This is a genomic window from Methylomonas montana (assembly GCF_030490285.1).
In the GTDB taxonomy this organism is placed as follows: domain Bacteria; phylum Pseudomonadota; class Gammaproteobacteria; order Methylococcales; family Methylomonadaceae; genus Methylomonas; species Methylomonas montana.
This window is the reverse complement of the sequence record NZ_CP129884.1, coordinates 1,951,040-2,008,710: the sequence shown is the minus strand read 5'-3', so window position 1 is coordinate 2,008,710 and position 57,671 is coordinate 1,951,040. Positions and strand designations below refer to the sequence as shown.

Genomic DNA, 57,671 nt, shown 5'->3' with positions numbered 1-57,671 from the left:
TGAGCGAGCTGATCCAACAAAGTATCGGCAATCATGGGCCGTTGGAATTCAATCATTGCCGACTCTCGAGTTCCGACCAGCATCTGATGAATGCCAATTTGATCATTTCTCCGCTGTTTGGCAAAAAAGGCCGACCGATCGGCTCGGTATTGACCATCAACGATATTGGCGAACGAATGATCATGGCGAAAATGCTCTTGCAAAAAGCCCAAGAGCAGACCGTGATGCGAGAACTGATCAACCGCACCGAACAAGTCAGTTTGGCCAAAAGTCAGTTCCTGTCGCAAATGAGTCACGAGCTGCGAACACCGCTGAATGCCATCATCGGCTTCTCCCAACTCATGCAAATAGACGACCCTGAACATCCGCTAGCCGAAACACATTTGGATTCGGTCAATGAAATCCACAAAGCCGGCCTGCACTTACTGGGCCTTATCGATGAGCTGTTAGATTTAGCCAGAATAGAGTCCGGCAAAATCAGTTTAAATATCGCCAGCATCGCCTTAACCGAATTGATAAGTGATTGTCAGACCCTCGTTGCGCCGCTGGCACAAAACAAAGGCTTGCAGTTAATCGTGCAAAATCCGCTGTCCCCCCAATTTTTACTAAAAGTCGATCCCAAGCGGGCCAAGCAAATTTTATTGAATTTCCTATCCAATGCCGTGAAATACAACCGCCCTAATGGCAGCATCAGTTTGACCACCAGCCAGGTCGGCGGCAACAGAGTGCGTATTGCCGTCACCGATACTGGCCAGGGCTTAGCCGAACAAGAACAGCAGTTGTTGTTCCGATCATTTGAAAGACTGGGCGCCGATCACACTGATATCGAGGGAACCGGCATCGGTCTGGCAATTACCAAACAGCTGGCGGAATTGATGCACGGCAATGTCGGCGTTAGCAGTACGCCCGGCGTCGGCAGCACGTTTTGGGTCGAGTTAATGCTTGATGGCGAAGCCAATCTGAGTTAGTTCAAGCGTCCGCCGATTACCAGACAATCCCTTTATCTTGTCTATACTTAGCTGCCAAACTTCAATGACGCAAGCTAGATTGCGGATTCCAATCTCTCAAAACCAATGTTTGTCGAGGCCATCATGAAACATTTTTTCGCATTCTCGGGCGTGGGATTAGCCCTCTTGATACCCATCCCTTCAGCCGCGGACGACGCGGTAATCGGCTATATCAAAACCATCACCGATCAAACCACGATAGTCGAAAGTGGAAACCCGGTAAAAGCCAGCTTGGGATCGCCGGTGCATGCCGGCAACGTCATTAAAACCGACGAAAATGGCGCGACCGGACTAACCTTAAAAGACAATACCGTTTTGTCCATCGGGCCTAATACCGAGTTAAAAATTGAGGCTTATCAATTCGAGCCGCAACAGGACAAATTACTACTAAACGCCAGCTTGTTGAAAGGCACGCTACACTACATTTCCGGCGTCATCGCCAAACTCAGACCGGAAGCCGTTACGGTCAAAACCCCAACCGGGGTAATTGCGGTGAGAGGCACGCGTTTTTTAGTTAAAGTTGAAGAATAAGCCGAGTATTTGCCATGAGAATGACTACATCCAAAACCCTAGCACTCGCCATTAGCTTGGCCTTATCCGGCTGCGCCAAATCCTACCTAGTCTTGTTAGAAGATCACGACGGTTCGACCGGCAAAGTGACTTTTAGCGGTGCCAACAGCGATACTGTCATCGACCAGGCCGGCTACGGTACGGCGTTAGACAACTCCAAAACAGTTTTCAAAGTCGAGCAGCAACAGATCAACAAAGATTTTGGCAAAGCCTTGGCCTCGGAGCCGGCCATACCGGAGATCTTTTTATTGTATTTTGAAACCGGTGGCACTCAGCTAACCGCTGAATCGCAAGCCTTGATCCCCAAAATCATCGAAACCGCCGGTAAGCACCCAGCCGCCGATATCGCGGTGATCGGCCACACCGATACCGTGGGCGATGCGGGCAAAAACGAAAAACTCGCCAATGAACGAGCCGTGCAAGTCAGCCGTTTATTCGATCCGAGCAAGCTGGACGTCAAGGAAATCGCGGTAACCTCGCACGGCGAGAAGAATTTGCTGATTAAGACCGCTGATGAAATCGCAGAACCGAAGAACCGCCGAGTAGAAGTAACAATCCGTTAACTAACAGATAAATCAGGCGGCTCGGATTCCAAGCCGCCTGTTCGCCATTATTCGTTAGCCAGAACTTTCGCCAGTTGGGGAGCCGGCACATAGCCAGGCAGGATATTACCTTTTTGGGTAACGATCATCGGCGTGCCGTTCATGCCAAATTCTTCACCCAAGGCCATATGCTCGTCGACCGGATTTTCGCAGGTTTTGGATTCCAGCGTTTCGCCTTTCTTCGAGGCAGTCAAAGCTTTTTGCCTATCAGCAGCACACCAGACCGAAACGGCTTTCTTGTAGGAATCAGAACCCTTACCGGCTCTAGGGAAGAACATATAACGCACGGTAATACCTTGCGCCAGATATTGATCGATTTCCGAATGCAATTTACGGCAATAACCGCAATCGATATCGGTGAAAATCGAAACCATGTATTTACTGGTAGCCGGTTTGAACACGATCATTTTCGGCTCGCCCACCTTATCCAAGGCTACTTTACGGACATCGGCCAGCTTGGTTTCAGTAATGTTTTTCTTGGCTACCGCGTCGAATAATTGGCCTTGCAACAGATATTTGCCATCTTCCGAAGCATAGAAAATATTGCTGCCCATCGTCACTTCGTACAAGCCCTGGATTTCGGCGGGTTTAATCGAATCGACTTTCCCTCCCGGCATAAAGTCGCTCAAAGCTTTTTTAATGGCGGCTTCATCGGCAAACAATGCAGGACTTATGAAAGCCAATACCGTCAACGCCAGGATATGTGTGATTTTTTTCATGCTATTACCAGGAAGATTTGAAAGGAATGCGGTTGACCATAAAGCCACTGCTTTGTTCAGCCTTATTGAAATAATCTGTCGATATCCAGGAACATCGCCAACGCCATCAGCAGCATTAATAACAACATGCCGGCTTGCTGGAAATACAGTTGCATTTTTTCCGGAATCGGGCTGCCTTTAATGGCTTCAATCGCAAAAAACAGCAAATGGCCGCCGTCTAAAACCGGAACCGGCAATAAATTCAACACCCCTAGACTGACGCTGACCAAACCCAGAAACTTCAAAAACGCCGTTAACCCCATGTCCGCCGATTGACCGGCGTATTGAGCGATACTGATCGGACCGCTCAAATTATTGACCGACGCGGAACCGACCAGCATTTTGCCCATCATTTTCAAGGTGGTGACCGCGTAAAACCAGACTCTTTGTCCGGCCACCGGCAGCGCATCCCACGGCGATAAGGCATGTTTGACCAGCATCGCATCCAGCATTTCTTTCGGCGCATCGACACCGGCGCCTATTTTACCGACCGCTTTGCCATCGCTTTGCTGTTCCTTGCGCGGAGTAATGCTTAAGGGTAGTTGAGCACCATTGCGCTCCAGCAATAATTTAATTTCGACATCCGGCCTGGCTTGCACATAATCCACCCATTGTTGCCAATCGCTAATCGCAGCACCGTCGGCACTGACGATTAAGTCCCCACTTTGTAAACCGGCCTGTTTAGCGACACCATCTTCCAACAGTTTGCCAATAATCGGTTTGATGGTCGGCATCCAGGGTTTCAAGCCTAAACGCTTGTGCAGCGTTTCCGGCGTTTGCACGTCTTGTTCGGATAGTTGGATCAAGCGGATTTGCTGACTATCGTCGATAGCCTTGGTCAGCACCCGGATTTCGTACTCGCCATCGATCGCTAACGACAGCAGCGTATCCAAGGCCGCGATCCAAGTCGGCGTAACAGTGTCGTTAACGCTAAGAATTTCATCGCCTTTCACGAATCCGGCCTGTTCGGCCAACGATCCGGTTTCCACGCCGCCCACCAGCGGTTTAACGCCAACCTCGCCGATCACCAATACCGACCAAAACAAAACCACCGCCAACAATAAATTGAAAACCGGCCCCGCCGCAACGACGGCGGTCCTGGACAGCAATGGCTGCCGGTTAAAGGCGTAAGGTAAATCTTCGGGATTAACGGCCTCTTCGCGCTCGTCGACCATTTTCACATAGCCGCCCAAGGGGATAGCAGCCACGACGAACTCGGTATCGTTGGGCGTTTTCTGCCAAGTCCACAATGGCTTACCAAAACCGATGGAAAACCGGATCACTTTGACGCCTACCTTGCGTGCCACCCAAAAATGGCCAAATTCATGAAACGCCACCAACACTGCGATGGCGACGATGAAATAAAACAAGGTGTGCAAAGTGTCCATCAATTAATGTTTGAGTTGAGCTATTACTACTTGGGCAACGTCACGGGCTTGCTGGTCAGCCTCGAGAACATGTTCCAACGTATCGGCGCTATCGGCTTTGAATTGGGCCATGGTCCGTTCGATGATTTTGGCAATATCGGTAAAGCGCACCTGCTCGTTCAAAAACGCTTCCACGGCGATTTCGTTGGCTGCGTTCAAAACGGTCGGCATGATGCCGCCGGCTTTGATGGCTTCGTAGGCCAATCTTAGGCAAGGAAAGCGCTGCAAATCAGGCTGCTCGAAGTCCATATGCTTGACTTCGAATATATTCAACGGCGCAACACCGGAGTCGAAACGCTCCGGCCACGCCATCGCATAAGCAATCGGCGTGCGCATATCGGGGTTACCCATTTGCGCCAACACCGAGCCGTCGACATAATCGACCATGGAGTGAATGATACTTTGCGGATGAATCACCACCTGGATCTGATCCGGGTCCATGTTGAACAACAGACAGGCTTCGATCAACTCCAAGCCCTTGTTCATCATCGTCGCGGAATCGACCGAAATCTTCCGGCCCATATCCCATTTCGGGTGCGCTACTGCTTGCTCGGGAGTGACTGTATCCAGATCGGCTATCGGCGTTTGCCGAAACGGGCCGCCAGATGCGGTCAACAAAATGCGTCTGGCCTGTTTGGCGCTATGCCCAGTGGCATAACCGGCCGGCATGCATTGAAAAATTGCGTTGTGTTCGCTATCGATAGGCAGCAGCGTAGCGCCGTTCTCGGCGACGGCTTGCATAAAAATTTGCCCGGACATGACCAAGGCTTCCTTGTTAGCCAACAATACCGTTTTGCCGGCTTTCGCCGCCGCTAAAGTCGGCAATAAACCGGCGGCGCCGACGATAGCCGCCATCACCGCATCGACATTGTCCAAGGTGGCGACTTGAGTCAAGGCTTCGGCACCCGCCAATACTTTCGTATCGGCAATCGGCGAACCGGCAATCTTGTCGATGAACGCTTGGGCGTTGTCCGGATTAGCGATTACCGCGTATTCCGGACGATGCGACAGACATTGTTCGTAAAGTGCGTCGATATTACCATTGGCCGTTAACGCCACCACCTTGTATTGGTCGGGATGGCGAGCCACCACGTCCAGCGTGCTAACACCGATAGAGCCTGTTGCTCCCAGTATGCAAATACCTTTCATGCGTAAAAAACCCTACCAATCAGCAAAATGCCGGCATAGAAAAATGGGGCGGCAGCGATGATGCTATCGACTCGGTCCAATATGCCGCCGTGACCAGGCAATAAGTTGCCGCTGTCCTTCACGCCTTTTCTGCGTTTGATCAGACTGAAAAACAAATCGCCGTATATGGAAATCAACACCGTCATGACTGACAAAATCAGCATATCGGTCCATACCAGCCCGTTCAAAAATCTTAACATTCCTGATTGCGCCTCTTCAGACTCAACCGCGGTCAACCAGCCGTACACGGTAAAACCAATGCCGCAAATCGCCGCCGCGGCCAATGCACCATACATACCTTGCACGGTTTTACCGGGGCTGATTTCCGGGGCCAATTTATCTTTGCCCCATTTTTTGCCGGCAAAAAACGCCGAAATATCGGCGGCCCAAATCAGCAACAAGAAATACATCACCATGCCGGGACCATAATAGGCTCTTAATTTGCTGAGAAACATCCAGGCACCAAGCAATATTAGCCAACCGCTAAATACTTTAAAGCCCGGTTTAAATTCCATGCTTAATAACTGCGGGCCGGTTTTTCTGATCAACATCATCATAATTACCCAGAACAACACCGGCGCGATCACAAACCATTCCAGCGCGTCGGAATAGTCCTTAATTTCCGGCCATTCCATCGCTTCGCTCAATAGCTCTAGCAATACCGTCCAATAGGTGACACCCAGCATCGGTATAATCAGAGCCAACAAAAACAATATCTTACTACCTAGCTTGGTCACATCAGTCAACGCCATCCACTCGAAGGCGGCTACCAGGGCAATGACAGCGATAAATAGGGAGAAATAAAGAGTCGGTAGTTGTAGTACTGCCGTGATGACCACCGCAGCCAATACCAGCGCGGTTAAAATACGTTGTAATAACATGTGTTTTGATTTTTAATTAATTATTATGGTTATAGAAAAATCCCTAGAGAACTCTGTTATCGATTACTTGTTCACCGGTGTGTCCGAAGCGTCTTTGCCGACCTTTAAAACTATTAATGGCTATTTCCAACGCATCCTGATCGAAATCCGGCCATAACGCATCGGTAAAATAAAACTCAGTATAAGCCAGTTGCCATAACAGAAAATTGCTGATGCGTTCCTCTCCACCCGAACGGATAAACAGATCCGGTTCAGGCAGCTCGGCGGTCACCAGATGTTGGGTAATCAGCTGTTCGGAAATGGCTTGTTCCTCAATGTCGCCACTACGAATCCCGGCGACGATTTTCCGCAAGGCCTGAGTTATATCCCATCGCCCGCCGTAATTAGCGGCAATCAGCAACGTTAAACCGGTATTATGTTCAGTTTGGGCTTCGGCCGTGGCGATTTTTTGTTGCAATTTATCTGGAAAAGCACTTTTATCGCCGATAATTTTCAGTCGGATATTGTTTTTATCGAGTTTATCGACCTCGGACTGCAAGGTGGTCATGAACAGTTCCATCAACAAACTAACTTCGTCCTGAGGCCGGCGCCAATTTTCGCTGCTAAACGCGAACAGCGACAACACCTCGATATTTTGCTTGGCACAATATTCGACAATCTTTCTGACAGCCTTGACGCCGGCATAATGCCCCATAACTCTGGGCATCAACCGTTTCTGCGCCCAACGGCCATTGCCATCCATAATAATGGCAATATGCCGCGGATTACGATTATTCACGGCCGGTTTATCGTTAACAACAGCAGTCATTTAGCCTCTCGATTACATGGAAAGCAAATCGGCTTCTTTTTCTTCAAGATGCTTTTCGACTTCCTTTATGTATTGATCGGTGAGTTTTTGAATCTTTTCTTCGGCCTGACGGGCATCGTCCTCGGAAATCAATTTCTCTTTCAAGGCATCCTTAATCGCGGCATTGGCGTCGCGGCGAATATTGCGAATTGCTACCCGGCCTTGTTCGGCTTCGTTTTTGACGATTTTAACCAAATCCCGACGACGCTCTTCGGTCAATGCTGGCAAGGGTAAGCGAATTACCGTGCCTTGTGTAGCGGGATTTAAGCCCAAACCGGAAGACATGATGGCTTTTTCAATGGCTTGCACCATGCTTTTTTCCCAAGGCACGACTTTCAAGGTACGAGCATCTTCGACGGAAACGTTGGCAACCTGCGATAACGGCGATTCGTTGCCGTAATAAGTGACGCTGATTTGATCCAGCAAGCTGGGATGGGCCCGTCCGGTTCTAATCTTGGTAAACGCTTTTTGCAACGCTTCGATACTTTTCACCATTCGCGTCGCGGCATCTTGTTGAATATCGCTGATCATTCTGTTAATTCCTCTCGATTAGGGAGCCTATATCTTCACCGCGCATCAAGCGCATAATCGCTCCCGGCTCAAATACGTTCATTACCCGCATGGGCAGGTTATTATCCCGGCACAACACTAATGCCGTGGTATCCATTACGTTTAGGCGTTGATCGATGGCTTCGTCGTAGGTTAAGTGCGGATAAAACACCGCATCGGCGACTTTGTTGGGATCGGCCGAATAAACGCCCTTGACTTTAGTAGCCTTGATCATCAATTCGGCATCGATTTCAATTGCGCGCAGACTAGCGGCGGTGTCCGTGGTAAAAAACGGGTTGCCGGTGCCGGCGGCAAAAATAGCCACCCTACCCTTCTCCAGATGCCTGACGGCGCGTCGACGGATATAGTCTTCGCAAACCTGATTAATTTTTAGGGCTGTCATGACCCTAACCGGTTGCCCCAGATATTCCAAAGCATCTTGCATGGCCAGCGCGTTAATCACCGTCGCCAGCATACCCATCTGATCGCCGGTGACCCGATTCAGGCCTTCCGAAGCCTTCTCGCCGCCGCGCAAAATGTTGCCACCACCGATGACCAGACCGACTTGGATACCTGCGTCGCATAAGTCTTTCACTTCTTGAGCCAAGCGTTGGACTATCTCGGGATCGATACTGCCGCCCCGCTCGCTCATCAGTGCTTCGCCGCTCAATTTAAGTAAAATTCTCTGACAAATCAATTGACTCATAATCAAATATCCACCGTAAACATGGGTTAAAAGCAACGAAATCGACATAAATAAACCCGGTTACCCGGGTTTATTCCAAGGATTTTTAGCCTCGTACTTGCGCCATTACTTCGGCGGCAAAGTCTTCTTCTTTCTTCTCGATGCCTTCGCCAACTTCGAAACGGGCGAAACGCACAACGGAATTGCCTTTGGATGCCAGTAATTTACCGACCGTAACGCTGTCGTCCTTGATAAAAGGTTGGCCCAACAAGGTCACTTCCGCCAGGAATTTATTAATGCGACCGCCGATCATTTTTTCAACGATTTCGGCCGGTTTGCCGCTTTCCAATGCTTGCGCGGCAAAAATTTCTTTTTCCTTGGCAATGACATCGGCCGATACTTGGTCGTCGGAAACGTATTCAGGCTTGGCAGCTGCCACATGCATTGCGACGTCTTTGCCTAAAGCCGGATCGTTTTTCGCCAACTCGACGATCACGCCGATTTTACTGCCGTGCAGATAGCTGGCTTGGCCGCCTTCTGCTGTCGTGTATTTAACAAAGCGTCTGACGGTAATGTTCTCACCCAATTTAGCAATCAATGCACGGCGAGTTTCATCAATGCTGCTGCCGCTTGGCAGAACGACAGCATTCAATTGTTCATCGTTTTCAACATTGGCAGTCAACAAAGCGTTGGTAATATCGTTAACAAAGCCAGTAAAATCGTCACCCTTGGCCACGAAATCAGTCTCGCAGTTGACGTCTACCATGACAACGGTTTTAGCATCATCGGAGACTTTAGCGCCAATCACACCTTCCGCCGCGATCCGGCCGGATTTTTTATCGGCTTTCGCCAGACCAGCTTTACGCATGTTCTCAATGGCCAGTTCCATGTCGCCATTAGCTTCGACCAAGGCTTTCTTGCACTCCATCATGCCCGAGCCGGTACGCTCACGCAATTCCTTGACCATCGCCGCACTAATACTCATCGTTTTTTCCTCAAATTTTATTAACTAAAAAAACGCCTCACAGAGGAGGCGTTTAAAAGACAGTCTGTTCTGAATACGCGATTCAGCGGCGCTCAACCGCATCGGTTGAGCGCTTTTAATACTTACGCTTCCGTTACGACTTCTTCTACAAAATCGTCGGCTTTGGCTGAAGCATCCATACGCAGTGCTTTGGCTTCCAACACAGCGGCTGAAGCGCTTTGGCAATACAAAGTCACGGCACGGATAGAATCGTCATTGCCCGGAATCACGTAATCAATTTTTTCAGGTGAATTGTTGGAATCCACTACGCCTACGACAGGAATGCCCAATTTTTTGGCTTCCATGATGGCATTTTTTTCATAGCCTACATCCAACACGAAAATCGCATCCGGTGTGCCGCGCATATCCTTAATACCGCCCAAGCTACGCTCAAGCTTTTCCAATTCGCGTTCCATGCCCAACGCTTCTTTTTTGCTGAAACGTTGATATAAGGTACCATCGGTTTTCATCGCTTCCAGTTCTTTCAAACGATTGATGGACTTTTTGATGGTTTTGAAGTTGGTCAACATACCGCCCAACCAACGATGGTTGACATAAGGCATGCCACAACGTTTTGCTTCTTCGGCCACCGTTTTGCGCGCGGCTTTTTTGGTGCCGACAAACAGGATGGTACCTTTATTCGCGGTCATTTGACCGAGGTAGTTCATCGCATCGTTAAACAATGGAAGGGTTTGTTCCAAGTCGATGATATGGATTTTATTGCGGGCTCCAAACAAATATGAAGCCATTTTTGGGTTCCAGTAACGGGTTTGATGTCCAAAGTGAACACCCGCTTCCAGCATTTGACGCATTGACACTGCTGCCATTTACTTCTCCTAAAATTGCCGAATAATTCGGCGTTGGGTTACGCCTCCACCCGCCCCGATCAGTGACCGAAAATCCGAAACGAATTTTCAGCACCCCACCGACCGTGTCGACAAGTGTGAGTATTGGTTACATAGTGAACTTCACTTTATACCATGATTACAATTTCACAACAACTTCAAGTCTGATAGACTCCCGATAACAGCATGCCCGGAAAAACGTTTTATCTAGCCTTATTACGGTTTTTTGCTCGCTCCGATCCTAACAATTAGCCACCTTCTGATGACAATTATCATTAAAACTGCCGACGAAATCGAAAAGATGCGCGTTGCCGGAAAACTGGCCGCCGAAGTACTGGAAATGATCGCTCCACACGTAGTGGCGGGGGTCACTACCGAAGAACTAGACCAAATTTGTCACGATTACATCGTCAACGTTCAGCAAGCGATTCCGGCACCATTAAATTATCGCGGCTTCCCAAAATCGATCTGCACCTCCATCAATCAGCAGATTTGTCATGGGATTCCCTGCGATAAAAAATTAAAAAACGGCGACATCGTTAACATCGACATTACCGTGATCAAAGACGGTTATCACGGCGATACCAGCAAGATGTTCTGCATCGGCGAAGTGAGTCCTCATGCAAAACGATTAGTGGACATTACGCGTGAATGCATGTTTCTAGGCATAGAAGAAGTCAAACCCGGCGCTCGACTTGGCGATATAGGCCACGCCATCCAAAAGCATGCGGAAGCTAATCGTTACTCCATCGTTAGAGAGTTCTGCGGCCACGGCATCGGCAAAAAATTCCATGAAGACCCCCACGTCATGCATTTCGGCAAGCGCGGCGACGGCGCCGTGTTGGCACCAGGCATGATTTTCACAATCGAGCCCATGCTCAACATCGGCAAGCGCCACATGAAGATTCTTGCCGACGGCTGGACTGCGGTCACCAAGGATCGCAGCCTATCCGCGCAATGGGAACACACCATTTTGGTGACCGACACCAGCTACGAGATCTTGACACTGAGACAGGAAGAGTTGTGAGTCACCCGCTGTTTACGGAAAATGACTTCCTGAACTGTTTCGGGGATGACAATCCGGTTATTTCATTCAAAAACGCTATTATCGAGGAAAACGCGCATTTAAAAATGCGCTTCAATCCCGACCAGGCGACGGTCGGCTTACTCACCGAAAAAGCCCATTTCATCGACAATCTGTTGACCGCCTGCTGGCGGCATTTTCTTGACAAGGCCGCCCAAAAACACAGCCTGATTGCGACCGGCGGTTACGGCAGAAACGAATTATTTCCGCATTCCGACATCGATATTTTGGTATTGCTCAGCCCCGCCAACCCCAGTGACTATCAACACCAATTATCCAGTTTCTGCAATTTCCTCTGGGACATCGGCCTGAAGCCCGGATTAAGTACCCGCGACATATCCGAATGTCTGTTAGCCGCGCAAGATGATCAAACCGTATTTACGGCCTTGCTGGAAATGCGCTTGATCACCGGCAATTCCGAACTATTTAGCGAACTAAAAAGCCAGGTCAATTCCGAAAAACTGTGGCCATCGGAACATTTTTTTCCGGCCAAGATGGCCGAGCAAGAAAAGCGCTACGCCAAGTATCACGACACCGCCTACAATCTGGAGCCCAACATCAAGGAAGGCCCTGGCGGCTTGAGGGATTTACAAGTCATCAGCTGGGTATTCAAGCGCCATTACAACGCCGCGTCGCTACGAGAACTGATTAAATACGGCTTTTTGCCCAAGTCGGAATACGATAATCTGATCACCGCCCGCGACATTCTCTGGCGCCTGCGCTTTGCCTTGCACAATCTCACCAATCGCTGCGAAGATCGCTTGATATTCGACTATCAGCGCGAGCTGGCTAGTCAATTCGGCTACATCGACCAGAACGACCAACCCGACGTCGAGCAGTTCATGCAGTTTTATTTTAAAACCGTCGTGGACATCGAACGCCTCAACGAGATGCTATTGCAACTGCTGAACGAAAGACTGATCAGCAATAAAGAAAGCCTGACGCCGGTCCCGATTACCGCTAATTTCTCCTCGATAGATGGATATCTGGAAGTCAGCAATAAAGATGTTTTCCAGAAACAACCGCTGGCATTACTGGAAATATTTTTAATCCTGCAACAATCGCCATCTCTGAAGGGGATCCGCGCCAGCACCATCCGCTTGATCCGTAAGAATCTGTCGCTGATTGATGCTGAATTTCGCACCAACAAACAGGCCAACCGACTGTTTATCGATATACTGCGTCAACCGCGCGGCATCACCAGCCAATTAAAGCGCATGAATCGCTACGGTGTGCTTGCCGCTTATTTGCCGGATTTTGCCAATATCGTCGCCCGGATGCAGTACGATTTATTTCATATTTACACGGTCGATGAGCATACCCTGTTTGTGATCCGTAACTTGCGTCGATTCTCGCTAGCTCGGCATAACAAGGAACTGCCTTTTTGCAATAATATTTTTCTACTAATCGCCAAGCCGGATATTTTGTATATAGCCGCCTTGTTTCACGACATCGCCAAGGGACGTGGCGGCGACCATTCCGCTCTAGGCGAAACCATCGCGCGTAGCTTTTGCTTACAGCACGATTTATCTACTCACGACACCAAGGTAATCACCTGGCTGGTTCGCAACCACCTATCGATGTCGATGACTGCGCAACGCAAAGACATCAGCGACCCGGACGTGATTCACAACTTTGCGCTGCAAGTGGGTAGCATCGAATATTTGAATTACTTGTATCTATTAACGGTAGCCGACATCCGCGCCACCAATCCGAGCCTTTGGAACGCCTGGAAAGACGCATTATTGAAAGAGCTGTATATTTCCACCCATCAAGCTTTGCACCGCGGCCTGCAAAACCCCATCGCCCGCTCAGAACGCGTGCAAGAAAACAAAAAAGAAGCCAGCGACGAGCTATTGAAGCTCGGGATCTCCAAAACCAATATCAAACAATCCTGGCAACATCTTAGCGACGACTATTTCTTACGCTATTCTGCGGACGAAATCGCCTGGCACACCATCGCAATTGCCGCCTGCCAAGAAAGCGAATTACCGCTGGTACTACTACGCCCGCAAACCCAGCGCGGCAGCGCGGAAATTTTCGTTTACACTCGCAATGAAGCGCAAATTTTTTCGATTTGCACTGCAACCCTGGATCAGCTAGGACTGACGATTCTCGACGCTCGCATCATTACCACCGCCGATCAATACGTTTTGAACAGTTTCCAGGTGCTGGAACAATCCGGCGAAGCCATTAACGATCTCTACAGAGAAGTGCATATCTGCACATCATTACGCCACGGCCTGATTGCCAAAAAGGTTAAAACCTCGAAAAATATCCACAAGCAATCTCGGCAAGCGCGGCACTTTCCGATCGAAACCAGCATTACCTTTTTGGAAGATCCATCGCACAAACACACGATTATCGAGGTGATCACCACCGACCGCGCCGGCCTGCTGTCGACGATAGGCCGAGCCTTTACCGAATTGGACATCCAATTGCACGACGCCAAAATCACCACGATAGGCAGCCGCGCCGAAGATATGTTCTACATCACAGACCAGCAATCACTGCCGATTATTGACGAAGATCGACAGCAGCAGCTGCGCAACACCATACTGAGATATTTAGCCTTGAAAAGCTAACTGGTCTACTCTCGGGACAACAGGCTCTCACCGCGCGCTAATTTCGGCAAACGCCCCTCCAAACCCATCGCTGCCTTCATTACCTTCTTGCGCGCAGGGGCAATGCGTTGAGCCAATCCCAAACCGAAATTCCTGAGCAGTTTGACTGGCAAAATATCGTTACTAAACGACCGATAAAACACATCCATCAAGGTCATCATTTTCAGATTCTCGTTGCGACGCATGGCTTCATACCCCTGCAATACGGCCAGGTCACCAATGTTTTTGCCGCGCTTGCCGGCATCCACCAACACTTCCGCCAGGGCTGCCGCGTCCAGCAAACCGATATTGACACCCTGACCGGCCAACGGATTGATCATATGTGCCGCGTCACCCACCAAGGCAACCCCTTGTTTCACGTAACGCTGGGCATGCTGGCGCTTGAGCGGGAAACTGGCCACGCCCAATACTTGCTTAACCTCGCCCAGACAATCCGGAAACGCCGCCACCAACTCCGTCCGTAACTGATCGAAAGGCAAAGCTTGCAGGCGCCTAACCTCATCGGGCGATTGATACCAAACAATCGATCCGTAGTGACCGGTCAAAGGTAAAAACGCTTGCGGACCGCTGGAAACGAAGCGTTGCCAGGTAATATCCTGCTGCGGATAGGCGGTTTCTATATAAATCACCAGCGCGTGCTGATTGTAATCCCAACTGGTAACCCCTAAACCGACCGCCTGCCTGACCCGCGACTGGCCGCCATCGGCCGCCACCAACAGCTTGGCCTGAAGCACTCTACCGTCGGCCAGCAAAACTTCCGCCGCATGGCCGTCGTAATTAATTTTGCTAATCGTTTGCGGCATCAGCACTTGAACATTGTCGAAATTGGGCAGTCTATCCAATAACGCCAACTGAGTGATGCGGTTTTCGACGATATATCCCAGTTCCGGATAGCCAATATCGTCACTATTAAATGTCGTATCGCCAGCAGTCTCCCAAACTCGCATGCGCTTAAACGGGCAGCAACGCCGCGACGTCACGCCCTCCCAAGCACCGACGGCTTCCAGAATGTTTTTTGACGCGATGCTCAACGCGGAAACTCTTAAATCGTGCTGTTGTTCGACCGAAAACGGCTCCGGTAACTGCGCTTCTATCACGGCCACTTTCAGCTCGCTGCCGCCCAGACAACACGCTACCGCCGCACCAACCATGCCGCCGCCTACTATAACCACATCAAATTTTTCTTTCATATTTCGTCACAAAGTTTTAAAACAAGGGCCACACTGGCGAGCTACTGCTATCATGGTTCACGGAATGACAGAACAGCCTCTTCATGGTATGATTGGAAAGTTTCGCCAACTGAAATTCGGAAGTTATTCACCGGTTCCCGCCGCTTTGGACGACTCTAACACGCAGCAGGCAGAAAAACCATAAACGGCACTACCGGTAAGGAAAATACCGGGTAGCGCATTTAATCAGTAAGATAGGATCTGGATAGCAATGATTAAAAACGCCCAGAAAATTAACGCAGTACACATGCTTTACGACGCCGATTTATCCCAGGACAGCTGCGGTGTTGGTTTTATCACCCGCAAGGATAGCAAGCAAACTCACGAGCTGCTGGTCAAGTCGCACGAAGCCTTGTGTACCATCCCGCACCGCGGCGGCATGAGCGCCGAGGGTATAGGTGATGGCGCGGGCGTCAATATCGATTTATCTCTGAAGTTTTTCCGCAAGGTTACCGGCATTGCCACGCTGGAACTCGGGCAATTCGGCGTCGCCAATTTCTTCTTTCCGGAAGATCATGCCCATTACGACTCGGAAGCGCAGAAACTGGTAGAAGAGCATTTCCAGGAATTCGATCTGCCTATCATCACCTGGCGGGAAGTCCCGGTTGACAACACAGTATTGAATGCCGCCGCACTGAAAGCGCAATTACCGATCAAGCAAGTCATCTTCGGCCGCCCAACTGCGTTGCAACAGGCCAGCCATGTCGAATTCGAGCGGCATATTCAGTCTGCGCTACTGACCATAGAAGCCGACGGCTTTACCCGTCCGGAACTGAAAGGCTTTTATCCGCTGTCAATGAGCTCGCGCACCCAAGTTTATAAAGGCCGGTTGAATTCATTTGAAGTCATTCCATACTTCATCGACTTGTACGACGCCGACCATGATATCAGCACGCTGTTTTTCCACACCCGCTTCTCAACCAATACCGCGCCGGCGACGATGATGGCCCAGCCGTTCCGCTACATGGCGCACAATGGCGAGCTGAACACCGACAAGAAAAACCGTCTCAGCGAAAACGCCATCGCTCGGCAAAATAACAAACACGTGATATTTCCGTGCGGGCAATCCGATTCCGGCCGCCTGGACCAAACTCTGACTCGCCGCATCAACGAAGACCAGCTCGATATCGTCACCGCGATTCTGGCGATGATGCCGCCGGCTTGGGAAAACGATACCACCTTATCCGAGGATGTACGGGCGATGCTGGAATATTTCAGCCTGTACGAAGAGAAAAACGACGGCCCGGCCGCGTTGATCTTTAACGACGGCATCCGCGTCGGCGCCCGTCTGGACCGTTTGGGCCTGCGCCCCCTGCGTTCAGTGGAAACCGAAGAGTACTTGGCGGTGATGTCCGAAGCCGGCCAGATAGACTTTCCGCCCGAGAAGGTGCTCAGACGCGGCCGTATCGAAGCCGGCGGCATGCTGTATTTCGACCACGGCACCGGGAAATCCTATAATAGCCATCAAGTGATGGAGCGACTCGCCAAGGAAAAAGACTATAAAACCTTGCTGGCGCAAAGCTGCATCCACATCGGCGAGCTACCCAAAGTCGAACTAACGGAAATCGGCAACGACCACCAGTTAACGATCGACCAACGCCACACCGCTTATTCCTTGAATCAGGAAAGCTTTAAGTTTCTGCTCGATCCTATCCTGCAAACCGGCCTGGAGAAAGTCTCGGCGATGGGTTACGGCTTGACGCCAAATGCATTGAGTGCTGCCGAAGGCGGCATGTCGCGTTATTTCAGTCAACGCTTCGCTCAAGTGACTAATCCGCCACTGGATTCCTTGCGGGAAAGCGACGGCATGACGCTGCGCGTGGCACTCGGCGCCAAACCGACTTTTGCCCCGCACAACAGCAAGCAGTTGATGATCGAATCGCCGATTCTGCAGCGCACTCAGATCGAACAGATTCGCAGACAAAGCCAGGTAAAAACCGTTACGCTCGATATGCTCTATAGTCCGAATTTCGACAATGCGGCCGGGAACGAGCTGAATTTGGAACAAGCCCTGCAAGCCGTTTGCCTACAAGTTGAACAAGCCGCACGAGACAATACCGGCATCATCATTCTCAGCGACATCAATATCAGCAAAGACCAAGCCGCCATTCCGGCTTTGTTGATGATAGCCGCCGCCAACCAACATTTGGTCAAACACGGCTTACGCTTCAACAGCTCATTAGTCATGGAAACCGGTCAAGCTGCAAGCCCGCACGATGTCGCCACCATACTTGGCTTCGGCGCCTCGGCAATCTGCCCGCTCAGCGTCCACAACCGCGTCATCACCGAATATGCTGACCCTGCCGCGCAGCAAAAAGCGCTCTACAGTTTTCAAAAAGGCGTCGAAAAATCGCTGATGAAAACCATGGGCAAATTTGGTTTATGTACCGCGGAAAGCTATATCGGCGGCGAGTTTTTCGAATCCAACTACCTGGATACCGACGAACCCAAGTTAAAACCTTATTTCCCCAACATCAATGCTTCGGTGGGCGGGGTGCGCTATACCGACATAGCCGCCAGCGCCACCGAATGGCATCACAAGGCACTCTCGGTACAAAGCGAAAGCGATATTCCTTTCCTGGGTTTATTCAAAGAGCGTAACGAAGGCGCCGGTCACACCTTTGGCAACACTGCCGTTCGTGAATACATCAACATGACCGACGAAGCGATTCACTATATACCTCAGCAGCAAGCTGCTGAAGCTAGTGACACCGCTTATCTGGATTTTGGCTACGAGAAACGCACGCCGGCGCAAATCGACGCTTTCGGCATTACACCGGCTTACCGCAGCTTTACCCACAATTTGGCTCAGGAACGCGCGAACCGTCCGGCGGCACTGCGCGACGTGATGGAGTTTCCGGCCGATGTCAGCAACGCCAATAGCAAAGCCGATTTCGATCGACTGCTGGGCAGTCAGGATCTGTATGGCAACAACAACTACCTGATTCGTGGCCTGCAAGTCGAGAAAACCAACGGCGTAGTTTTCAATATTCGTTTTACCGAAAACTCCAGCAAGGCCCGTTTAGAGCAGTTAGCCGAACACTTACAGGTTCGCTTTGCCGGCAACGATTTTAGTTTGGCGATGGAAAGCGACGGCATCAGCCTACGTGTCAACGACAGCGAAAGTTCGCTATACGGCTATCTGAGCAATATCCGCCCTGCTCGTGCGCGTATTACGCTGGACAAAGTACAGCCGGCTCACGAGATCACCTCTACATTCGCGTCCGGCGCGATGAGTCACGGCGCACTGTTGGCTGAAGCCCACGAAGCCGTGGCGCAAGGCACCAACATCGCCGGCGGCATGAGCAACTCCGGCGAAGGTGGCGAACATTCCAGCCGTTTCGGCACTATTCGCTCCAGCAAAATCAAGCAGTTCGCGTCCGGCCGCTTTGGCGTTTGGGCCGGCTATCTGGCCGATCCGAATCTGGAAGAAATTGAAATCAAGATCGGCCAGGGTGCAAAACCAGGCGAGGGGGGCCAATTACCGGCACCGAAAGTGTCGGTAGAAATAGCCGCACTGCGTGGCGGCACACCAAAAGTCGAATTGGTCAGCCCCCCGCCTCATCACGATACTTATTCCATCGAAGACTTGGGTCAATTGATCCATGACGCCAAAGCCGCGCGCGTCCGCGTGGTGGTAAAATTGGTATCATCAGAAGGTATAGGCACCATCGCGGTCGGCGTTGCCAAAGCCGGCGCAGACGTGATCAACGTTGCCGGTAACACTGGCGGCACCGGTGCGGCAGCAGTCACCAGCTTGAAAAATACCGGCCGCTCGCCCGAAATCGGCATCGCCGAAGTGCATCAAGCCTTAGCCGCTAACGGTTTGCGCGACAAAGTCATCCTGCGTTGCAGCGCCGCTCATCAGAACGGTGCCGACGTGGTGAAATCGGCGATCTTAGGCGGCGACTCGTTCGAATTCGGCACCACCGCGTTGATGATGCTGCGCTGCGTGATGGCGAAAAACTGCAATATCCGCTGCCCTGCCGGTTTGACCACCGCCCACGAGGAATTCAAGGGCGACCCGCGCGTGTTGGCGCAGTTCTTCATGAACCTGGCTCACGAAGTTCGGGAAATCCTGGCCGACCTGGGTTACGCCAGTTTGAAAGAAATTCGCGGCAAAACCGAGCTACTGCATTTGATCGACCATCCAAGCATGGTCGGCCAAATCCATCTGCAAAAATTGCTGGCGGAAATACAAGAAGTCAAAATCGAAAAACCGGTTTATCTGGAAAAAGACTTTGCGGTTGACGATCTAATCTTCGCTCGGGTCAAATCGGCCTTGTTCGGCAAAGGCCAAGCGCAAGTGATCGTCGAAGGCAACGAGTTCAAGCTCAACAATCGCAACAAAACCGTTGGCGGCCAAACCGCAATCGACCTGGAACGTTTCCTGGCTTACGAAATCACTACCGAGCAAGCTGCTGCCAGCAAAATCGTTTACACCAACCAGCATGGCCGCCGCTACCTGGCCGACGACACCATCGTCGTCCGCACTCACGGCTCGGCCGGTCAAAGTTACGCAGCCTTCAACAATGACGGCATGCGCATGGAACATACCGGCACTTGCAATGACGGCGTCGGTAAAACAGCTTGCGGCGGCACCATCGTCATCAAATCACCCGGCGGCGGCTCCAAACTGCCCGGCGAGAATGTGTTGATCGGTAACTTTGCGCTGTTCGGTGCTTCCGGCGGCAAAACCTTCATCAACGGCGAGGCCGGCGACCGTTTTGCGGTACGTAACTCCGGCGCGATGGCCGTCGTGGAAGGCGTCGGCGACTTCGCTTGCGAATACATGATCAACGGCGCCGTATTAAACCTGGGCGGCTTCGGTAAAGGTTTCTGTACCGGCATGTCTGGCGGCAACGCCTATCAATACGATCCCGACAACCGCTTGCAGGATTTGTACGACGAGACCTCGGTAACGATACACAGCTTGACCGACGGTAGTGATGTTGACAACGACCCACAAGGAAGTGGGAAGTGTGGCAAATTGTCGGGAACAATTGCCGCCAGCCATGAACAATTTATTTTGTACATGCTGGAACAGCACGTCGAACACACCGGTTCGGAAAAAGCTAAAGCAATCCTGGCTAACTGGGTCAACGAGCGTCAGTACTTCAAATTCGCGTTACCACTATGGTTAAACCGTACCCAAACCGCCGAGTACTTGAGCAAAGCGCTGGATCGTAAGGCCATGATCGAAGAGTTGGCGGTGGCGTTTGCGCAAAAACAAATCGCGCAAATCAAACAGGCTTACAGCAATAATACGCCTTTATTCAACGGCGCGATTCCAGGTTACGGCGAAACCGATACCGATCTGACCTTGAAACTGATCAATAGTTATGCGGTAATCGATAGAGCCCAGCAAATCGCCCGTGACCAGCTTAACAAAGCCGGCCAAGTGCTAAGCGACGCATTGATCGACAAGTATGCTTACAAGTTGGTAATGGAACGCCCACGCAAACTGCAAGACGCGCTGATCAAAAATATTCGCGAAGCCTACAGCCAATACGACGACGGCCAACTCGCGGCGCTGATGGCCGAAAAACGCCTCAACGATTACAAGACCACGTTGATGCTGCGCGATGTCCAAAGCATCTACTCGATAGGCTCCACGGCCTGGATTATCGAACAGGACAGATTCAATCGCCAAGCTCTGGCCGGCGTACCGTCCATCGATAAAAACCTGGCTAGCCTGGAAAGCCTGTCTATCGTTAAAGACATGCTGGAAAGCGAGTCGGCTTAATCTGACGGCGGGAGCGCATGTCCTCCCGCCTTTTTGGATGGCAAGAATCAAATACAGTGACTGGACAGCCTGACATCTGTCCATAGATGGTAATGAAATGAAAGCACCTTTTATCCCCCAAAACGCTCCTTATAGTGATAACCAACGCGCCTGGCTAAGCGGCTTTTTCGCCGGCATGCACAGCCATATGATCCATAGCGCAGGCAGCGCCAATCAAGCCGATGCCCGCATTCTGCATATCCTCTACGGTAGTCAAACCGGCAATTCCGAATCCTTGGCCAACGATGCTGCCAATGCCGCGAAAAAACACGGCTTGCAACCGGTGGTTAAAAGCATGGACGAAGTGGAACTCGGTCAACTGCCGCAGATGCAATATCTATTGATCATCACCAGCACTTACGGCGAAGGCGCAATGCCAGACAACGCCGAAATGCTTTGGGACGCCGCCTGCAGCGCCGCCGCGCCGCGCCTGGAAAACGTCAATTATTCGGTATTGGCCTTGGGCGATACCAGCTATGATCTGTTCTGCCAGGCAGGCATCGATTGGGACAACCGTCTAGCGGCACTAGGCGCCAAACGGCTGTTCGACCGCGTCGATTGCGATGTCGATTTCGAAACCCCAGCCGAAAAATGGCTTAGTGAAGTGATTCCGTTAATGGCGGAAGGCGCTGCCACCGTCGCGGTAGTCGATACTGAAGCGCAAGCCGCGAAACCGGCTTACAACCGCAAAAATCCGTTCCCCGCCAAAATGCGCGTCAATCGCATCATTACCGCATTGGATTCGTCTAAGGAAACTCGCCATTACGAAATTTCGATTGCTGGCTCGGACCTCAGTTATGAAGCCGGCGATGCGCTGTGCGTGATCCCAAGCAATTGTCCGGATTTAGTGGCGCAAATCATCAAAGCTATCGGTTGCACCGGCGAAGAAGACGAACCGGTCAATGGCGAGTTGATGAAGCTGTCGGATGCGTTGCGCACTCATTTTGAAATCAAATTGCCTAGCAAGGAATTGATCGAAGAAATCGCCAGTCGTTCCGGCGATCAGGATTTGAATGCCTTATTGTTATCGGGCGACAAGGAAAAACTGGCGGAGTATCTCTGGGGCCGCGACATACTCGACCTATTGCTGCAATTCCCCGGCGTGGAATTTTCCGCCGCCGAATTCCTGCGCTTGCTGAAACCCTTGCAACATCGTGCTTACTCCATCTCGTCCAGCGGCAAAAAACATCCGGATAGCGTGCATTTAACCGTTGCCAGCGTGCGTTACGATGCCCACGGCCGCCAACATAAAGGCGTCTGCTCCACCTATCTGGCCGATCTGGTGAACGAAGACACCGATGTGCGGATATTCTTCACACCCAACAACCATTTCCGCGTCCCGGCCAACGATAGCTTGCCGATGATCATGGTCGGTCCCGGCACGGGTATCGCGCCGTTCCGGGCTTTCCTGCAAGAGCGCGAATTCCGTAAAGCGCCCGGCAAAAATTGGCTATTTTTCGGCGACCGTAATGCTGCTACCGATTTCATCTACCGCGAGGAAATCGAAGCGATGCAAGCCAATGGTTTACTGACCCGCCTCGACCTAGCATTTTCCCGCGACCAAGCCGAAAAAATCTACGTGCAGGACCGCATGAAGGAAAATGGCGCGGAGATGTATGCTTGGCTGGAACAAGGAGGCTATTTCTTCGTCTGCGGCGATGCCTACCGGATGGCGAAAGACGTCGACCAGGCTTTACATGATGTGATTCGGGTACACGGCAATAAATCATTAGTCGAGGCCGTCGACTACGTCAATCAGCTGAAAAAAGACAAACGTTACGTTAGGGACGTTTATTGATAATAAGGAATTTACTCGCTAAAGTAACTTCTCATTCGTTAGGAAGGCTCTGTATGCAGACAATTATGCCGCGCGAAGGCCTGCTTACAGGCCACCCTATTCACATCTAGCATTGAGGCATAAAATCTGCTTCCCTTATACGTTGCCTACGAACTTGTAAAAAATAATTAGCTAAACGTATATGACATTAATCGAAAAAACCCATATCCCAGCCGTCGGCCATGCTCTAATCGACAATGACCATGACGAGTTTATTAGCCTTGTCAATCAATTGGATAACGCCAGCAATGCCGACTTTCCGGTATTGTTCCAGCATTTATGTGCTCATACCGAACAGCATTTCGAGTGCGAAAATCAGTTGATGGCGCAATTCGGGTTTCCGGCTGAAACCGAACATAAAGGCGAGCATCAGCGGGTTTTGGGGGAATTCAAACAATTCAAAAGCCGGGTCGATAAAGGTCTGCTCACATTCGGCCGTTCGTTTGTCCGGGAACGCCTGCCTAGCTGGTTTATCCTGCATACCGCGACAATGGACAGCGCCTTAGCGGCGTATATAAAAAGCCAGAATCAAGTGTAATACGGAGCGTACGATGACGCTTTGCGCTGAGATTGAGGTTATCGAAGGATTCTACGAACCCGCCGAAAGCGAATACTTCTACCAACGCCTGCTGCGTGAGCAGGGCTGGCCGGATAACCGATATGAGGTCGGCGGTCGGCAATTCACCTTACCGCGCTTACAGACTTGGCACGCCGATCCTGGCATCCGTTACAGCTACAGCAACAACCTATTGGAAACGCGTTCATGGTCGCCGTTGCTATCCGACATTCGAAGCAAAGTTGAGAGTTACTTGAAATATTCGTTCAACTCGGTTTTGGTGAATCTATATCGAAACGGCAAGGATTATGTCGGTTGGCACGCCGACGATGAGCCGGAACTCGGCGCCCAGCCTTTTATTGTCTCGTTGACATTCGGCGCGGAACGGCCGTTCGCGTTCCGGCATAAAAAGTCTTCGCAACATGACAGTGCGTTATTGCCCAGTGGTGCGTTGTTGATCATGCGACCGAATTTTCAGCACCATTGGCTACATAGTGTTCCGATCGTTGATAAACTGACTGAAGGTCGAATTAATTTAACCTTTCGCAAAGTGATCGCCCCCTAAGTAATCAGCCAAGGGTTGGATTCGATCCATTTAACTCGGCAATTCCGCTTAAGGCTGTTCGACGGACATGGTATTGGCTTGAGCCTGGTCGGCTTCGAATTTCTTTCTTTTGTCGCACTTTTCGGTACATATGCAGTTACCGGTACCGCCGCACGATCCTTTAATCGCATTTCTACCGAATATCACGCCTATCGCCATCACGGCAATCACGATCAACATAAATAAAAACGTTGCTAAAAAATAACCCATTTCGTTCTCCTGTTTGCTAATCGCTAAAACGAAAAAACGAGGAGCAATTCGAAAATCGCCCCCCGTATTCATCTCAGCCTACTTAATTTAACCGCCGAAATCGTCGAGGAAAATATTTTCCGGATCAACACCGTTGGCGATCAACATATTGATCACTGAGGAGTTCATGATTGGAGGTCCGCACATGTAATATTCACAATCTTCAGGATTCGGATGTTTTTTCAAGAACTCTTCGAACAACACGTTGTGGATAAAGCCAGTGTAGCCTTTCCAGTTATCTTCAGGTAACGGATCGGACAAGGCCACATGCCATTCGAAGTTATCGTTTTCCTTGGCCAGCATATCGAAATCTTCAACATAGAACATTTCGCGTTTGCTGCGTGCGCCATACCAGAAGGTCATTTTACGTTTGGACTTCAGTCTGCGTAATTGATCGAAGATATGCGAACGCATCGGCGCCATACCGGCACCGCCGCCGATGAAGACCATTTCGTTGTCGGTATCCTTGGCAAAGAACTCACCGTAAGGGCCGGAAACGAACACTTTGTCACCTGGTTTCAGATTAAAGATGAACGAAGACATCTTGCCTGGCGGAATACCATCCGGCGCACCGGGAGGTGGCGATGCCACCCGTACGTTCAGCATGATTTCCTTTTCTTCGGGATAAGACGCCATCGAATACGCACGCAGCACAGGCTCGTTCACCTCAGACACATAGCGCCACAGATTGAATTTATCCCAATCCGGACGATATTCCTCGGCGATATCCATATCCGCATATTTGGAAACGTGCGGCGGACATTCGATTTGAATATAACCACCGGCACGGTAGTTAATGGCTTCGCCTTCCGGCAACTGTAACACCAGTTCTTTAATGAAAGTTGCGACGTTGTCGTTAGACTTAACGGTGCATTCCCATTTTTTAACGCCGAATACGCTGTCTTCGACTTCGATATCCATGTTTTGTTTGATGGATACCTGACAAGCCAGACGCTCGCCGTGCGCAGCTTCGCGTTTAGTAATGTGAGACTGCTCGGTCGGCAAAATATCGCCGCCGCCGCTGTGTACTTTGACTTTGCATTGTCCGCAAGTACCACCGCCACCGCAGGCGGAAGATACGAACAACTGGTTATCAGCCAGCGCCGTCAATAATTTAGAACCTACCGGTACATGGATTTTCTTTTCATGGTTGATCAGAATTTCCACATCTCCGGAGGCCACCAATTTGCTCTTGGCGCCGATGATCATAAACACCAGCGCAATCACGATGACCGTGAAGAAAATAACACCTAATGCAATTTCCAGCATTACGATACCCTTATAATTGAATTCCAGAGAAAGCCATGAAGCCCAGAGACATCAAGCCGGCTGTGATAAAAGTGATCCCTAAGCCTTGCAAAGCGGCGGGAATATCACTGTATTTGAGTTTCTCGCGCACGCCGGCCATGACGGTAATCGCCAAAGCCCAGCCGAAACCGGAACCGATGCCGTAAACCGCACTTTCGCTGAAGTTGTAGTCGCGTTCGATCATGAACAGACTACCAGCCAGAATTGCGCAGTTCACGGTAATCAGCGGCAGGAAGATACCCAAGGCTTGATACAAAGCAGGAAAGAACTTATCCAGGATCATCTCCAGAATCTGCACGATCGCAGCGATCATGCCGATACAGCTGAGCAAGCTCAGGAAGCTCAAGTCAACACCGGTAATACCCAGCCAGGCCAACGCATCTTCTTTCAGCAGGGTTTGATAGATGAAGTTATTGGCAGGCACCGTCAAGGTTTGCACCACCATCACCGCAATACCCAAACCCATTGCCGTGGAAATCTTCTTGGAAACCGCCAGGAATGTACACATTCCCAGGAAGAACGACAGCGCCAGGTTTTCGATGAAAACCGCTTTAACAAACAGACTGATATAGGCTTCCATTAGTGGTGCCCTCCTTCACCGTGAGCAATCGACATGATTTTGAACTCGTTATGTTCAACCTGTTTAGGTTTCCAGGTACGGAAACCCCAGATAATCAAGCCGATGATGAAAAACGCGCTTGGTGGTAGCAACATCATGCCATTTGGCACATACCAGCCGCCGTCTTTGACCAATGGCAACACATCAAAGCCCAGTAACTTGCCTGAACCCAAGGTTTCTCTGAACAGCGCGACTATCACCAGAATCAAGCTGTAGCCGAGACCGTTACCGATACCATCGATAAAGCTTTTCAGTGGCGGGTTTTTCATCGCATAGGCTTCGGCGCGCCCCATCACGATACAGTTGGTAATGATCAAACCGACGAATACCGACAGTTTTTTGCTGACATCAAACGCAAACGCTTTCAACAACTGATCGACCACGATAACCAGCGAAGCGATGATGATCATTTGTACGATGATCCGAATGCTGCTGGGTGTATGTTGACGCACGGCACTAATCGCCGCACTCGAACAAGCCGTTACGGAAGTCAAGGCCAGCGCCATGATCAGCGAGGTCGACATTTGCGAAGTCACCGCCAGCGCCGAACACACGCCGAGCACCTGCAAGGTGATCGGGTTGTTATCGACCAACGGTTCGAATAACACTTTTTTAGTTTCTTTATCCATGATAAGTCCTAACCGTTTGTTCTAATTTTGCTCAGATAGGTAGCGAAACCTTCAGCGCCCATCCAGTATTGGATCAGGTTGCTGACACCACGACTGGTTAATGTTGCACCGGCCAGACCGTCAACTTTATAGACCGAATCGGGACGACTGGCATCAACGCCGCCTTTGACCAAAGCCAAGGCTACCTCGCCTTTGTCGGAATAGACTTTCTTGCCTTTCCACAATGCGCGCCAGTTCGGATTAACCACTTCGCCACCCAGACCAGGGGTTTCGCCTTGATCATACAGGTTGATGCTTTGCACGGTTTGCGCATCGGGCTCTAAAGCCAGAAAACCATACATAGTTGACCACAGACCATAACCGTTGATCGGCAGAATGATCGATTGCAACTGATCGCCTTTCTTAACCAAAAACACTTTGGTGTATTTGGCTTTGAAGCGGATGCTGGCAATATCTTTCTCGACCGGAATGGCTTCGTTTTGAGCAGGATCTTTAGCCGCTTTGCGTTGATCGAATTCATCGACATTGATATTGTCAACATAATCACCGGTTTTCAGATCGACGATTTTGCTTTCGATTCTTTCGCTAAACGCCTGATCGATATCGGTACCCTCTTCCAGCAAACCGGCGACATCCAGAATATTTTTCTTCATATCCAACGCTTTGTTGTAGCCTTGCAGAGGTCGCAAAGCCACGGTAGCAAGCGATACCAGCACTGCACACACCAAGCACAAGGCCAGTGCTACATTGACGGTTTTTTCCAGGCTGTCGTTACTTAAAGCCAGAATTCGATCGGCATAAGCTCTGAACTGTTCGTAATATTTGCAGAGCTGCTCGTTATAGCTGCAGGTTTTTTTCTCGGCATTAAGCATGGCGTTTGATCCTTCTTCTAATATTTGCTTGAACAACAAAGTAATCAATCAATGGTGCAAACATGTTTGAGAAAAGAATGGCAAGCATCACACCTTCAGGGAAAGCCGGATTGATAACCCGAATGATGACGATCATCACGCCGATCATGGCACCGTAAATCCAGCGACCGGTGTCGGTCACCGCAGCGGAAACCGGATCGGTCGCCATGAACACGGTACCGAAGGCAAAGCCGCCCAATACCATATGCCAGTACCAGGGAATCGCGAACATCGGGTTGGTGTCGCTACCGATCACATTCAACAGGGTCGAGAAGCTAATCATGCCGATCAACACGCCGGCCATGATCCGGTAAGAAGCCACGCGGGTATACAGCAGGAATGCCGCGCCCAACAAACAAGCCAGAGTCGAAGTCTCGCCCATGGAACCCGGAATGAATCCGAAAAATGCCTGGAACCAACCAAAGCTGGCTTGGATCGCTTCCAAACCACCGGCGGAAGCCAATGACAGAGCAGTCGCGCCGCTGAAACCATCTACAGCTACCCAAACCGCATCACCGGAAATCGAGGCCGGATAAGCGAAGAACAGGAAGGCACGACCGGTCAGCGCGGGATTCAAAAAGTTTTTACCGGTACCACCGAACACTTCCTTGCCCAACACGATACCGAAAGAGATACCCAGCGCCACTTGCCACAAAGGCATGTCGGGCGGCAGGATCAAGGTATACAGCATCGAAGATACCAGGAAGCCTTCGTTGACTTCGTGTTTGCGTACGGTGGCGAACAATACTTCCCAAACGCCACCAACAGCCAAAGTAGTGATGTAAATCGGGAAGAAATACAGCATGCCATGCACTAGGCATGAGATCGGGTTGTAAGGGTTGTAACCGAACAAAGCCATGATCAGACTGCGCCAACCGTTGGTCTCTTCCAGCCCCATGCCTTTCATTGCCAAGTTAGCTTGGTAACCGGTGTTGTACCAGGCCATCAAGATACAAAACGCCGTGGCGATCACCACGAAGGTCATGGTGCGCTTCAGGTCGTTGCCGTCGCGAACATGAGTTTTACCGCGCGTTACATCGGATGGCGTGTAGATAAAAGTATCCACCATCTCATAGAGACCGTAATACTTCTCGAGCTTGCCACCCTTTGTAAAATGCGGCTCTATGCTATCTAATAAATCTCTAGCCGACATTATCCTTCCTTCTCGATTTTAGTTAAATTAGCTCTGAGCACAGGTGCGAAGTCGTGCTTGCCCGGATCGACAAAAGTGAACAAGGAAACGTCTTCCTCATTCAATTCCAGACAACCTAAAGACTGCGCGGTGTCGGTGTCGCCGACCACAATCGCTTTCAGCAACGGCGTGGACAATATATCCAGAGGCATCACGGACTCATAGACGCCGACCGGCACGATGGCCCGATTACTGCCGTTCTTATCGGTGGTCAACGGGAACAAGCGATTATCTTTACGATCTTTGCTGGACACATAGACATTCAGCGCCGAATATTTGTCTTTACCCGGAACGATCCAACCGAAGAACTCGCGTTCGCGACCTTCTTTAATGGCGGAGACTTGCAAACTGTAGGCACTCAAAAACGCCACCGGGCCAACAGCCTCATGTCCATAAAGGACGGAACCCGAAATTACGCGATTTTCAACATCTTGCAATTCACCAGCGACCAAATCGTCCAAGTTGGCACCGACTTTTGTCCGCACCAATCTAGGATTCTTGACGGTTGGACCGGCTAGAGACACGACGCGTTCGACATTCAGTTTGCCTGTGGCAAACAGCGCGCCGATAGCGATAACCGCTTGATAATCGATATGCCAAACAAATTTATGGATATTGACCGGGTCAAGAAAATGAATATGAGTACTCGGCAGGCCAGCAGGATGCGGACCTGAAAACTCGGCTACCTCAACAGCTTGATTGGCAACCACATCGGTACCTGTTGCCTTGCAAAGATAGGTTTTACCAGCAGTCAACTTAGCGATCACAGTTAAGCCATTAGCAAAGTCGGCAGAGCGTTCCTTGATAATGACAGCTGGATCGGCTGCAAGCGGACGAGTGTCCATGGCGGTAACGAATATTGAACTCGGAACGCTATCGACTGCAGGCACTTTGCCATAAGGACGAGTCAAGAACGAAGTCCACAAGCCCGAAGCCAGCAAATTTTCTTTGACCTGCTCCGGCGTCAAATTGCCTAGCTCGGCCTCACCGTATTTAGCAAAAGATTCTTGCTGATCACCTTGCAATTCGATCACGACGGACAACAAGGCACGCTTGTCGCCGCGGTTAATCGCTTTAACCACCCCCGCGCCAGGCGAGGTAAAGTTGACGCCAGGATTTTTCTTGTCGGAAAAAAGCGCTTGCCCCAGTTTGACCTTATCGCCTTCGGCGACCAACATTTTTGGTTTCAGATCAACATAATCGACACCCAAAAGGGCAACCGACTTGATGCTGTTACCATCGCTTATCTTTTGTTCGGGCCCGCCCGTGATAGGCAAATCCAAACCTTTCTTAATAGTAAATTGCATAGTGAATACGCCTGCTCTCCAGACTAGTTGCAGCAAAAAGCCCTCCCGAAAAACAGCATGACCAGAGGGCACTTCAAGACATAAAACCTGATCATTACATCACAAGTTATCGGCTTTCTCAACGAGAAATCCTGAGCCTAGCCGGCCGGCAGACCAGTTGATAACACCCAGCTTAAGCGGAAATAGCGATCAAATATCAACGACTTTGTTAATGTCGAAACCACTCACAGTTTTACGCCCGACATAGCCTCGAGTGTTACTCAAAATCCGGGCATCCGCTATCCGGTAATCGCCCATGTTATGCACATGCCCGTGAAACCAGGCGGCGATCTCATACTCGTGAAATAAAGGCTTTAAATCGTTGCAATAAGCCAGCTTTTTCAGTGAATTCGGCGTTTCGATCCAGCTCCATTCGGTGGGCGCATGATGCGTAACCACCACGGTCTGGCCGTCGAAGGGTTGTGCTAACTGACTTTGCAGCCATGTTTTCGCCTCTTGGTGTAATGCGGCAAAATGCTTTTGGTTAAATCCTTCGTTCCCAAACCGCACTTTACGAAAATCGTTTAAGGTCTTGCCCAACACCTCGGCCTTTTTCTCACCCTCGGCAAAAATATCGGCCCACAGCGTGCAACCCAGAAAGCGCACGCCTTGATAGATAAACTGATCTTTTTCCAAAAAATGGATTTGAGTGCCCGCGCATTCATTGCGCAGCATACTGACCACTTGTTGATATTCATAACCATAGAACTCATGGTTGCCAGCCACATAAATAATCGGCTTATCGATAGACTTTAGCCATTCAACACCCTGTTTGAAAATCCCAATATCGCCCGCTGCCACCACAATATCAGCATCCGTTTCCGGCAAACTCTGTTCGCCGAACTCTAAATGCACATCAGAAAAATAATTTATCCGCACAATTTGCTCTTTCGTCTCATAACTATGGAGGTATAATTTATATCCTAAGTGATTTACTTGGTATTTTTTCAGATAACTTTGATTTTTTGCAAACTACAATTCTATGTCGATTAGCCCCAGAAAACACACCCAACAAGTTTTGGTAGGAAATATTCAAGTCGGTGGCGGTGCCCCGATTGTAGTCCAATCCATGACCAATACCGACACAGCTGATGTTGCAGGAAGCGTTCAACAGATCATGGAATTATCAACCGCCGGTTCTGAAATGGTTAGAGTCACGGTCAATACCGAGGAAGCCGCCAAAGCCGTGCCGGAAATCGTCAATCAACTCACCCAAAAAGGTTTCTCGGTGCCGATTATCGGCGACTTCCATTTTAACGGCCACAAATTGCTGGAAAAATATCCGGACTGCGCGCAAGCGCTGTCCAAATACCGCATCAATCCCGGCAACGTTGGCAAAGGCAAAGCACGCGATCCGCAATTCCAGCAAATGATCGAATTTGCCTGCAAATATAATAAACCGGTGCGAATCGGCGTTAACGGCGGCAGTCTGGACCAAGCGGTTCTGACACGTCTGCTTGACGAAAATCGCCAGCTAGCCAACCCCAAGGAATTGCCGGCCATTACTCGCGAAGCTATTGTCTTATCCGCGCTGGAAAGCGCCGCTAAAGCTCAAGAGATTGGCCTGGGTAAAGATAAAATCATCCTGTCTTGCAAAATCAGCAACGTGCAGGAATTGATCAGCATCTACGAAGACCTGTCTAACCGTTGCGATTACGCACTGCATCTAGGCTTGACCGAAGCCGGCATGGGCTCGAAAGGCATCGTTTCGTCCGCCGCCGCATTGGGTGTATTGATGCAGCAAGGCATCGGCGACACGATTCGAATTTCATTAACGCCGGAACCCGGCGCCGCCAGGACTAAAGAAGTCATCGTTGGCCAGGAAATTTTGCAAACCATGGGTTTCCGCTCATTCACGCCAATGGTTATCGCTTGCCCCGGCTGTGGCCGCACCACAAGCGACTACTTCCAAAGACTGGCGCAAGACATCCAAGCTTACTTGCGCGATCAGATGCCGGTTTGGAAAGACAAATACAAAGGCGTGGAAACCATGGAAGTCGCGGTCATGGGCTGCGTGGTCAACGGTCCAGGCGAAAGCAAAAACGCCAATATCGGCATCAGTCTGCCGGGTAGCGGAGAATCGCCGGTGGCACCAGTCTTTGAAGACGGCGTAAAAACCGTGACCTTAAAAGGTGACAATATCGCCGGCGAATTCCAGGAACTGGTCGAGCGCTATATCGAATCGCATTACAGCGTTCATTAAAAACCTGTCCCCACAAAAAAGGCGGCTTACAAGCCGCCTTTTTTGTGGCTTTAACCCGGCTGACCGTCCAACCTAGGCGAAGTCAGTATCGGTGCGTAATAAAATGCAAATAAGGAAAACGCCGCCAGCCAGCAGTAAGTGGACACCATCACCAAGCCACCATACCAGGCCGGCAATATAGCCGGAAACAAAACCCTAAACAGCGCCGCGACATTGATCAGCACAAACGCCAGCGCCATCACGTTCGAGGTTTTCAATGCCCTGCCGGTATGCCCCAAGGCTACCCGCGCCATCATACCCAGAGTCAAAATACCGATACCGCCCACGGTAAAGGCGTGCAAAGCCAAGGTCTGCGGCACGACACCAAAAGCAGCCAAAGATACCAAGCCAAAACCCAGGATCAACCAGCCGTAGCCGATATACAAAACCCACAGCAAGGGCACAAACCAGATCCGCGCGTTATACCAAGCAGCGACCCTGACGATATTAATCACAATCGCCGCGACGGCGACGACAGCCAATAAGGCACCAGACATATTCAGCATCAGCAGCACAAATACCGCCAAGCTCACCGCAACAGCCGCAACATCCAATAGCGGATTGCGAATACAAATCACGCCGGACAAGCCGCGTTCGGTGAAAAACGGAAACACTCGGCCGGCGATGACCAAAATCATCGCGACGATCACCGTGACCACCAGGATAAGACCAAACCCGGCACTATGACTTGAAACACCCAGAACTTGAGCGTGAATCAAACCGTTACCCAAAGCCAACAACAGCAACAATGCTATAAAAACCAGATTTTTGTAGTTAGCGGTTTGCAAAATGGGCTTACTAACGAAATAAGCCAACACAGGTAAAAAAGCAAAATCGACGCCGGCGATCAATACGTCCGGCAGTAATTCCGAATAAAACGGCAGTACGCGGCCATAAATCCACAAAAAACAAAGCGAGGCCAATTGGTCGGGATTCACCGTCTGCAAGCCGGTCCAGTTTCTAACCGCCGTCAACAGAAACCCGGCAATCACTGCCGTGGTGTAGCCAAGCAGCATTTCATGCGCGTGCCAGGTACTACCGGCAAAGTAATTATCGATATGTAGCGAACCATTGGACATCGAGTTCCATAGCGCGATCAAAGCCAGCGCCGATAAACCCGCCAGCGCGAAAAAAGCCCTAAAGCCCATGGCAAACAGCGGGTAATCAAAAACCGGTTTGTTATTCATGCAAGCGCTCCTCCAGCCAATCGATTTCGTTATTCGAGAAGCCGGCGATTATACGCACTTCTCGGTTAAATGGGCCTTTGGGTTTGCCCTTGTAATAGCTCAAAATCAATTCCCGGTAACAGGCTTCCGGCTCCAAGCCGCGCTGCCTTGCCAAGGTATTGAACCAATATGAACCACGCTCCACGTGGCCGATTTCGTCTTGGTAAATCCGGGTCAAAATCGCCACGCCCGCGTCGTCGCCCATGGCTTTCAGCTTGTCTATCATCGCTGGTGTCACATCCAAACCACGCGCCTCCATGCAACGCGGCACCACCGCCAAGCGAGCCAGAATATCATCGGCAGTATCCTCGGCATGCGACCAAAGGCCTCGATGCGCGGGCAAATCGCCGTAATCGGCGCCCAGAGTCAGCAAATGCTCGCGAATCATCGCAAAATGCAGCGCTTCCTCATCGGCAATCATCAGCCAATCGCGATAAAAGTCGTCCGGCAAGCCGCGAAACCGATAAATAATGTCCCAAGCCAGATAAATCGCCACGAACTCGATATGGGCCAACGCGTGAAAAAACGCGGCCTTACCTTCCGGTGTGTCCAACCGCCGCTTCGGCATGTCGCGCGGCATCAGCAATTGGGGTTTACTCGGAAAAATGGTATTGCTGATCGGCAACACCTCGCCGCACGCTTGCAACGACAAGCTATTGTCGCCCAACAATTGCCGAGCTTGATGGGTTAAAGCGCGTTTTCGCTCGATACCGCTATCGAATAAACAGCGCTCGGCGAAATCGAATATCTGTTGCACTTGCTTTTCCAAAAACCAAGATCGTTGCGTCCTCGGGCTCAAGCTGGCGAACCTGAGCGCTTATCAACACAAGCGGAGCGAATCACTCAATAGAAGACGATCCGCTCACCGCGAACTGAAACTTTATTCTGTCAATTCTTACTTTTTAGTCATGAAAAAATAAACCGTTTGGCATTTCAAGACCATGCTGTTGCCGGTTTTTTCGATCGCCTCGCAAGTTTCCATTTTCGAACGGCCCGGCGCTGCCTGCTTGACGATTTTGCCGTTTTCTATCGAATAATTCAGTACCGCGCGCATTTGATCGATGCGGGCGTGGGCGTCGGACTCATGCGTCATGCCTTCTATGGTGCCGTCCTCCTTGAAAGCCCAGGTGGTGTTCGAGCTGCGCGCTTTGCTACCGTCGCTACTATTCGATTCTTTATCGATTTGCCAAGTGCCCAGCAGATCGGCTTTAGTCAACTGCACTTCCGCTGTCGCGGAAAATGATAAAAGCATCAGAGTAGCCGCCGAAAGTTTATTAAATTGCATGATAAAAAGCCTTATAGTTTCATTGTTAAGAGCATGGGATTGTAGCATGGCGACAGAAGCATACGGGTTAAGTTAGACCTCACCGAGAATTCGGCTGCTTTGTATCCATTGCCGCTGCCTGATTGGCTGGTAATATGCCCGTCCCACCAGCCATTTACAATCATCACTGCCACGCCCTACAATCGGTTCGGAACGCCGCCGGCCGCGGATGAGCGTGCCAAGTGACAAATCAGGTAGGCCTCTGAGGCTTTTGTCGTCATCGAAACACAGCCAGTTTGCGAAGAAAACTATGCCGAAAGACATCTTGCACTTTACCTACCGGCTAACGGCGGCGGAGTACGACAGCACCGATTTCTTAATAGAGGTCGACAAACAAAGCATGACGCTGATTTCGCCCACGAAACCACCCTACCCGTTTTGGACCGAGCTTTCTTATCAGCAATGCCGGAATTGCCCGCTAAACCCGCAACAGTGGCCGCACTGTCCAGTGGCGATCAATTTGGTGCCATTGCTGGATTTATGCGGCCATTTGGTTTCCCATAAGCCAATGACTGTCGAAGTACTCACCGACAGAAGAACCATCCGCGGCGAAACCACCGCTCAACACATTGCCAGTTCAATTCTCGGCTTGATCATGGCCACCAGTCCTTGTCCGCATACCGAGTTTTTAAAACCGATGGCTCGCTTTCATTTACCCCTGGCCGACCAAGACGAAACCATCTACCGCGTGACAACCATGTTCCTGTTGGCGCAATATTTTCGCTACAAAGACGACTTGCCCTATTCCCTGGAACTAGACGAATTACTGTCCATTTATAAGAATTTACAGATTATTAACTTACATTTAACTCAACGCCTAAAAACAGCCATCAGTGAAGACGCGGCCGTCAATGGCGTCATCTTGTTGGATTTACTTTCCAAAACGGTGACCTGGTCGATAGAAGACGGACTGGAGGAAATCCGCTACTTATTTGATAGTTATCGCAAGCCGGCTAAATAGTGCCACGTCCGTTCCTAGATAATCTTTTTCTTTGAACGACGGTATTTATGATGCAAGCCTTGATCCTGGATTGTGGCTTTATTGACCGGCTATCCGGCAAGTGGCGTCCATCTTTTGCAGGCGGGAGAGACTCGAACGCTGCGGATTGGCTGGGATATAGTCTCGGTTTTCACCGACACACCAGTAATCCGGTAAACTGTTGATCAATCGAAAATCTACCACCCTCGCTGGCAAATAATGGATCCAATACATAGCAACCGATATTTCCACGCCATTTCCACACCAATAACTTTGGCATGAGGAACAAAATGCCCGGAAGATCGTATCCCTTAGGCTCGACTTTACGTCCGGGTGGCGCGAATTTTAGCGTCTATGCCAAAAATGCCTCGGCCGTCGAATTGTTACTTTTCGATACTGTCGATTCCGATACACCGACTCGCATCATCCATTTAGAACCGATCGACAATTGCACATTTCATTACTGGCACATTTACGTTGACAATGTTCAGGCGGGACAACTATACGGTTATCGCGTCTACGGGCCTAACAATCCGGCGCGCGGCTTACGCTTCGATCCCGACAAACTGTTGATCGATCCCTATGCTCGCGGCATTGCCGTCAGCTCAAAGTACGACAGGGGTGCTGCTTGCAAACCCGGCTGTCATTTCGGTTCGGCGATGAAAAGCGTGCTGGTGGATTATCGCGGCTACGACTGGGAAGGCGATGCACCGTTAAGAACCCCGTTCCGCGACACCGTCATCTACGAAATGCATGTGCGCGGCTTTACCGCGCATCCTCAATCCGGCGTCACGCCGGAAAAAAGAGGCACTTATGCCGGGCTGATCGAAAAAATACCTTATCTCAAAGATCTTGGTGTGACGGCCGTGGAATTGTTGCCGATATTTCAGTTCGACGTCCAAGACGCGCCGCAGGGATTGAGCAATTATTGGGGTTATTCGCCTATTTGTTTTTTCGCGCCACATAGCGGCTATAGTTCCGACCCAACCCCGCTTGGCGCGATAGCCGAATTTAGGGACATGGTCAAAGCCTTACATCAGGCTGGTATCGAGGTCATTCTCGACGTGGTATTCAACCACACTGCCGAGGGCGATGATCGCGGCCCTATGTTTTGTTTTAAAGGCTTAGCCAACAATGTCTATTACATTCTCGATCCCAATAACGGCAACTATCACAATTACTCAGGAACCGGCAATACCCTTAAAGCCAATCATTCGGTGGTTCGGCGACTAATACTGGACAGCTTGCGCTATTGGGTCACGGAAATGCATGTGGACGGTTTCCGTTTCGATTTGGCATCGATCTTATCGCGCGATGAAAACGGCAACCCGATGCCGACACCGCCTATCCTCTGGGACATTATCACCGACCCGGTACTATCGGGCAGCAAACTGATTGCGGAAGCCTGGGATGCGGCAGGGCTTTATCAGTTAGGCGGTTTTGGCGATCTTTGGAAAGAATGGAATGGTCAGTTTCGTGATGACATCCGCGCCTTCATCCGAGCCGATGCCGGCAGTGTCGCCAAATTACCGAACCGGTTGTTCGCCAGTCCGGACATCTTTGGCCATGCCGAACAAGAAGCCGAAACCAGCATCAACTTCATTACCTGCCATGATGGATTCACACTGAACGACCTGGTTTCCTATAACGGCAAGCATAACGAACGAAACAACGAAAACAACCAGGATGGCTGTTACAACAACTATAGCTGGAATTGCGGCGCCGAAGGCCCAAGCGAAAATGCGTCAATCAACGCCTTACGGCAACGCCAAATCAAAAACTGTTTGACGCTGACCATGTTCGCCGCCGGCACACCAATGTTAACCATGGGCGACGAGGTGCGCCGAACCCAAATGGGCAACAATAATGCCTATTGCCAGGACAACGAACTGAGTTGGTTCGACTGGTCTTTGCTGAGCAAACATGCCGATATTCACCGTTTTGTAAAACAGCTGATTCGTCTGCGTCGCAATTTATATCGCTGGGATCAAAAACCGTCGCCAACGCTTAATCAGTTGTTTCAGCAACTGCATATCGAATACCACGGCGTCAAATTGAATCAAGTCGACTGGGGAATGGATTCTCACAGCTTGGCGATTCTGGTGGCTATGCCGCATCGGCCTTATGTGATTTATTTTATTTTCAATAGTTATTGGGAAGCGCTTGAATTCGAACTTCCCAAGAAAATTAAAAATACTCGATTGAACTGGGAGCGTGTTCTCGATACGGCATTACCCACGCCAAACGATTGCCATGCGATGGACAGTACCACCAAAATTGACAGTAGTCAGTATCGTGCCGAGGCCAGATCAGTCGTGATGCTGATAGCAAAAAGCTGACTAGGGAGAAACGCCGTGGCTAGCAGTGAACGGCGATAGTAGGAATAGGGAAACCAAGCCATTCTTCATGTGGCCCTACAACTTGAAGGAATTGCGACAAGCAAAATCGGTAAATCCGCCAGGATTCGCACTGAACCGCTACGAATCCTGGCAAGATTAACAACTTTACTTTCGCTCGACTTGCGAAACGTCTCGCACCGCTCCTTTGGCGGCAGAGGTGGTCATTGCGGCATACGCCCTCAGCGCGGCCGATACGGTTCTTTGACGATTAACCGGTTTCCAGGCCTGAGCGCCCTTGGCTTCCATTGCCGCCCGACGTTGTTCGAGTTCTTCAACGCTTACGGCCAAGTGGATACGTCGGTTGGGGATATCGATCTCGATGGTATCGCCTTCTTCGACCAATCCAATCGCACCACCTTCGGCGGCTTCCGGCGAAGCATGGCCAATCGAAAGCCCCGATGTGCCTCCGGAGAAACGCCCGTCAGTCAGCAACGCGCACACTTTGCCTAAGCCTTTAGACTTGAGATAACTGGTCGGATATAACATTTCCTGCATGCCGGGACCGCCCTTGGGACCTTCGTAACGGATCACCACGACGTCGCCGGCGACGATTCCGTTATTCAGGATGCCGGCCACGGCAGCGTCCTGGCTCTCGAAAATACGAGCACGACCGGTGAACCTGAGGGCGCTATCGTCTACTCCGGCGGTCTTGACGATGCAGCCATCCAGCGCGATATTGCCGTGCAGCACGGCCAAGCCGCCGTCCTGCGAGTAAGCGTGCGCCTTGTCGCGAATGCAGCCTTCGGCCCGGTCATCGTCCAGCGTCGGGTAGCGCACTGATTGTGAAAAGGCGATGGTGGTTGGAATGCCGCCTGGCGCTGCGCGATAAAAATCTTTAACGTTTTCATCGCTAGTACGCTGAATGTCCCATTGATCCAGGGCCGCCCCCATCGTCGGCGTATGTACGGTAGGCACTTCACGCGCAATCAACCCGCTGCGATCCAGTTCGCCCAGAATGGCCATTACGCCGCCCGCCCGATGCACGTCCTCCATGTGGTATTTCTGCGTTGCAGGCGCCACTTTCGACAGACAGGGTACACGGCGTGAGATCTGGTCGATGTCGGCCATGGTGAAATCCACTCCCGCTTCCCGGGCTGCCGCCAGCAAGTGCAGAACAGTGTTGGTGGATCCGCCCATCGCAACATCCAGACTCATGGCGTTCTGGAATGCTTCAAACGTTGCAATGGCTCTGGGTAGGACCGAGCTATCGTCCTGTTCATAATAGCGCTTGGCCAATTCAACAATGGTGCGGCCAGCGCGCAAAAACAGCTGTTTTCTATCGGCATGCGTGGCAACCAGAGAGCCATTGCCCGGCAACGATAAGCCCAGTGCTTCGGTCAAGCAGTTCATCGAATTGGCCGTGAACATGCCGGAGCAAGACCCGCAGGTCGGACAAGCCGAGCGTTCCACGGCCGAGACTTGTTCGTCGCTGATTCTGTCGTCGGCAGCTTCCACCATGGCATCGACCAAATCCAATGCGCGAGTTTGACCGTTCCAATTGACCTTGCCGGCCTCCATCGGACCGCCCGACACGAAGATCACGGGAATATTCAGGCGTAGAGCCGCCATCAACATGCCAGGTGTAATCTTGTCGCAATTGGAAATACACACCAGAGCGTCGGCACAATGGGCATTGACCATGTATTCCACGCTGTCTGCGATCAGATCGCGACTGGGCAGTGAATACAGCATGCCGGAATGTCCCATCGCGATGCCGTCATCCACGGCGATCGTATTGAATTCCTTAGCCACACCGCCGGCTTTTTCGATCTCGCCGGCCACCAATTGCCCCATATCCTTTAAATGAACATGACCCGGAACAAATTGGGTAAAGGAGTTGGCAATGGCAATGATAGGCTTGGTGAAGTCCTCTTCTTTCATGCCTGTCGCACGCCACAGTGCTCTTGCGCCGGCCATGTTGCGGCCGTGGGTAGTGGTGCGGGAACGGTAATCGGGCATAGTGAACCTCAGAGGAATTTTAAGTAATTGGGCGTAAGTTTTTACGATTTTACTTTAATTACGCACTTAGCTCTACATACAGCCTTGTCCAATGACAAATGATCCTTTCGCAATGATCTTTCCCCCAATTCCCAGACCAGCTTAAAAATACCATAACTAATTTACGAAATTAAACACTGATTCAGAAAAATGTCGACTATTTTAGTAGGTAATAGGAACTTCATTTTTTACCAAAAGTCATAAAAGCGATTGTAAATTTCGGCGCACCTGAGGGTTCTCACGTGCAGGTAACACCATGGGAGAGATATTATGAATTTACGTTACGCCAATATGAAAAGTGCGCTTGAGTTTCTATATGCACCTCCCGTCACCTTAACGATTGTCGAATCGTGGAGCGAGGAGGAGTTTGATGAAGTATTAAACTGGATTGAACAAATGACTCGCCGGAATTGGCATCGAATTCTGAAAAGATCCGAAGTATTCGTGCAACAACGACCGGACGTTTTAAATGTATTGGATGCTGCTGGCGCTTAGCAACGCATCGACAAAAGCATTTCAAAGCTCGCTCGAGCGGCCTTAAGTCGTGGGTAGGATTAGTCCCCCAACAGGGAAGTGGGGAATAACCAGGTCCAAGACTTTAAACGGCTACCTCAAGATTCAAATGAGGAAAATGGGGCGTGGGCGGATTTGAGTCGGAATCACACCTTACTGCTGCTCAATCATGCGACCGATTGCGATTGTTTGTCGACCAAGCCAACTACCCCAGGCCATCCAGCTATTACCCTTTCAAGCAATCATCGGGTTAGGATTTTAATTAAGCCCTATCGCTGGTTTGTCCAGTTGCTGCATAATTCCGAGTAAAATGCTGAACCATATTATCGTTCAAGCATAGTCTTTACATTTACCAGAATAACCGTGACCACCTTATTTCAAATTCCCCCCAATCATCCGCAACGGTTTGTCTTACATAACGAAGTCCATGCCAGGGCATCGTCTATTCTGAGTTTGCCGGTTAGAGCCAGTTATCTGGCATTATCGCTGTCAAGCGATGAAAAGGCCCAGGAACGCAGACATCTGAAAACCCTATGCGAAAGATTCGGCGCCACTCCGCCCGACAACGACGCGGATCACTTTAGCGCTAGCTTCGATTCATTTCAGATGAGTTGGGAGCAACACGGAGAATTCAGTACCTATAGTTTTTATGCCTACGATTCGATGCAAGAACCGTTTGCAGATCCCGCTTTAAAAAAAGTTCCCGTCGATTGGCTGTCGCAGATTAACGGACAAGTGATCGTTGCGGCACATGCCAGTGTGGTGTCTGCTGATGACATTAATTACCAAGATGAAATGGATTTATCGCCTTTATCCGCTTACTTTGCCGGCAATCCGATTGTCGGCTCTAAAGTGACAGGCGGTGCCGCCGCCGTTTTCACCGATTTTCGGATTCATGTGGATGGATTCAGCCGTTTTCTGGTGATCAATCAAAACTTAAGAACCGCTCAGGCCGGACGCTTGTTGCACCGCTTGTTTGATATTGAAGTCTATCGGGTGATGGCACTGCTGGCGTTCCCGATTGCACGCAAACTCTATCCGGCACTGAAGAAAGCCGATAGACAGTTATATACCATCACCAATTCGATGACGCAGCCGGATAATGACGATGCGCAATTATTGGATGAATTAACGGCATTGGCAGCTGAAGTCGAAAACCAGATTTCAACGCATCAATTCCGTTTTGCCGCCGCCAGCGCTTACTATCAACTGGTCGGGCAACGCTTGGTGGATTTGCGTGAAGTGCGTATTCAAGGCATTCAAACCTTGGGAGAGTTCATGAAGCGACGCCTGGAGCCGGCTATGCATACCTGCAATTCCGTATCGCACCGCTTCACGCTGGTTTCGGAAAGAGTCAGTAACGCCAGCCAGTTATTACGCACCAAAGTCGACATTATTATCGAACGGCAAAATCAGGGCTTGCTGTCATCCATGGCCTTGCGGGCAAAGATGCAGCTGCGTATGCAGCAAATGGTTGAAGGCATCTCGATGGTCGCCATTACCTACTATGCCGCGAGCCTGATCGGTAAAATTGCCGAAGCGCTGCATAACCTGGGTTGGCATATCAATGCCGAATTGGTTGAAGGTGTATCGATTCCCTTTATTTTGGTCATCATCGCCATCAGCACCAGGCGGATTCATAAAATCATTGCCAATACGACCGATTCATAGATTGTTAAACGGACTTAGATTTGGATAAGTACGTGTTTAATACCCTTAACAATATAATGTCAGTGCCTGACAAAAAGGATGATTAATGATGCCTATGGTGGCCGTGATGCCCAAAACCTCTATGACCACCGTAGCCCCTATATCCTCCATATCCCCAGCCACCATAAAACATCGGCGCCGGAATCGGCACGACTGGCGATGAATAGCCGTAACCGTATGGGGAGTAAGTCGCCGAATATGGCTCAGCATATGGTGCGTAGGCCACGCAACCGCTCAGTAGTGTCAATCCGATCAAAATAACCGCCGATTGAATTTTCGCACTCATGGCTACCAGTCTCGCCTGTTATTTCGATCGTAACGCGGCATTGGGATTGGTCGTTGATAAACAAACCCACGCACCGGAGGCAGGCCATAATACTCTGCTGGTGCCCGGTAATATCCCACAGCTGGCGGACGCGCATAAGCTCTATAGTGTGGGTTGTTGTAGCGATAGCCAAATTGTTCAATATTGTGCCGATGATAATGCCTATTACGCCACTCATTATCGTGCGCAAATGCAGCACTCGAAACGAAAATACTGAATACCAATATTGTAAAAAGCCTGAACATAAATCCTCCTTTTTTGGATCATTTCAGTTGCAAGTTATTGTTCTCCAATTGGCTTAAATATCACTTAATTGGCAGCGATTCTTAAAAGAATCTTTTATAGACAGTATTATCCCGAATGCCTGTCGCCGCCATCTAATTTCTTACCTAGTCTTGAACAGCCTAAAAGCTCCAGCGACTGCCGCTGACCCGGTCAGTCGTTTCCGTATCATCCGGGTGAGACCATCTTTTCCGGTCTAACGATGACATCGAACGTTGCTTCATCGATTAAGCCGCTGGCAACAGCAGCTTCGCGTAGCGTACTGCCATGATTCAATGCCATTTTGGCAATCTGCGCAGCATGGTCGTGCCGATATCAGGCTTCAGCGCGGTGACCAACATCAGCGATTTTTCCATCAGCTCGACAATACGCTGAATATTTCGTCTGAGCCAACGACGCAATGATCGGAAAAGCTGTTTGCCGCCTCACCAAGCGTGCAGATCGACCGGCGGAGACGGTTTCCGGATTTGCCAAACACCTCGGCCGCCTCTTCGCTCAACTTTTCCAGTCAACAATTTGATTTGGGTGGACTTCGAAGGACCGGCGGCGTTCAGCCTGCTTTTGCCTGCTGACAGGCATAGTGCGCCTGAAATCGTCAAAAATGGCGATTTCAGGCTAAAAGCAGGTCAAAACAGGGTGAAAATAAGGCGCCAAATCAGCTGGCTGGTTTGATGGGTAACTTAGATACAGAGCCTGTAAACCGGACTGGGGTAAAGGGTTCTCTTCAGAGGCTGCGAAGGATGATGTGTCAACACTTTTATCTCTTGCCTCGTGAAACAGATGCCGCATAACAGTGTAATGGTCAACCAAAACCGAACACTTGTTCAGGCAGCCCCCTTTAACCGTGTTACAAGAATTTGAGGGAGGGCAAGTCACGACATGGTTTTAAATTATGCTCTTCTTTCAAACGAGCATCTTAAAGCTCATGCCGCGAACTCAAAACCTCTTGAGACAAAAATACTACACTTCAAAAAAACAGGCCTAGTTAAAAGTGGCGCAAATTATTGAAAATATTGATCGGGACCGCTGAGCTTGAACCCACGGCCACTTGCCCCCAGACACACATAACTTTTTATAAATCAATAAAGTCAATGACTTGTATAACTCGCAATATCAAACCCTACTACATTGATAGCGACATCAACGTCATTTCTATTTTGTAGTACTACATTTTTACTACGCGGCGGTTTCTGTCCTGTAGTTAGACATTGATTAAGCCATTTTGAAATAAGCGGTAATCACTCCTCGATCCAGATCAATTCGACCCGACGGTTTTCGGATTTACCCGCTTCGGTAGCATTGTCGGCGATAGGCTGAGTTTCGCCGTAACCTTTTGCTGACAGCTTGTTGGCAACACCTTTCATCTTCAGATATTCAACTACCGAATGCGCCCGCCGTTGCGACAGTTTCATATTATAGGAATCGCTGCCTTCGCTGCTGGCGTGCCCTTGCACTTCGATTTCATTTTTCTGCGGGAAAGCGATCAAGTCCTTGGCGACGCCATCCAGCAGTTCCTTGGCATTCAAACTCAACTCAGCGGAATCGTATTTAAAATGCTGACCTTTTAGTATCAATCGGACCGCACATCCTTTCAGATCAACCGTGGCGCCTTTAATGGTGCCGGGGCATTTATCCAGACAATCGTTGACACCGTCCGCATCCGCATCGAGTGTGCTGCAATCGGGTTTGGCCGCCACGGCAACCGGCGCTACACGAGTCTCGGATTTTGCAGCATATTTCGGTTTGTCGCCAAACGGAATCACCACGCCAAGATTGACGGTCATGTCGTGAAATTCGTCGGTACCAGGTTGTACTTGGGCATTGAAATTATTGTTGTACCGGTAACGCACATCGCTGCGTATCGATAAATGATCGTTAACTTCATAACTGGCGCCAACACCGGCCTCGCCGATAAAGCCGATACCGCAATTGGCGGATGCGCAGGTGTTCATGCCGCCCAAACCTACCACCGCATAGGGCGAGAATTTATCGCGGAACAAATAGTACTGCACATCGGCGCTACCGCCGGCCAGATCCCAGGGGCCATTATCGCCGCCAAAGCCTTGATAAAAACCTTTTAATTCAACATTGAAATGTTGATCGATGATTTTGCCGACCCCGACACCGCCGCCCCAACCGTCGGCGGCGTGCCGATCCCCACCGCTGTTGATGAAAGTCGCAAACGGTGCCACATACCAGCGATTATCTTGATATTGATCCGCAGCGTGCACCTGCGGCACCATTGCCATACCGACGAGGGAGGCGAAAGGCAGTAAGTGTTTATTAAGCATAATCTTTCCTTTAATTAAAAAATGGGGATTCATAAAACATGTCGCCGTTCGAACCAGTCATCCCGACTCGCTTAACTTTCCCGACGACCTGTTGTAAAAAAGCTGTTAAGTAGCTTATTCGCAACAGAGATGGGCTGTCGGTGCGATAACGCACATAAGCACAGGTATCTGGATATTTCTATGCAAATTCCAATCAACCACCCGCCTATTTATCCTGGCGTCACCACCTTAGCAATTTATGTACGCTAGCGCACCGACTGATTCCGGATTTACGCTTAGAGTGCTTTCAAGGTTTCAGAACCCCAATCCCGCTCAAGCGTGTCGCAATCTGTTAGTCGCATGATGATGCTGACTAAACATGGGCCGTAAAGCAGCGTATTTATCTTCCAATTCCGGAGAGTTACCCATGAAAAATCTGACTAAATTATTTTCCGCATCTGTTATGGCCCTGACCTTACTGGTCGCAACGGGTTGCGCATCGACTAATAAACACGAAGGCACCGGCGAATACGTCGACGACAGCGTGATCACTACCAAAGTAAAAGCGATGTTATTCGACGAACCCAACCTGCGATCCGGCCAAATCAATGTCGAAACCTTCAAAGGCGTCGTGCAATTGAGCGGTTTCGTCGGCACTCAGGCTGATATCAATAAAGCCGTGGCAATTGCCCGCACCGTCAAAGGCGTAGAGTCCGTTAAAAACGACATGCGTCTTAAATAAACAAGGAAACCATTATGGAAACTATCGATAAAGCATCCAATTATGCGCACGAAGCGGTAGACAAAATCGCCAGTGCCTCTCATCACGCCTCGGAAACGCTGGATCAAAAAAGCGAGCAACTAAAGACCGCCGAGCAACGGCTCGTGAAAAACTGCCAAGGCTATATCCGCGATAACCCGGTGACCTCGTTAGGCATAGCGGTCGCCACGGGTTTTTTACTCAGCCGCTTATTGAGCAGCCGTTAAACCGCCAAGCTCGTGAACCCGGACGTGATTGCGCAAAAACATGACTCTGGCCCTTCCTCCATACCCACCGAACCTCAAAGCGAGGCCGGTGTGCTGGAAGATATCCAAAGTCTATGGGATGAACTGCAGGGTTTGAGTCACGAGCGCTTCCGGCTCGTCGGCTTGGAAATCCGCCGGGCGGGCCAAAGTTTGGTGACGATGGTCGTCGCGGGCGCCATGCTGGCATTATTACTCAGCGCCGCCTGGCTGGGCCTGCTGGCCGCCGCTGTGCAATGGCAGCTGGAGAACGGTCTGCCGGCCAGCAGCGCGATACTGATTGCGGTGGCTTTTAATTTACTGTTGGCGCTAATGCTGTGCGGCTTAATCCGTCGTCGCAGCCGTTACCTGCAATTTCCAGCCACGCTGCGTAGCCTTGAGCCTCGGCCCAAGCAGCGTTCGAATCAGGAACCGCGATGATACCGGCTTGGCTTGGCCACAAATACACCTCCAATTCCTTGCACGCGCAAATTCGCGACGCGGAACGGCAGGTGTTGAATCGTCAACAGTTGGTAAAGATTCGCAGCAATGAATTGATCGGGAATATGCACAGGCAGATGACCGCTCCAGCCAGTTTGATACTGGCGGGCGGCATGGGTTTTATTGCCGGCGAACTCAGCAAATGTCCCAAGCGCGAATCAGCTGAACCGGCTGTCGCCACTGGGGCAAGCAACGCCATCCAACTGATGTTGATGGCTCACACTTTGTATACGACCTTACCCGTGGCTTGGTTAATAAAACGCGTCACTCAATCCATAAGCTCAAGCCAACAGCCGAATTAATCGGCTGTCGCCCCCCACTACAATTCCCTGTCACAGCACTTTTCGGCCTTGAATAATACGCAGCACAACCACAATAACAGCGACAACCAATAAAAGATGAATGAAGCCGCCAAGGGTGTATGAGGATACCAGACCCAACACCCAAAGAATGACTAACAGGATCGCGATAGTTTCAAGCATGATCTTTCTCCGCTAAACGCCGACCATAGCCGGCAACACAAACCCCGGATAAACCCGTCAAACCTAATTTCGATTTACAGCTTATCTTTTAGATCCTGCTTCAGATCGCCAAATCCGGCCTGAACCTTGCCGACATTCTTTTGAAGATTACCTTCTACCTCCAACGCCTTGTCGTCGAGTAATACCCCGGTGGCTTCTTTGACTTTACCTTTGACTTCTTCGATACGGCCCTTCACTTGTTCTTTGTTCATAATGCTCTCCCCCGAATGCGTTAACCATCACCCATCGGCCATGGTCTAGCGTGGAACAGTCTCCCAGCGCCTGTTTAAAAGAATACAAGCAAAACCGACCGAAGTCGGTACGCTAGCGTACACAAATTGGCGTTGCGCGGTTTTGTAATCAGACGGCGGACTTTACCTCGAATTGGCTTGTCGGCTGGCTACGCGCGGTATACAAACCAACCGCCGTTAATCAATAGCGATCGTCTTTACCACCTTTTTTGGTATTGCGCCTGACAGCCACAAATCCGACCCGATCCCGGCCGGCATGCATCTGCACATCGTCTTCCGCATCCGTCAGCATTTCATTGCGTCTATTGCCGGCAATCTCTACCAGTTTGTCTTTGTCGAATTCGACACGACCTTTGATTGCTTGTATATCCATACTGATCTCCTGAAATGTCGACCGTAACCGAATTGGCCATGATCGAAGCGCGGAATAATCTGTATCAACGCTTAGTCGCCATGCTACTCGCAAATCCCAATACAGTCGGTACGGCAACGAACAGATACAGTACACGCCGGCAGTTTGTGCTTAAACGCCCAACACCACCAGCACCTGGTGAGTTTGCCCGTCGTCAATCAAGCCTATGCCGTTGCCATTTGTCTGCACTACCCCGTCCAGTTCGACACTGGTAACTCCGCGCGTCGCGCCATTCGGGTTTTCAAACGTAATTTCATAAACGCTGGCACCATGCCGATACACCATGCCGTAACCGCGCCAGGCTCGCGGAATACAAGGATCGAACAGCAAGTAGCCACCACGCACTTGCAAACCGAGCATGGACTCCACGCCGGCCCGGTAAAACCAACCGGCCGCGCCGGTATACCAAGTCCAGCCACCGCGCCGAGCGTGCGGTGCTTCCGAATAGATGTCCGCCGCCAACACATAAGGCTCGACCTTATAGGCATAAATCCCGGTGCGGCTGGCGGTGCGCTTGATCGGATTCAGCATCCGCATCAGCTCGGCGACCTGATCGCCTTCGCCCAGCATCGCGTAAGCCATCACCGACCAGATCGCCGCATGGGTGTATTGGCCGCCGTTCTCCCGTATGCCGGGCGGATAACTTTTGATATAGCCTGGATCGCGCTCGGTCTTGTCGAACGGCGGCGTGAACAGCAACAGCAGATCGTCGCCGTAGCGCACCAAATACTCGCGTACCGACTCCATCGCCCGTCGTGCTCGTTCCGGGTCGGCAGCGCCTGAGATTACCCCCCAACTCTGCGCAATGGAGTCGATCCGACATTCGGCGTTGGTCGCCGAGCCCAGCGGCGAACCGTCGTCGAAATAGGCGCGCCGATACCAGGCGCCGTCCCAGCCTTCCGCTTCGACGGCGACCCGCAGTTGTTCGGCATGCTGGCGCCAGCGTTCGGCTCGCTCATTGTCTCCACGGCTTTCGGCGACATCGGCAAACTCCGACAACGTCGCGATCAGGAACCAGGCCAGCCAGACGCTCTCGCCCTGCCCCCGATTGCCGACCCGATTCATGCCGTCGTTCCAGTCGCCGCTACCGATCAACGGCAAACCGTGCACACCGGTGGCCAGGCTTAAATCCAGCGTACGCGCGCAATGCTCGAACAGGCTGGCTAGGCGCAAGGTTTCGGTAGGATGAAAATAGGCATCGTCCTGTTCCGCCGCCAACTCCGGGCCTTCCAGAAACGGCAATGACTCCTCCAGTACAGCGTTATCGCCGCTGACCTTGAGATAATGGGCAACCACAAACGGCAGCCAAACCCGATCATCGGAAAAACGGGTGCGCACGCCACGACCGGTAGGCGGATGCCACCAATGTTGCACGTCGCCCGGCTCGAACTGACGGGCGGCGGCACGCAGGATATGCGCGCGAGTCAAATCGGGCCTGGTCACCGCCAAGGCCATGCTGTCCTGCAACTGATCTCGAAAGCCAAATGCGCCGCCCACCTGATAGAACGCCGCCCTCGCCCACATCCGGCAACTCAAGGTTTGATACAACAACCAACTGTTCAACAGCAGATCCAGCTCGCGGTCCGGGGTTTTGACTTGCACCTTGCCCAATATCGCCTGCCAAGACTGCGTTACCTCGGCAAACGTAGTGGCTACGTCAACCATTCGATGCCGGTGGATTAACTCGGCAGCGTGTTGTTTGTCCTTACCTTGCCCCAGTAAAAATACAATTTCGATCCGTTCATCGGGCGCCAAGTCTATGGTGGTTTGCAAAGCCGCACACGGGTCCATGCCGGCACCAACCCGGTTTTTCAGTGGTTTGCGGTTCAACAAGCCGGCCGGCGCATCCAGGCTGCCGTTACGGCCGATGAATTCGGTGCGATTGGCGGTCCAGGCGGTCTGCCGACCCGCTAGATCGGCAAAGGCGATGCGTGCGCCGAACTCTTTATCCCAAGGGTTGTAAGCCAACATTGCGCCGGTATCTTGGTCTAATTCCGTGACGATATGCGGCGCGGTAACGCTACGCGAGGCACCAAGCACCCATTCCAGATAGGCCGTCACGGTCAAGCGACGGCGGCGGCCCGAGACATTGGTCAAGGTCAATGAGGAAATTTTGACCGGATCGTCTTTGCTAACGAATTGCAACAATTCGCTATGGATACCATGTGAGACATGCTCGAAACGGCTATAACCCTGACCGTGCCGAATCAAATAGCTGGCATTATCGACCCGGATCGGCAGCACGGTCGGCGTCCACAACGCGTTACTTTCATCGTCTTGCAAATAAAACACTTCGCCCGGCGCATCGCTGACCGGATCGTTCGACCAAGGCGTCAATTGGTTCTCGCGGCTATTGCCGCACCAGGTGCAGCCGCTGCCCAACTCGGAGACCGTGAAACCGAATTCGGGATTGGCGATCACATTGATCCACGGTGCGGGCGTGCACTGACCCTTATCCAGCACGATGACATATTCGCGGCCATCCTCGGCAAAGCCGCCCAGGCCGTTGAAGAACTCCAGTTCCGGCAGCGCCAAGGCCGGCGCGTCGGTTTCCGGCGGTAAGATATGCTTGGCGATAAACGCCGTGGCTGGCCGCGGATGCCGCAACAATTGTTCGGCCAAGGTGCCGCGATTGCCAACCAGCATCGCTCTTGCCGAGGTTTGCAGCAAGCGGCGTTCTTCCATGGACAACAGACCGGTTTGCAGCACAAAAATAGCGCCCTGCGGTTCATGCTCCGACGAAGCCGAACGGGCCTGATTTTCCCGCACCAGGTTTTCCAGCAAATTCTGCAAGTCCTCGACATAAGAGACTTCCTTTTCATTCAGAATCAGCAGGTCTACGGCCAGGCCTTTAATCCGCCAATACTCGTGGGCGCGCAGCAATTGCTCGACGATGCCCCGATCTTCCAGCTCGCTGACCCGCAGTAACAAGATGGGTCTATCGCCGGATATACCGTAGCGCCACAAATTAGTGACATTTAGGGTATTCATCTGCAGCGTTTTACCGGCCGGCCTAAGCGACGGATCGACATAGATCAAGCGATTGGCCAGCATCTGAAACAACTGCGCCTCGTCCGGTTTGGTGCGCAAATGATGCAGTTGCACATGGGCATGGGTCCAGGCCAAGGCCGACACGCGTTCCCAGGCCATTAGATTGTGATACTTATCGGCCAAATCCGCTGCGGCCTGCCTTGACGCAGCAACCAGCGTGGTGAAGGTCAAATGTTCGGTGGCGCCGGCCGCCACTTTAATTCGGGTACGCAAACTAAATATCGGATCGAGCACCGAGCCGACGGTGTTACTCAAGGGCCGGCCATCCATCACCGCCAAGGGAGCGCGCAGGGTTTGGCCTCGGCCGATGAAACGGGCCCGTTCGGTTTCGTATTGCAAACCGTCGCCGGCTTGCTGCCGGTCGGCCAGCACATGCGCGGCCCACAGTTGCGGGTCGTCTGCGGAGCGTTGCCGGCGATGCGCGAGCAATGTTCTGGTCTGCGGCAAGTATTCGGTCTGTACGAATAGATTGGAAAAAGCCGGGTGGGCAATATCGGCCTGCATGGTCGCCAGCACGATTTCGGCATAAGACGTCACTTCGATTTCCCGCTCGTGCATGCTGTTATTGGTCAAGCTCAGCCGCCTGATTTCGGCGTCGTCTTCCGGCGATACCACGATTTCTAAAGTAGTGACTATCGCCCCGTCGGTGCGGGTAATGCGGGCCCGATCCTCGACAAACACCACTTCGTAGTGTTCCGGAATGGCCGTAGTCGGCTGGTAACCTGCCGACCAGACCTGGCCGCTATCGACATCGCGCAGATATAAATAACTGCCCCAGGCATCGCGGGTGGCATCTTCCCGCCAACGGGTCACCGCCAGATTCCGCCACAGGCTATAGCCCGAACCGGCGGCGGTCATCATCACCGCGTAACGGCCATTGGACAACAACAGAGTGGAAGGCACCGCCGACATCGGCGACGGTACGCGGCGCACCGGCGGTTGCACGGTTTCCTTCACATCGGACAGTTCTTGCAACAAAGGCAGCACGCTGGTGTCGGCGCCGTGCGGGATGCGTTCCTGCAATAACAAATCCGCAGACTGAATCAGCGCGGCGCGGTGGAAGCGATGCCGCATCGATCCATCGTGTATCACGTTGGCAAACGCCACCAGCGACATGCCTTGATGATGCGCCATATAGCAACGCACCATGGCCACCCGCTGACCTTCCGCCAAGCGGATCGGTGTGAAATCCAAAGCTTCGTAGAAACCATAACGCCCCAGCGCCCCTTCCCGTTCCAGGCGTGCGAAGTTTTCCACCGCGGCATGCGGTAGATACATCGCCGCCAAGGCTGTGGCGTAAGGCGCAATTACCAGTTCTTCGCCCAAGCCGCGTTTCATGCCCAGACCGGGCACGCCGAAGGCGGAATATTGATAGGTCAAATACAAATCCCGACCGTTGAACGCCGACTCGGACACGCCCCAGGGCACACCGCGTTCCTTGCCGTATTCGATCTGCCGCTTTACCACCAGACGGCAAGTCTGATCGAGCAGACTGTAGCGCGGCGTAAACGTCACCAGCGACGGCATCAGATATTCGAACATCGATCCCGACCAGGACAGCAATACCGTGCCATGCGCCACGCGAGTCACCCGCCGGCCCAGATGGAACCAGTGGGTGCTCGGCACATCGCGTTTGGCAATGGCGATAATACTGGACAGCCTGGCCTCGGACGCCAGCAAGTCGTAATAACTGGGATCAATGGCGCCTTCCGCGACCCGATAACCGATGGCGAACATGTGCCGATTGGCATCGTATAAAAACCGAAAGTCCATCTCCCGGAACAAACCTTCAAACTGCTCGGCTATCAATTCAAGGCGTTTGTGCAAGGTTTCGACTTGGTCGCCAGCCCGACGTAACAGAATAATCAGGGCTTTTTGAGCGGACCTGGCCGGTTCCGGTTGCGAACATTCTTCGTGAGTTGCCCAAAGCGCATAATTGTCAGGCAAATCGCATAAAGGTGTTTCCAGTCCAAATTGATGACTTAACTCGGCACAATGTGCGCACACTGATGCGTACCGGTCGGGAAAATGAATCCAGGGAATCAAATTGGCCACATCGCGGGCATGCGAACGGATGTCGTCGCATAACTGACCGGCCCAAGCCAGCACTTCGTTGTCCTGGCTATCGCCGCGTTCGACGGCATGCGCGTTGGCCAGATCGTGCAAGGCGTTGGCGCAAACCGTCAATTGCCGCCACAGCGAGCTCCAGGCAACAGCGTCGACGGGACGACTGGCCAACAGTTCACCTAAGAAGTCGGTTTTTTGCCGCAATTCTTTTAAGGTTACCGTCAGGGTGCGCCGGTCGTCTTTGCTATTGGCCAAGGCATTCAGTAATAAGCGATGCGTGTCGGCGAGTCCGCTCAGAGCGTTGTTTAAATCCAGCGGCCGGCTAGCCATTTCCCGACAGGCTTGCGCCAGCGTCAGCAGATGCCCGGCCAGATTACCGCTATCGACGGTGGACACATAGCGCGGCTCCAGCATCTGCAAATCGCGGGTGTCGTACCAGTTATAAAAATGGCCGTGCAATCTAGGTAAGGCGGCAAGGGTTGCCAGTGTGGCTTCCAAGCGCTCGACAGTATCGGTCAAACCCAACCAACCAAAGTCCCGCGCAGAAACCACCGACAGTAAATAAAGCCCGAAATTGGTCGGCGAACTGCGATGGGCGATCACCGGCAGCGGATCTTCCTGAAAATTATCCGGCGGCAGATAGTGTTCTTCGGCGGTCACGAAAGTGGTAAAAAACCGCCAGATGCGCCGGCCGTACAAACGCAATTGCACACTATCGGCCGGTAATAAGGCTTCGGCGCTATCGATTTTGGGCGGCAGACTCAAGGCCCGCGCCACCACTGGCGCCAGCCACCACAACACTAAAAACGGCGCGGCCGCCACAATCGCGTTCGGGTTGAACAGCACTACCAGCGCGCCAGCGCCAAATACCACCGAGGACGAATGACTGAGCGGGCGGATCAAATTCTTCAAGGCATGCCCTGCGCCGGCTTTGGCCTGCAAAGCCGTTACCCACTTCAGCAGTTTGCGGCGGGTGATGAACAGCCGCACCAAGGTGGTGACGATGGCGTCAGTCATCAACCAGGCTTGTTGCGCCAACAGCGTCAGCGCCACCAGACTATTACATAGCGCCCAAGCCACGTTCTCCAGCACACCGCGCACATGCGTTGCAAAGGAAATGCCGCGCCGGGGCGCGGTAAATCCAGCAGTGACGGCTAAAATGGCCGGAAAAGCCAAAGCCGTCAACACGAAACCTATCAGAGTTATCAACGGCGCATGCGGCATGGCCCAGCTTGCTACCAATGCGGAAAACGCCGCCGGCGCCGACAGCGAGCGGCGCAGATTATCCAGCATCTTCCAGCGGCCTATCATCGGCATGCCTTTGCCGAGCGCGCCGAAAATCCAGGGTATCAACTGCCAATCGCCACGCGCCCAACGGTGTCCGCGCGAGGCGGCGACTTCAGTGTGCGACGGAAACTCCTCGAAAAACTCGATATCGCTGACCAGACCACAACGTACATAGACGCTCTCGAATAAATCGTGACTGAGCTGGGTATTGTCGGGCACCCGCCCAGCCAACGCGGCCTCGAAACTGTCGACATGATACAAGCCCTTGCCGCTATAGGTGCCCAACCCGAACAGATCCTGATAAAGCTCGGATACCGAGCTGGAATAGGCATCGGTGCCGGAGGCGCCCGCAAAAATTTGATGGAACATCGAACGTTCCTGGCGTTGCGGCAGCGTCGGCGTGACTCTGGGCTGCAAGATGCCGTAGCCATCCACAATGGTTTGGCTGTCGGCATCGAAGACCGGCTTATTGAGTGGATGCGCTGCCACTCCGACCAGTTGCGCCACCACACCCATCGGCAGCTTAGTATCGGCATCCAGTGTGATTACATAACAGACGCCTGCTGGCGCGGCGGCCGGCTGACCGGCAATCGGCAAAAACGAAGTATCGGTAGCACCGCGCAGCAGGCGATTGAATTCCTGCAACTTGCCGCGCTTACGTTCCCAACCCATCCATTTGCCTTCGCTGGCGTTCCATAAGCGTTTGCGATGAAACACAAAAAAACGCTGCTGGTCGTACTTGGCGTTCAACGCGTTAACCGCGCTTACGGCAACACTCAATAGGTCGTCATCGTTGGCTTGGGTTTCCTGCTCGGCATCCGCCCAATCCGACAACAATGCAAAGCGCACCGCGCCGTCAGGATTAGCCAGATAGCGGATTTCCATTTGTGCGATTTGTTGGCGTACCCCGGCTTCGCTGACGAACATGGTCGGCACCACCACAAATGTGCTCAACGCTTCCGGCACGCCTTCTTTCAGTTCCAGGCGCGGTAAATGATTGGGCGGCAAACCGGCCACGATGAAATGATTCATCAGGCCAACGGCGATATCCGATGCCGGAAACACCAAAACCAAAGCTAGCAGGCACAACTGAAAGCCGTTCAGCCCGGCGACACTGGATATGCTCAAAGGCAAGGTCAGCAACAGCAACGTTAAGAGCCCCACGCTGCCGACATAAGCCAATCCGGCGTGACTGACATAAGTGCGCAACAGCCGTTGTTTGAAGGTCGGCCGATAAGCCACTTTTGCTTCGAAGGCATAACGGCCGGCGCCGATCAGGTAGTATCCTGGCTCCATTTGCCGTTCATCGCCACTATCTTGATCGATGGCGATCTGTACCTCGACTATCGCCCGCCGAGCGATCTCGACTTCCGAGACCGGGGAGCGTTTGGCCAGCTCTTCAATCGCATGCCGGTAACGGTCGCGGGTTAGAAAATCCATGGCCAAGTAACCGTCATGCGCGCGCAGACAGGCATCCACCAGGCTGACATCCTCGACAAATTGCGGCCAATCGAAAGCAGAGATAGCGCGCATGCTGGTGATGATATTGCGCACCGTCATATTGTCGGCGATTTGCGCGGCATGTTCCCGGTGCACTATGTCGTCCAGGCTGAGGCCTTGCTCGCCGAGCCAGTCGTTCAGGAATTCCAAGGACAGCGCAACCGCCGGATGCGGATCGTGCGAACGCTGTAAAATTTGCACGGCATAGGCTTGCCGCAACGGCTCTGCCGGCAACACACCGGCCGGAATGGTCAGCTCCGGGCTATCACTGCGCGCCACGATTTGTTCGACGCGATCCACAAACTGATCTGCCAAGCGCCGGCCGTTTTGTGAGCGCATGATGCTAACAGCCAAACGGCGCAGATTTTCGACCAGCAACACCCGCAAAGTAATCGGGATAGCCCACAGTTCGCCCAGGGTCAGCGGATCGACGTTTTGATAGGCTTTCACGAACAAGGTCAGCAAGTCCGGCGCGAAGCGGCTATCGGTATGAGCCACCAAGGCCCAGGCGATACCATAGACACGCGGATAACCAGCCAACACGCCTTCGGCGAGTTTCGGCAACTCCCGCGAATAGCTTTCCGGCAGATCGACATGAATATCGCTAACCTGCTCTTCGATGACATGAAAATTATCCAGCAGCCATTCCGCAGCCGGAGTGATGGCGTGTTGCTCTTTTACCGCCTTGGCCACGGATTTATAAGCTTCCAACAATACCTGGGCATTCTCTCGCACCCGTGGAATCAGTTTGCGGCCTTTCTTCAGCGTGGTGATTTTTTGCGCTTGCGCCAGACTGACCGCGTGCTGTTCCAGCCGTTCCGTGTTGAACAATTCAAAACGAATCGGTGCTTCCTCGCCGCCGGGATGCTCGCTTCTGACATGCCGCCTTTGTTCTCGCCGTTTGGCCATGGATTAATGCTCCGAATCTTGAGCGTTGTCGCGCATCGCGTGTCGGCAACGTTGAATAAGTCCTCGCAAGGAGGCGGGGTGTGACAAAAAGAGAGGTTGGGCCGAACCGAATCGAACCCAACGTTTCTTGGGCGAGGTGTAACTAGATTTTGCCGAGTACTAATAGAATCAGAATGATGACCAATACCAACCCTAAGCCGCCGCTGGGTCCATAACCCCAAGAACGGCTATGCGGCCAAACCGGGATTACGCCCAGTAGCATAAGGATCAGTATGATAAGAATAAGTGTGCTAAGTGACATGGTAGTTCTCCTGATGGAATGAGGACGTTGCTTTGAAAGGTTATGAACAGCTTGGATTGGTCATGCCTCTTAACGGTGTATCAACCCCAATACCCCGACGACAATCAAATACACCGCCACGAAATAATTTAAAAATCGGGGCACTATTAAAATCAAGATGCCGATCACCAGCGCCAATAAGGGTTCGATTGCCAGGTTCATTATTATTCTCCTCGACTAGTTGAGATCACAGCTTAGCGACACGA

At 51.5% G+C, this 57,671-nt stretch carries 49 protein-coding genes (1 of these 49 cut by a window edge); 19 read left to right on the top strand and 30 right to left on the bottom strand.

Annotation, left to right across the window (positions count from 1 at the left end; translation table 11 throughout):
• The 3 genes from QZJ86_RS09350 to QZJ86_RS09340 all read left to right on the top strand — a co-directional run.
• On the top strand, positions 1–968 hold the 3' end of the coding sequence (locus tag QZJ86_RS09350) for a CHASE2 domain-containing protein (RefSeq protein WP_301938417.1). It extends 1,312 nt beyond the left edge of the window; the window shows 968 of its 2,280 coding nt (coding positions 1,313–2,280); its start codon lies beyond the left edge, outside the window; its stop codon occupies positions 966–968.
• A 123-nt stretch (positions 969–1,091) separates the two neighbouring features.
• The gene (locus QZJ86_RS09345) at positions 1,092–1,538 is read left to right on the top strand and encodes a FecR family protein (RefSeq protein WP_301938415.1); all 447 of its coding nucleotides are present in this window, start codon (positions 1,092–1,094) and stop codon (positions 1,536–1,538) included.
• A 14-nt stretch (positions 1,539–1,552) separates the two neighbouring features.
• Positions 1,553–2,140, top strand: a complete 588-nt coding sequence (locus QZJ86_RS09340) for an OmpA family protein (RefSeq protein ID WP_301938413.1) — start codon at positions 1,553–1,555, stop codon at positions 2,138–2,140.
• A 47-nt stretch (positions 2,141–2,187) separates the two neighbouring features.
• Here the strand turns inward: QZJ86_RS09340 and QZJ86_RS09335 are convergent, their stop codons facing one another.
• The 9 genes from QZJ86_RS09335 to rpsB form a co-directional block, all read right to left on the bottom strand.
• Positions 2,188–2,898: a DsbC family protein gene (locus QZJ86_RS09335; protein WP_301938410.1), complete on the bottom strand. Its 711-nt coding sequence runs from the start codon at positions 2,896–2,898 to the stop codon at positions 2,188–2,190.
• Positions 2,899–2,960: 62 nt separating this feature from the next.
• Positions 2,961–4,325 (bottom strand): RIP metalloprotease RseP, encoded by a 1,365-nt coding sequence (gene rseP / locus QZJ86_RS09330; RefSeq protein ID WP_301938408.1) that lies wholly within the window; start codon positions 4,323–4,325, stop codon positions 2,961–2,963.
• Positions 4,326–4,328: 3 nt separating this feature from the next.
• Entirely contained in the window at positions 4,329–5,513 is a 1,185-nt protein-coding gene (ispC, locus tag QZJ86_RS09325) for a 1-deoxy-D-xylulose-5-phosphate reductoisomerase (protein WP_301938406.1), read from the bottom strand.
• A complete protein-coding gene (locus tag QZJ86_RS09320; protein WP_301938404.1) occupies positions 5,510–6,433 on the bottom strand; it encodes a phosphatidate cytidylyltransferase in 924 nt (307 codons plus the stop codon). Before QZJ86_RS09320 ends, ispC begins: the two co-directional genes overlap by 4 nt.
• A gap of 43 nt (positions 6,434–6,476) precedes the next feature.
• The gene (locus tag QZJ86_RS09315; protein WP_301938402.1) at positions 6,477–7,241 is read right to left on the bottom strand and encodes an isoprenyl transferase; all 765 of its coding nucleotides are present in this window, start codon (positions 7,239–7,241) and stop codon (positions 6,477–6,479) included.
• A gap of 12 nt (positions 7,242–7,253) precedes the next feature.
• Positions 7,254–7,811, bottom strand: coding sequence for a ribosome recycling factor (frr, locus tag QZJ86_RS09310; RefSeq protein ID WP_301938401.1), 558 nt, complete (start codon positions 7,809–7,811; stop codon positions 7,254–7,256).
• Positions 7,812–7,815: 4 nt separating this feature from the next.
• Entirely contained in the window at positions 7,816–8,535 is a 720-nt protein-coding gene (gene pyrH, locus QZJ86_RS09305; protein ID WP_301938400.1) for a UMP kinase, read from the bottom strand.
• A gap of 85 nt (positions 8,536–8,620) precedes the next feature.
• Complete coding sequence (tsf, locus tag QZJ86_RS09300) at positions 8,621–9,499, bottom strand: translation elongation factor Ts (protein ID WP_301938398.1); 879 nt, start codon at positions 9,497–9,499, stop codon at positions 8,621–8,623.
• Positions 9,500–9,621: 122 nt separating this feature from the next.
• Positions 9,622–10,365 carry a 30S ribosomal protein S2 gene (rpsB, locus tag QZJ86_RS09295; protein ID WP_301938397.1) on the bottom strand — a complete coding sequence of 248 codons (744 nt, stop codon included), beginning with the start codon at positions 10,363–10,365 and terminating at the stop codon, positions 9,622–9,624.
• Positions 10,366–10,645: 280 nt separating this feature from the next.
• Here rpsB and map point away from each other — a divergent pair, with 280 nt between their 5' ends.
• Positions 10,646–11,410, top strand: a complete 765-nt coding sequence (gene map, locus QZJ86_RS09290) for a type I methionyl aminopeptidase (protein WP_301938396.1) — start codon at positions 10,646–10,648, stop codon at positions 11,408–11,410.
• Complete coding sequence (glnD, locus tag QZJ86_RS09285; RefSeq protein ID WP_301938395.1) at positions 11,407–14,052, top strand: [protein-PII] uridylyltransferase; 2,646 nt, start codon at positions 11,407–11,409, stop codon at positions 14,050–14,052. The genes map and glnD overlap by 4 nt, the downstream gene beginning before the upstream one ends.
• A 5-nt stretch (positions 14,053–14,057) precedes the next feature.
• On the opposite strand, the gene QZJ86_RS09280 is transcribed toward glnD, so the two are convergent.
• Positions 14,058–15,281, bottom strand: a complete 1,224-nt coding sequence (locus QZJ86_RS09280) for a UbiH/UbiF/VisC/COQ6 family ubiquinone biosynthesis hydroxylase (RefSeq protein ID WP_301938394.1) — start codon at positions 15,279–15,281, stop codon at positions 14,058–14,060.
• 250 nt (positions 15,282–15,531) lie between these two features.
• On the opposite strand from QZJ86_RS09280, the gene QZJ86_RS09275 reads away from it, so the two are divergent.
• From QZJ86_RS09275 to QZJ86_RS09260, 4 genes are all read left to right on the top strand, one after another.
• On the top strand, positions 15,532–21,066 hold the full coding sequence (locus QZJ86_RS09275) for a glutamate synthase-related protein (protein WP_301938393.1): 5,535 nt from the start codon (positions 15,532–15,534) through the stop codon (positions 21,064–21,066).
• A gap of 97 nt (positions 21,067–21,163) precedes the next feature.
• On the top strand, positions 21,164–22,903 hold the full coding sequence (locus QZJ86_RS09270) for a sulfite reductase subunit alpha (protein ID WP_301938391.1): 1,740 nt from the start codon (positions 21,164–21,166) through the stop codon (positions 22,901–22,903).
• 181 nt (positions 22,904–23,084) lie between these two features.
• Positions 23,085–23,480: a bacteriohemerythrin gene (locus QZJ86_RS09265; RefSeq protein WP_301938390.1), complete on the top strand. Its 396-nt coding sequence runs from the start codon at positions 23,085–23,087 to the stop codon at positions 23,478–23,480.
• A 13-nt stretch (positions 23,481–23,493) separates the two neighbouring features.
• A complete protein-coding gene (locus QZJ86_RS09260) occupies positions 23,494–24,063 on the top strand; it encodes an alpha-ketoglutarate-dependent dioxygenase AlkB family protein (protein ID WP_301938388.1) in 570 nt (189 codons plus the stop codon).
• A gap of 48 nt (positions 24,064–24,111) precedes the next feature.
• Here the strand turns inward: QZJ86_RS09260 and nqrM are convergent, their stop codons facing one another.
• The 8 genes from nqrM to QZJ86_RS09220 all read right to left on the bottom strand — a co-directional run bounded on the left by nqrM (position 24,112) and on the right by QZJ86_RS09220 (position 31,235).
• A complete protein-coding gene (gene nqrM, locus QZJ86_RS09255; protein WP_301938387.1) occupies positions 24,112–24,312 on the bottom strand; it encodes a (Na+)-NQR maturation NqrM in 201 nt (66 codons plus the stop codon).
• Between the two features lie 87 nt (positions 24,313–24,399).
• Complete coding sequence (nqrF, locus tag QZJ86_RS09250) at positions 24,400–25,620, bottom strand: NADH:ubiquinone reductase (Na(+)-transporting) subunit F (protein ID WP_301938386.1); 1,221 nt, start codon at positions 25,618–25,620, stop codon at positions 24,400–24,402.
• Between the two features lie 10 nt (positions 25,621–25,630).
• A complete protein-coding gene (gene nqrE / locus QZJ86_RS09245; RefSeq protein WP_301938385.1) occupies positions 25,631–26,239 on the bottom strand; it encodes an NADH:ubiquinone reductase (Na(+)-transporting) subunit E in 609 nt (202 codons plus the stop codon).
• Positions 26,239–26,907, bottom strand: coding sequence for an NADH:ubiquinone reductase (Na(+)-transporting) subunit D (locus QZJ86_RS09240; RefSeq protein ID WP_301938384.1), 669 nt, complete (start codon positions 26,905–26,907; stop codon positions 26,239–26,241). The genes nqrE and QZJ86_RS09240 overlap by 1 nt, the downstream gene beginning before the upstream one ends.
• 8 nt (positions 26,908–26,915) lie before the next feature.
• Positions 26,916–27,779 carry a Na(+)-translocating NADH-quinone reductase subunit C gene (locus QZJ86_RS09235; protein ID WP_301938383.1) on the bottom strand — a complete coding sequence of 288 codons (864 nt, stop codon included), beginning with the start codon at positions 27,777–27,779 and terminating at the stop codon, positions 26,916–26,918.
• Positions 27,772–28,971: an NADH:ubiquinone reductase (Na(+)-transporting) subunit B gene (locus QZJ86_RS09230; RefSeq protein ID WP_301938381.1), complete on the bottom strand. Its 1,200-nt coding sequence runs from the start codon at positions 28,969–28,971 to the stop codon at positions 27,772–27,774. Before QZJ86_RS09230 ends, QZJ86_RS09235 begins: the two co-directional genes overlap by 8 nt.
• Positions 28,971–30,317, bottom strand: a complete 1,347-nt coding sequence (locus QZJ86_RS09225) for a Na(+)-translocating NADH-quinone reductase subunit A (protein WP_301938379.1) — start codon at positions 30,315–30,317, stop codon at positions 28,971–28,973. Before QZJ86_RS09225 ends, QZJ86_RS09230 begins: the two co-directional genes overlap by 1 nt.
• Positions 30,318–30,506: 189 nt before the next feature.
• The gene (locus tag QZJ86_RS09220) at positions 30,507–31,235 is read right to left on the bottom strand and encodes a metallophosphoesterase (RefSeq protein WP_301938377.1); all 729 of its coding nucleotides are present in this window, start codon (positions 31,233–31,235) and stop codon (positions 30,507–30,509) included.
• Between the two features lie 103 nt (positions 31,236–31,338).
• Here QZJ86_RS09220 and ispG point away from each other — a divergent pair, with 103 nt between their 5' ends.
• Positions 31,339–32,559, top strand: coding sequence for a flavodoxin-dependent (E)-4-hydroxy-3-methylbut-2-enyl-diphosphate synthase (gene ispG / locus QZJ86_RS09215; protein ID WP_301938375.1), 1,221 nt, complete (start codon positions 31,339–31,341; stop codon positions 32,557–32,559).
• A gap of 50 nt (positions 32,560–32,609) precedes the next feature.
• On the opposite strand, the gene QZJ86_RS09210 is transcribed toward ispG, so the two are convergent.
• From QZJ86_RS09210 to QZJ86_RS09200, 3 genes are all read right to left on the bottom strand, one after another.
• Positions 32,610–33,785, bottom strand: a complete 1,176-nt coding sequence (locus tag QZJ86_RS09210) for an NnrS family protein (RefSeq protein WP_301938373.1) — start codon at positions 33,783–33,785, stop codon at positions 32,610–32,612.
• Positions 33,778–34,581 carry a ferritin-like domain-containing protein gene (locus QZJ86_RS09205; protein ID WP_301938371.1) on the bottom strand — a complete coding sequence of 268 codons (804 nt, stop codon included), beginning with the start codon at positions 34,579–34,581 and terminating at the stop codon, positions 33,778–33,780. The genes QZJ86_RS09210 and QZJ86_RS09205 overlap by 8 nt, the downstream gene beginning before the upstream one ends.
• 138 nt (positions 34,582–34,719) lie before the next feature.
• Positions 34,720–35,076 carry a lipocalin-like domain-containing protein gene (locus tag QZJ86_RS09200; RefSeq protein ID WP_301938369.1) on the bottom strand — a complete coding sequence of 119 codons (357 nt, stop codon included), beginning with the start codon at positions 35,074–35,076 and terminating at the stop codon, positions 34,720–34,722.
• A gap of 322 nt (positions 35,077–35,398) precedes the next feature.
• On the opposite strand from QZJ86_RS09200, the gene QZJ86_RS09195 reads away from it, so the two are divergent.
• Positions 35,399–36,109 carry a DUF6901 family protein gene (locus QZJ86_RS09195; RefSeq protein ID WP_301938367.1) on the top strand — a complete coding sequence of 237 codons (711 nt, stop codon included), beginning with the start codon at positions 35,399–35,401 and terminating at the stop codon, positions 36,107–36,109.
• 308 nt (positions 36,110–36,417) lie between these two features.
• Positions 36,418–38,466, top strand: a complete 2,049-nt coding sequence (glgX, locus tag QZJ86_RS09190; protein WP_301938364.1) for a glycogen debranching protein GlgX — start codon at positions 36,418–36,420, stop codon at positions 38,464–38,466.
• Positions 38,467–38,631: 165 nt separating this feature from the next.
• Here glgX and ilvD read toward each other — a convergent pair whose 3' ends face one another.
• Positions 38,632–40,485: a dihydroxy-acid dehydratase gene (gene ilvD, locus QZJ86_RS09185; protein ID WP_301938362.1), complete on the bottom strand. Its 1,854-nt coding sequence runs from the start codon at positions 40,483–40,485 to the stop codon at positions 38,632–38,634.
• Positions 40,486–40,794: 309 nt separating this feature from the next.
• Between ilvD and QZJ86_RS09180 the strand changes: the two genes are divergently transcribed.
• The 3 genes from QZJ86_RS09180 to QZJ86_RS09170 all read left to right on the top strand — a co-directional run bounded on the left by QZJ86_RS09180 (position 40,795) and on the right by QZJ86_RS09170 (position 43,289).
• On the top strand, positions 40,795–41,019 hold the full coding sequence (locus tag QZJ86_RS09180; protein WP_301938360.1) for a hypothetical protein: 225 nt from the start codon (positions 40,795–40,797) through the stop codon (positions 41,017–41,019).
• Positions 41,020–41,400: 381 nt separating this feature from the next.
• Complete coding sequence (locus tag QZJ86_RS09175) at positions 41,401–42,708, top strand: DUF3422 family protein (RefSeq protein ID WP_301938359.1); 1,308 nt, start codon at positions 41,401–41,403, stop codon at positions 42,706–42,708.
• Positions 42,709–43,031: 323 nt separating this feature from the next.
• Positions 43,032–43,289, top strand: a complete 258-nt coding sequence (locus tag QZJ86_RS09170) for a hypothetical protein (RefSeq protein ID WP_301938356.1) — start codon at positions 43,032–43,034, stop codon at positions 43,287–43,289.
• Positions 43,290–43,522: 233 nt separating this feature from the next.
• Here QZJ86_RS09170 and QZJ86_RS21605 read toward each other — a convergent pair whose 3' ends face one another.
• Together QZJ86_RS21605 and QZJ86_RS09165 are read right to left on the bottom strand one after the other, a co-directional pair.
• Complete coding sequence (locus QZJ86_RS21605) at positions 43,523–43,636, bottom strand: hypothetical protein (RefSeq protein WP_407081644.1); 114 nt, start codon at positions 43,634–43,636, stop codon at positions 43,523–43,525.
• Between the two features lie 956 nt (positions 43,637–44,592).
• Positions 44,593–45,645, bottom strand: a complete 1,053-nt coding sequence (locus tag QZJ86_RS09165) for an OmpA family protein (protein ID WP_301938355.1) — start codon at positions 45,643–45,645, stop codon at positions 44,593–44,595.
• Positions 45,646–46,051: 406 nt separating this feature from the next.
• Between QZJ86_RS09165 and QZJ86_RS09160 the strand changes: the two genes are divergently transcribed.
• The 4 genes from QZJ86_RS09160 to QZJ86_RS09145 all read left to right on the top strand — a co-directional run bounded on the left by QZJ86_RS09160 (position 46,052) and on the right by QZJ86_RS09145 (position 47,429).
• Positions 46,052–46,366 carry a BON domain-containing protein gene (locus QZJ86_RS09160; RefSeq protein ID WP_301938353.1) on the top strand — a complete coding sequence of 105 codons (315 nt, stop codon included), beginning with the start codon at positions 46,052–46,054 and terminating at the stop codon, positions 46,364–46,366.
• Between the two features lie 14 nt (positions 46,367–46,380).
• Positions 46,381–46,611, top strand: a complete 231-nt coding sequence (locus QZJ86_RS09155; protein ID WP_301938351.1) for a DUF883 family protein — start codon at positions 46,381–46,383, stop codon at positions 46,609–46,611.
• A gap of 90 nt (positions 46,612–46,701) precedes the next feature.
• A complete protein-coding gene (locus QZJ86_RS09150; protein WP_301938349.1) occupies positions 46,702–47,067 on the top strand; it encodes a phage holin family protein in 366 nt (121 codons plus the stop codon).
• A complete protein-coding gene (locus QZJ86_RS09145) occupies positions 47,064–47,429 on the top strand; it encodes a hypothetical protein (protein ID WP_301938348.1) in 366 nt (121 codons plus the stop codon). The genes QZJ86_RS09150 and QZJ86_RS09145 overlap by 4 nt, the downstream gene beginning before the upstream one ends.
• A gap of 30 nt (positions 47,430–47,459) precedes the next feature.
• On the opposite strand, the gene QZJ86_RS09140 is transcribed toward QZJ86_RS09145, so the two are convergent.
• The 6 genes from QZJ86_RS09140 to QZJ86_RS09115 form a co-directional block, all read right to left on the bottom strand.
• Positions 47,460–47,609: a lmo0937 family membrane protein gene (locus tag QZJ86_RS09140; protein WP_301938346.1), complete on the bottom strand. Its 150-nt coding sequence runs from the start codon at positions 47,607–47,609 to the stop codon at positions 47,460–47,462.
• Between the two features lie 74 nt (positions 47,610–47,683).
• Positions 47,684–47,860 carry a CsbD family protein gene (locus tag QZJ86_RS09135; RefSeq protein WP_301938344.1) on the bottom strand — a complete coding sequence of 59 codons (177 nt, stop codon included), beginning with the start codon at positions 47,858–47,860 and terminating at the stop codon, positions 47,684–47,686.
• Between the two features lie 220 nt (positions 47,861–48,080).
• Positions 48,081–48,272, bottom strand: coding sequence for a hypothetical protein (locus QZJ86_RS09130; protein WP_301938343.1), 192 nt, complete (start codon positions 48,270–48,272; stop codon positions 48,081–48,083).
• 150 nt (positions 48,273–48,422) lie between these two features.
• On the bottom strand, positions 48,423–57,125 hold the full coding sequence (locus QZJ86_RS09125) for a GH36-type glycosyl hydrolase domain-containing protein (RefSeq protein WP_301938342.1): 8,703 nt from the start codon (positions 57,123–57,125) through the stop codon (positions 48,423–48,425).
• 142 nt (positions 57,126–57,267) lie between these two features.
• Positions 57,268–57,426: a DUF3309 family protein gene (locus QZJ86_RS09120; protein WP_301938341.1), complete on the bottom strand. Its 159-nt coding sequence runs from the start codon at positions 57,424–57,426 to the stop codon at positions 57,268–57,270.
• A 69-nt stretch (positions 57,427–57,495) separates the two neighbouring features.
• Positions 57,496–57,627, bottom strand: a complete 132-nt coding sequence (locus QZJ86_RS09115; RefSeq protein WP_301938338.1) for a DUF3096 domain-containing protein — start codon at positions 57,625–57,627, stop codon at positions 57,496–57,498.
• Between the last annotated feature and the right edge of the window lie 44 nt (positions 57,628–57,671).

Coding starts and splice junctions, on each gene's coding strand:
- QZJ86_RS09225 (WP_301938379.1), bottom strand. CDS start 30,317: ATGCAATTTACTATTAAGAAAGGTTTGGATTTGCCTATCACGGGCGGG.
- QZJ86_RS09275 (WP_301938393.1), top strand. CDS start 15,532: ATGATTAAAAACGCCCAGAAAATTAACGCAGTACACATGCTTTACGAC.
- QZJ86_RS09115 (WP_301938338.1), bottom strand. CDS start 57,627: ATGAACCTGGCAATCGAACCCTTATTGGCGCTGGTGATCGGCATCTTG.
- pyrH (WP_301938400.1), bottom strand. CDS start 8,535: ATGAGTCAATTGATTTGTCAGAGAATTTTACTTAAATTGAGCGGCGAA.
- nqrF (WP_301938386.1), bottom strand. CDS start 25,620: ATGCTGGAAATTGCATTAGGTGTTATTTTCTTCACGGTCATCGTGATT.
- QZJ86_RS09195 (WP_301938367.1), top strand. CDS start 35,399: ATGCCGAAAGACATCTTGCACTTTACCTACCGGCTAACGGCGGCGGAG.
- QZJ86_RS09265 (WP_301938390.1), top strand. CDS start 23,085: ATGACATTAATCGAAAAAACCCATATCCCAGCCGTCGGCCATGCTCTA.
- map (WP_301938396.1), top strand. CDS start 10,646: ATGACAATTATCATTAAAACTGCCGACGAAATCGAAAAGATGCGCGTT.
- ispC (WP_301938406.1), bottom strand. CDS start 5,513: ATGAAAGGTATTTGCATACTGGGAGCAACAGGCTCTATCGGTGTTAGC.
- QZJ86_RS09125 (WP_301938342.1), bottom strand. CDS start 57,125: ATGGCCAAACGGCGAGAACAAAGGCGGCATGTCAGAAGCGAGCATCCC.
- QZJ86_RS09235 (WP_301938383.1), bottom strand. CDS start 27,779: ATGCTTAATGCCGAGAAAAAAACCTGCAGCTATAACGAGCAGCTCTGC.
- QZJ86_RS09200 (WP_301938369.1), bottom strand. CDS start 35,076: ATGCTTTTATCATTTTCCGCGACAGCGGAAGTGCAGTTGACTAAAGCC.
- glgX (WP_301938364.1), top strand. CDS start 36,418: ATGCCCGGAAGATCGTATCCCTTAGGCTCGACTTTACGTCCGGGTGGC.
- QZJ86_RS09260 (WP_301938388.1), top strand. CDS start 23,494: ATGACGCTTTGCGCTGAGATTGAGGTTATCGAAGGATTCTACGAACCC.
- QZJ86_RS09270 (WP_301938391.1), top strand. CDS start 21,164: ATGAAAGCACCTTTTATCCCCCAAAACGCTCCTTATAGTGATAACCAA.
- rseP (WP_301938408.1), bottom strand. CDS start 4,325: ATGGACACTTTGCACACCTTGTTTTATTTCATCGTCGCCATCGCAGTG.
- rpsB (WP_301938397.1), bottom strand. CDS start 10,365: ATGGCAGCAGTGTCAATGCGTCAAATGCTGGAAGCGGGTGTTCACTTT.
- QZJ86_RS09280 (WP_301938394.1), bottom strand. CDS start 15,281: ATGAAAGAAAAATTTGATGTGGTTATAGTAGGCGGCGGCATGGTTGGT.
- QZJ86_RS09160 (WP_301938353.1), top strand. CDS start 46,052: ATGAAAAATCTGACTAAATTATTTTCCGCATCTGTTATGGCCCTGACC.
- ilvD (WP_301938362.1), bottom strand. CDS start 40,485: ATGCCCGATTACCGTTCCCGCACCACTACCCACGGCCGCAACATGGCC.
- QZJ86_RS09170 (WP_301938356.1), top strand. CDS start 43,032: ATGGCTACCAGTCTCGCCTGTTATTTCGATCGTAACGCGGCATTGGGA.
- QZJ86_RS09145 (WP_301938348.1), top strand. CDS start 47,064: ATGATACCGGCTTGGCTTGGCCACAAATACACCTCCAATTCCTTGCAC.
- QZJ86_RS09315 (WP_301938402.1), bottom strand. CDS start 7,241: ATGACTGCTGTTGTTAACGATAAACCGGCCGTGAATAATCGTAATCCG.
- QZJ86_RS09210 (WP_301938373.1), bottom strand. CDS start 33,785: ATGAATAACAAACCGGTTTTTGATTACCCGCTGTTTGCCATGGGCTTT.
- QZJ86_RS09240 (WP_301938384.1), bottom strand. CDS start 26,907: ATGGATAAAGAAACTAAAAAAGTGTTATTCGAACCGTTGGTCGATAAC.
- tsf (WP_301938398.1), bottom strand. CDS start 9,499: ATGAGTATTAGTGCGGCGATGGTCAAGGAATTGCGTGAGCGTACCGGC.
- QZJ86_RS21605 (WP_407081644.1), bottom strand. CDS start 43,636: ATGGCATTGAATCATGGCAGTACGCTACGCGAAGCTGCTGTTGCCAGC.
- QZJ86_RS09140 (WP_301938346.1), bottom strand. CDS start 47,609: ATGCTTGAAACTATCGCGATCCTGTTAGTCATTCTTTGGGTGTTGGGT.
- QZJ86_RS09165 (WP_301938355.1), bottom strand. CDS start 45,645: ATGCTTAATAAACACTTACTGCCTTTCGCCTCCCTCGTCGGTATGGCA.
- QZJ86_RS09120 (WP_301938341.1), bottom strand. CDS start 57,426: ATGTCACTTAGCACACTTATTCTTATCATACTGATCCTTATGCTACTG.
- nqrM (WP_301938387.1), bottom strand. CDS start 24,312: ATGGGTTATTTTTTAGCAACGTTTTTATTTATGTTGATCGTGATTGCC.
- QZJ86_RS09135 (WP_301938344.1), bottom strand. CDS start 47,860: ATGAACAAAGAACAAGTGAAGGGCCGTATCGAAGAAGTCAAAGGTAAA.
- frr (WP_301938401.1), bottom strand. CDS start 7,811: ATGATCAGCGATATTCAACAAGATGCCGCGACGCGAATGGTGAAAAGT.
- QZJ86_RS09180 (WP_301938360.1), top strand. CDS start 40,795: ATGAATTTACGTTACGCCAATATGAAAAGTGCGCTTGAGTTTCTATAT.
- QZJ86_RS09230 (WP_301938381.1), bottom strand. CDS start 28,971: ATGTCGGCTAGAGATTTATTAGATAGCATAGAGCCGCATTTTACAAAG.
- QZJ86_RS09335 (WP_301938410.1), bottom strand. CDS start 2,898: ATGAAAAAAATCACACATATCCTGGCGTTGACGGTATTGGCTTTCATA.
- QZJ86_RS09130 (WP_301938343.1), bottom strand. CDS start 48,272: ATGGATATACAAGCAATCAAAGGTCGTGTCGAATTCGACAAAGACAAA.
- QZJ86_RS09340 (WP_301938413.1), top strand. CDS start 1,553: ATGAGAATGACTACATCCAAAACCCTAGCACTCGCCATTAGCTTGGCC.
- ispG (WP_301938375.1), top strand. CDS start 31,339: ATGTCGATTAGCCCCAGAAAACACACCCAACAAGTTTTGGTAGGAAAT.
- nqrE (WP_301938385.1), bottom strand. CDS start 26,239: ATGGAAGCCTATATCAGTCTGTTTGTTAAAGCGGTTTTCATCGAAAAC.
- QZJ86_RS09320 (WP_301938404.1), bottom strand. CDS start 6,433: ATGTTATTACAACGTATTTTAACCGCGCTGGTATTGGCTGCGGTGGTC.
- QZJ86_RS09345 (WP_301938415.1), top strand. CDS start 1,092: ATGAAACATTTTTTCGCATTCTCGGGCGTGGGATTAGCCCTCTTGATA.
- QZJ86_RS09155 (WP_301938351.1), top strand. CDS start 46,381: ATGGAAACTATCGATAAAGCATCCAATTATGCGCACGAAGCGGTAGAC.